50 protein-coding genes and 2 pseudogenes (1 of these 52 only partly in view) are annotated in these 56,388 nt (G+C 66.6%); 20 read left to right on the top strand and 32 right to left on the bottom strand.

Annotation, left to right across the window (positions count from 1 at the left end; translation table 11 throughout):
- The 5 genes from DJ82_RS08470 to DJ82_RS08450 form a co-directional block, all read right to left on the bottom strand.
- On the bottom strand, positions 1-114 hold the 5' portion of the coding sequence (locus DJ82_RS08470; protein WP_094581563.1) for a Zn-ribbon domain-containing OB-fold protein. The gene continues 213 nt to the left of window position 1, outside the view; the window shows 114 of its 327 coding nt (coding positions 1-114); its start codon is at positions 112-114; the stop codon falls past the left edge of the window.
- Positions 111-1,316: a thiolase family protein gene (locus DJ82_RS08465; protein WP_275093923.1), complete on the bottom strand. Its 1,206-nt coding sequence runs from the start codon at positions 1,314-1,316 to the stop codon at positions 111-113. Before DJ82_RS08465 ends, DJ82_RS08470 begins: the two co-directional genes overlap by 4 nt.
- Positions 1,317-1,586: 270 nt before the next feature.
- Positions 1,587-3,086 carry a tripartite tricarboxylate transporter permease gene (locus tag DJ82_RS08460; RefSeq protein WP_094581561.1) on the bottom strand — a complete coding sequence of 500 codons (1,500 nt, stop codon included), beginning with the start codon at positions 3,084-3,086 and terminating at the stop codon, positions 1,587-1,589.
- Positions 3,087-3,668 (bottom strand): hypothetical protein, encoded by a 582-nt coding sequence (locus DJ82_RS08455; protein WP_198948046.1) that lies wholly within the window; start codon positions 3,666-3,668, stop codon positions 3,087-3,089.
- A 153-nt stretch (positions 3,669-3,821) separates the two neighbouring features.
- A complete protein-coding gene (locus DJ82_RS08450) occupies positions 3,822-4,955 on the bottom strand; it encodes a tripartite tricarboxylate transporter substrate binding protein (protein ID WP_094581560.1) in 1,134 nt (377 codons plus the stop codon).
- 292 nt (positions 4,956-5,247) lie between these two features.
- Between DJ82_RS08450 and DJ82_RS08445 the strand changes: the two genes are divergently transcribed.
- Complete coding sequence (locus tag DJ82_RS08445; protein ID WP_094581559.1) at positions 5,248-5,679, top strand: universal stress protein; 432 nt, start codon at positions 5,248-5,250, stop codon at positions 5,677-5,679.
- Positions 5,680-5,693: 14 nt separating this feature from the next.
- On the opposite strand, the gene DJ82_RS08440 is transcribed toward DJ82_RS08445, so the two are convergent.
- A complete protein-coding gene (locus DJ82_RS08440) occupies positions 5,694-6,749 on the bottom strand; it encodes an isocitrate/isopropylmalate dehydrogenase family protein (protein ID WP_094581558.1) in 1,056 nt (351 codons plus the stop codon).
- Between the two features lie 156 nt (positions 6,750-6,905).
- Between DJ82_RS08440 and DJ82_RS08435 the strand changes: the two genes are divergently transcribed.
- Both DJ82_RS08435 and DJ82_RS08430 read left to right on the top strand, forming a co-directional pair.
- The gene (locus tag DJ82_RS08435; protein ID WP_094581557.1) at positions 6,906-7,688 is read left to right on the top strand and encodes an enoyl-CoA hydratase/isomerase family protein; all 783 of its coding nucleotides are present in this window, start codon (positions 6,906-6,908) and stop codon (positions 7,686-7,688) included.
- Positions 7,685-8,956 (top strand): CaiB/BaiF CoA-transferase family protein, encoded by a 1,272-nt coding sequence (locus tag DJ82_RS08430; RefSeq protein WP_094581556.1) that lies wholly within the window; start codon positions 7,685-7,687, stop codon positions 8,954-8,956. The genes DJ82_RS08435 and DJ82_RS08430 overlap by 4 nt, the downstream gene beginning before the upstream one ends.
- Positions 8,957-9,445: 489 nt before the next feature.
- Here DJ82_RS08430 and DJ82_RS08425 read toward each other — a convergent pair whose 3' ends face one another.
- The 3 genes from DJ82_RS08425 to DJ82_RS08415 all read right to left on the bottom strand — a co-directional run bounded on the left by DJ82_RS08425 (position 9,446) and on the right by DJ82_RS08415 (position 16,702).
- Positions 9,446-12,409 (bottom strand): FAD-binding and (Fe-S)-binding domain-containing protein, encoded by a 2,964-nt coding sequence (locus DJ82_RS08425; RefSeq protein ID WP_094522099.1) that lies wholly within the window; start codon positions 12,407-12,409, stop codon positions 9,446-9,448.
- Between the two features lie 147 nt (positions 12,410-12,556).
- Positions 12,557-14,815: an NADP-dependent malic enzyme gene (locus tag DJ82_RS08420; RefSeq protein WP_094558715.1), complete on the bottom strand. Its 2,259-nt coding sequence runs from the start codon at positions 14,813-14,815 to the stop codon at positions 12,557-12,559.
- A 279-nt stretch (positions 14,816-15,094) separates the two neighbouring features.
- Positions 15,095-16,702 carry a thiamine pyrophosphate-requiring protein gene (locus DJ82_RS08415; RefSeq protein ID WP_094581555.1) on the bottom strand — a complete coding sequence of 536 codons (1,608 nt, stop codon included), beginning with the start codon at positions 16,700-16,702 and terminating at the stop codon, positions 15,095-15,097.
- A 168-nt stretch (positions 16,703-16,870) separates the two neighbouring features.
- On the opposite strand from DJ82_RS08415, the gene ddh reads away from it, so the two are divergent.
- Positions 16,871-17,809 carry a D-2-hydroxyacid dehydrogenase gene (ddh, locus tag DJ82_RS08410; protein WP_094581554.1) on the top strand — a complete coding sequence of 313 codons (939 nt, stop codon included), beginning with the start codon at positions 16,871-16,873 and terminating at the stop codon, positions 17,807-17,809.
- Between the two features lie 386 nt (positions 17,810-18,195).
- Here ddh and DJ82_RS08405 read toward each other — a convergent pair whose 3' ends face one another.
- The 3 genes from DJ82_RS08405 to DJ82_RS08395 form a co-directional block, all read right to left on the bottom strand.
- Positions 18,196-18,966, bottom strand: a complete 771-nt coding sequence (locus DJ82_RS08405) for an IclR family transcriptional regulator (RefSeq protein ID WP_094522095.1) — start codon at positions 18,964-18,966, stop codon at positions 18,196-18,198.
- Positions 18,967-19,340: 374 nt separating this feature from the next.
- On the bottom strand, positions 19,341-20,108 hold the full coding sequence (locus tag DJ82_RS08400; RefSeq protein ID WP_094558718.1) for an IclR family transcriptional regulator: 768 nt from the start codon (positions 20,106-20,108) through the stop codon (positions 19,341-19,343).
- 362 nt (positions 20,109-20,470) lie between these two features.
- Complete coding sequence (locus tag DJ82_RS08395; protein ID WP_094558719.1) at positions 20,471-21,325, bottom strand: 3-keto-5-aminohexanoate cleavage protein; 855 nt, start codon at positions 21,323-21,325, stop codon at positions 20,471-20,473.
- A gap of 190 nt (positions 21,326-21,515) precedes the next feature.
- On the opposite strand from DJ82_RS08395, the gene DJ82_RS08390 reads away from it, so the two are divergent.
- The 4 genes from DJ82_RS08390 to DJ82_RS08375 all read left to right on the top strand — a co-directional run bounded on the left by DJ82_RS08390 (position 21,516) and on the right by DJ82_RS08375 (position 26,381).
- A complete protein-coding gene (locus DJ82_RS08390; RefSeq protein WP_241881475.1) occupies positions 21,516-22,292 on the top strand; it encodes an SDR family NAD(P)-dependent oxidoreductase in 777 nt (258 codons plus the stop codon).
- 160 nt (positions 22,293-22,452) lie between these two features.
- On the top strand, positions 22,453-23,793 hold the full coding sequence (locus tag DJ82_RS08385; protein WP_094581553.1) for a sugar ABC transporter substrate-binding protein: 1,341 nt from the start codon (positions 22,453-22,455) through the stop codon (positions 23,791-23,793).
- An 18-nt stretch (positions 23,794-23,811) separates the two neighbouring features.
- Entirely contained in the window at positions 23,812-25,386 is a 1,575-nt protein-coding gene (locus DJ82_RS08380; RefSeq protein ID WP_094581552.1) for a sugar ABC transporter ATP-binding protein, read from the top strand.
- Between the two features lie 92 nt (positions 25,387-25,478).
- Positions 25,479-26,381 carry an ABC transporter permease gene (locus DJ82_RS08375; protein WP_094558724.1) on the top strand — a complete coding sequence of 301 codons (903 nt, stop codon included), beginning with the start codon at positions 25,479-25,481 and terminating at the stop codon, positions 26,379-26,381.
- A gap of 263 nt (positions 26,382-26,644) precedes the next feature.
- On the opposite strand, the gene DJ82_RS08370 is transcribed toward DJ82_RS08375, so the two are convergent.
- Positions 26,645-28,321 (bottom strand): aldehyde ferredoxin oxidoreductase family protein, encoded by a 1,677-nt coding sequence (locus DJ82_RS08370; RefSeq protein ID WP_094581551.1) that lies wholly within the window; start codon positions 28,319-28,321, stop codon positions 26,645-26,647.
- 53 nt (positions 28,322-28,374) lie between these two features.
- Positions 28,375-29,130: an SDR family NAD(P)-dependent oxidoreductase gene (locus DJ82_RS08365; RefSeq protein ID WP_094581550.1), complete on the bottom strand. Its 756-nt coding sequence runs from the start codon at positions 29,128-29,130 to the stop codon at positions 28,375-28,377.
- Positions 29,131-29,284: 154 nt separating this feature from the next.
- Between DJ82_RS08365 and DJ82_RS08360 the strand changes: the two genes are divergently transcribed.
- Both DJ82_RS08360 and DJ82_RS08355 read left to right on the top strand, forming a co-directional pair.
- Entirely contained in the window at positions 29,285-30,379 is a 1,095-nt protein-coding gene (locus DJ82_RS08360) for an amidohydrolase family protein (RefSeq protein ID WP_094558189.1), read from the top strand.
- Between the two features lie 2 nt (positions 30,380-30,381).
- Positions 30,382-30,825: a metal-sulfur cluster assembly factor gene (locus DJ82_RS08355; RefSeq protein ID WP_094558190.1), complete on the top strand. Its 444-nt coding sequence runs from the start codon at positions 30,382-30,384 to the stop codon at positions 30,823-30,825.
- A 139-nt stretch (positions 30,826-30,964) separates the two neighbouring features.
- Here the strand turns inward: DJ82_RS08355 and DJ82_RS08350 are convergent, their stop codons facing one another.
- Together DJ82_RS08350 and DJ82_RS08345 are read right to left on the bottom strand one after the other, a co-directional pair.
- On the bottom strand, positions 30,965-32,959 hold the full coding sequence (locus DJ82_RS08350; protein WP_094558191.1) for an AMP-binding protein: 1,995 nt from the start codon (positions 32,957-32,959) through the stop codon (positions 30,965-30,967).
- A 129-nt stretch (positions 32,960-33,088) separates the two neighbouring features.
- Positions 33,089-33,589 (bottom strand): gamma carbonic anhydrase family protein, encoded by a 501-nt coding sequence (locus tag DJ82_RS08345; protein ID WP_094558192.1) that lies wholly within the window; start codon positions 33,587-33,589, stop codon positions 33,089-33,091.
- Positions 33,590-34,099: 510 nt separating this feature from the next.
- On the opposite strand from DJ82_RS08345, the gene DJ82_RS08335 reads away from it, so the two are divergent.
- Positions 34,100-34,504, top strand: a complete 405-nt coding sequence (locus DJ82_RS08335; protein WP_094558193.1) for a universal stress protein — start codon at positions 34,100-34,102, stop codon at positions 34,502-34,504.
- A gap of 814 nt (positions 34,505-35,318) precedes the next feature.
- On the opposite strand, the gene DJ82_RS08330 is transcribed toward DJ82_RS08335, so the two are convergent.
- From DJ82_RS08330 to DJ82_RS08300, 7 genes are all read right to left on the bottom strand, one after another.
- The gene (locus DJ82_RS08330) at positions 35,319-35,723 is read right to left on the bottom strand and encodes a helix-turn-helix domain-containing protein (protein WP_094581549.1); all 405 of its coding nucleotides are present in this window, start codon (positions 35,721-35,723) and stop codon (positions 35,319-35,321) included.
- A gap of 179 nt (positions 35,724-35,902) precedes the next feature.
- Positions 35,903-36,961 (bottom strand): sulfite exporter TauE/SafE family protein, encoded by a 1,059-nt coding sequence (locus DJ82_RS08320; protein ID WP_094581548.1) that lies wholly within the window; start codon positions 36,959-36,961, stop codon positions 35,903-35,905.
- Positions 36,951-37,115 carry a hypothetical protein gene (locus DJ82_RS14980; RefSeq protein ID WP_170938209.1) on the bottom strand — a complete coding sequence of 55 codons (165 nt, stop codon included), beginning with the start codon at positions 37,113-37,115 and terminating at the stop codon, positions 36,951-36,953. The genes DJ82_RS08320 and DJ82_RS14980 overlap by 11 nt, the downstream gene beginning before the upstream one ends.
- Before the next feature lie 294 nt (positions 37,116-37,409).
- Positions 37,410-37,583 carry a hypothetical protein gene (locus tag DJ82_RS15310; RefSeq protein ID WP_241881473.1) on the bottom strand — a complete coding sequence of 58 codons (174 nt, stop codon included), beginning with the start codon at positions 37,581-37,583 and terminating at the stop codon, positions 37,410-37,412.
- Between the two features lie 1,064 nt (positions 37,584-38,647).
- Positions 38,648-39,088 carry a DUF6691 family protein gene (locus DJ82_RS08310; RefSeq protein ID WP_143420529.1) on the bottom strand — a complete coding sequence of 147 codons (441 nt, stop codon included), beginning with the start codon at positions 39,086-39,088 and terminating at the stop codon, positions 38,648-38,650.
- 121 nt (positions 39,089-39,209) lie between these two features.
- On the bottom strand, positions 39,210-39,764 hold the full coding sequence (locus DJ82_RS08305) for a YeeE/YedE family protein (RefSeq protein ID WP_094581547.1): 555 nt from the start codon (positions 39,762-39,764) through the stop codon (positions 39,210-39,212).
- Between the two features lie 11 nt (positions 39,765-39,775).
- Entirely contained in the window at positions 39,776-40,969 is a 1,194-nt protein-coding gene (locus DJ82_RS08300; RefSeq protein WP_094557729.1) for an MBL fold metallo-hydrolase, read from the bottom strand.
- A gap of 248 nt (positions 40,970-41,217) precedes the next feature.
- Here DJ82_RS08300 and DJ82_RS08295 point away from each other — a divergent pair, with 248 nt between their 5' ends.
- From DJ82_RS08295 to DJ82_RS08285, 3 genes are all read left to right on the top strand, one after another.
- Positions 41,218-41,463, top strand: coding sequence for a sulfurtransferase TusA family protein (locus DJ82_RS08295; protein WP_094526060.1), 246 nt, complete (start codon positions 41,218-41,220; stop codon positions 41,461-41,463).
- A 2-nt stretch (positions 41,464-41,465) separates the two neighbouring features.
- Positions 41,466-42,053 carry a DsrE/DsrF/DrsH-like family protein gene (locus DJ82_RS08290; protein ID WP_094581546.1) on the top strand — a complete coding sequence of 196 codons (588 nt, stop codon included), beginning with the start codon at positions 41,466-41,468 and terminating at the stop codon, positions 42,051-42,053.
- Between the two features lie 243 nt (positions 42,054-42,296).
- Entirely contained in the window at positions 42,297-42,803 is a 507-nt protein-coding gene (locus DJ82_RS08285; protein WP_094581545.1) for a low molecular weight phosphatase family protein, read from the top strand.
- A 55-nt stretch (positions 42,804-42,858) separates the two neighbouring features.
- Here the strand turns inward: DJ82_RS08285 and DJ82_RS08280 are convergent, their stop codons facing one another.
- The 7 genes and pseudogenes from DJ82_RS08280 to DJ82_RS08250 all read right to left on the bottom strand — a co-directional run.
- Positions 42,859-43,485: a DUF1641 domain-containing protein gene (locus tag DJ82_RS08280; RefSeq protein WP_094581544.1), complete on the bottom strand. Its 627-nt coding sequence runs from the start codon at positions 43,483-43,485 to the stop codon at positions 42,859-42,861.
- 2 nt (positions 43,486-43,487) lie between these two features.
- Positions 43,488-44,630, bottom strand: coding sequence for an NAD(P)/FAD-dependent oxidoreductase (locus DJ82_RS08275; RefSeq protein ID WP_094581543.1), 1,143 nt, complete (start codon positions 44,628-44,630; stop codon positions 43,488-43,490).
- Positions 44,627-44,863 carry a sulfurtransferase TusA family protein gene (locus tag DJ82_RS08270; protein ID WP_094581542.1) on the bottom strand — a complete coding sequence of 79 codons (237 nt, stop codon included), beginning with the start codon at positions 44,861-44,863 and terminating at the stop codon, positions 44,627-44,629. Before DJ82_RS08270 ends, DJ82_RS08275 begins: the two co-directional genes overlap by 4 nt.
- Before the next feature lie 150 nt (positions 44,864-45,013).
- Positions 45,014-46,265 (bottom strand): annotated as a pseudogene (locus DJ82_RS08265) (M20 family metallopeptidase).
- A gap of 51 nt (positions 46,266-46,316) precedes the next feature.
- The gene (gene trxA / locus DJ82_RS08260) at positions 46,317-46,730 is read right to left on the bottom strand and encodes a thioredoxin (protein ID WP_094524238.1); all 414 of its coding nucleotides are present in this window, start codon (positions 46,728-46,730) and stop codon (positions 46,317-46,319) included.
- A gap of 129 nt (positions 46,731-46,859) precedes the next feature.
- Positions 46,860-47,924 carry a HAMP domain-containing sensor histidine kinase gene (locus DJ82_RS08255; RefSeq protein WP_241881472.1) on the bottom strand — a complete coding sequence of 355 codons (1,065 nt, stop codon included), beginning with the start codon at positions 47,922-47,924 and terminating at the stop codon, positions 46,860-46,862.
- A gap of 164 nt (positions 47,925-48,088) precedes the next feature.
- A pseudogene (locus DJ82_RS08250) lies at positions 48,089-48,874 on the bottom strand (HpcH/HpaI aldolase/citrate lyase family protein); the annotation flags it as partial.
- 155 nt (positions 48,875-49,029) lie between these two features.
- On the opposite strand from DJ82_RS08250, the gene DJ82_RS08245 reads away from it, so the two are divergent.
- Together DJ82_RS08245 and DJ82_RS14550 are read left to right on the top strand one after the other, a co-directional pair.
- Entirely contained in the window at positions 49,030-49,323 is a 294-nt protein-coding gene (locus DJ82_RS08245) for a hypothetical protein (protein ID WP_198948045.1), read from the top strand.
- 103 nt (positions 49,324-49,426) lie between these two features.
- The gene (locus tag DJ82_RS14550) at positions 49,427-49,582 is read left to right on the top strand and encodes an AbrB/MazE/SpoVT family DNA-binding domain-containing protein (protein WP_141211999.1); all 156 of its coding nucleotides are present in this window, start codon (positions 49,427-49,429) and stop codon (positions 49,580-49,582) included.
- Between the two features lie 93 nt (positions 49,583-49,675).
- Here DJ82_RS14550 and DJ82_RS08240 read toward each other — a convergent pair whose 3' ends face one another.
- Positions 49,676-50,353, bottom strand: a complete 678-nt coding sequence (locus DJ82_RS08240) for an NTP transferase domain-containing protein (protein ID WP_094524191.1) — start codon at positions 50,351-50,353, stop codon at positions 49,676-49,678.
- Complete coding sequence (locus DJ82_RS08235; RefSeq protein ID WP_094581541.1) at positions 50,350-51,660, bottom strand: molybdopterin molybdotransferase MoeA; 1,311 nt, start codon at positions 51,658-51,660, stop codon at positions 50,350-50,352. Before DJ82_RS08235 ends, DJ82_RS08240 begins: the two co-directional genes overlap by 4 nt.
- 189 nt (positions 51,661-51,849) lie before the next feature.
- Between DJ82_RS08235 and DJ82_RS08230 the strand changes: the two genes are divergently transcribed.
- The 4 genes from DJ82_RS08230 to DJ82_RS08215 form a co-directional block, all read left to right on the top strand.
- The gene (locus DJ82_RS08230; protein WP_094526063.1) at positions 51,850-52,446 is read left to right on the top strand and encodes a CoxG family protein; all 597 of its coding nucleotides are present in this window, start codon (positions 51,850-51,852) and stop codon (positions 52,444-52,446) included.
- A complete protein-coding gene (locus tag DJ82_RS08225) occupies positions 52,443-53,336 on the top strand; it encodes a xanthine dehydrogenase family protein subunit M (RefSeq protein WP_094524193.1) in 894 nt (297 codons plus the stop codon). Before DJ82_RS08230 ends, DJ82_RS08225 begins: the two co-directional genes overlap by 4 nt.
- Entirely contained in the window at positions 53,333-54,094 is a 762-nt protein-coding gene (locus DJ82_RS15490; RefSeq protein WP_094524194.1) for a (2Fe-2S)-binding protein, read from the top strand. The genes DJ82_RS08225 and DJ82_RS15490 overlap by 4 nt, the downstream gene beginning before the upstream one ends.
- On the top strand, positions 54,091-56,388 hold a 2,298-nt coding region (locus DJ82_RS08215), incomplete at its 3' end, for an aerobic carbon-monoxide dehydrogenase large subunit (RefSeq protein ID WP_094581588.1). The genes DJ82_RS15490 and DJ82_RS08215, both read left to right, overlap by 4 nt.

The following is a 56,388-nucleotide window of genomic DNA, read 5'->3' as shown; positions in this document are numbered from 1 at the left end:
CTCGCCGGACCCCGCCGCGACGCCGTCGAATTCCGCCCCGCCGCACTCCGGACAGCGGTGCTTCTCGTAGAAGGTCCGGTGCCCGCAGTCGCGGCACTCCAGCAGTTCGGTCACGCGTCGCCCTCCAGCAGCGTACAGACAGCGTTGTTTCCGAACCCGGCGACGTTGACGGCGAGCCCGCGGGACGCGCCGTCGACCGCCCGCTCGTCGGGCAGGTCGCCGCGGAGCTGCCACACCAGCTCGATCACCTGCGAGATCCCCGTCGCACCGAGCGGGTGCCCGCGGGCCTTCAGCCCGCCGCCGGGGTTGACCGGGAGCTCCCCGTCGAGGTCCGTCAGCCCGTCGCGAGTGCGCTCCCACGCCCGCCCCTCGGGCGCGAGCCCCAGCTCCTCCATCTCCAGCCACTCGAGGATCGTGAACGCGTCGTGGATGCAGGCGAGGTCGACCGCGTCCGCCCCGAAGCCGGCCGCGTCGTACGCCCGCTCGCCGGCGACCCGGACGCTATCGATCTCCAGCGGGTCCGTCCGGTCGGCGACCGCGTGCGTCCCGGTGGCGCTCTCGCAGGCGGTGACCGTCACCGGGTCGTCGGTCGCCGCCGGCCCGGCCTCGACCACGACCGCCGCGGCCCCGTCGCTGGTCGGACAGCAGTCGTAGAGGCGCAGCGGCGACGCGACGGACGGCGACGCGAGCACGTCCGCCACGTCGATCCGCTTGTTGAACTGGGCGTACTCGTTCGCGTAGGCGTTCGCGTGATTCTTCACGGCGACCCGCGCCAAGTCGCGCCGGTCCGCGTCGGTCTCGCGCAGGTAGGCGGCCGCCGCCAGGCCGCCGAACGACGGCAGGGTGACCCCCTGCTCGTACTCCCGGTCGTGCGTGATCCGACTGATGATCTCGGTGGCCGTCGCCGTGTCCGCGGCGGACATCTTCTCGCCGCCGACGGCCAGCGCCCGTTCGCTCCGCCCGCTCGCGACCGCCGCGACGGCGCTCTGAAACGCGCTGGCGCCGCTCGCGCTTGTGTTCTCGACCCGTCGGGCCGTGACGCCGGTCATGCCGAGCCCGCCGACGAGCGCGTTCGCCAGCCCGGACCGGCGGTTGAACGCCTCTGCGGCCATGTTCCCCACGTGGACCGAGTCCACGTCGGCGGGGTCGCGGTCGGCGTCGTCGAGCGCGCGCTCCGCGGCGACGAGGAGCAGGTCGAGGAGCGACGGGTCGTCGGCCGTCGCGAACGCCGTCATGCCGGCGCCCGTTATCGCCGGCGGATCGCCGCGAACGAGTGATGCGTCTGCTGCCCGGGCGTCTCGCTTCTGGGCGGTCATCGTACGGTCGAACCCAGACGCTAGACCGGTTTATAGGTACGGTTCCCGCCGCTCGTTGCACGCGAACGCGGCCGACGCGAACGATCCGGCGGCCGACGGAGCGCGCGCTCGACGCGAACGACCCGGCGGCCGACGGAGCGCTGGCTCATCGGTGGTCCGATCGAGCACCTATAAAAACAGAGCCGCGAGCGGTACGTCGGTCGTCGGGCGTTCGGCGACGCCCGGCCGAGTGTCGAAGCGATCCGCCGTGCCGGGGTGTCCGGCGACGCGCTATCTGAGGTTATTCACCGCCCTTTTTACGTACGGTCCGAGGAACGGCCCGAACAGCGCCAGGAGGATCAGGATGGAGATCCCGAGCGAGAGCGGCCGGCTCGGCGACACGAAGATGCCGTACCCGCCGCCCGATAGCTGTAGCGAGCGGAAGAAGTTCTCCTCGGCTATCGGCCCCAGCACGATCCCGAGGACGAACGCTATCACCGAGTACTTGTACTTCACCATGTAGTAGCCGAGGATGCCGAGCGCCAGCACGCCGAAGGCGTCGAACCAGCTCCGCCTGAGGCTGAACGCGCCGATGAACGAGAGGACGATCACCATCGGGATGATGACGTCCGTGTCGAGCTTCGTGATCGCGCTCGCGTACGGGATGACCGTGTACCCGACGGCGAGGATGATGAAGTTGCCGAGGAACACCGAGACGAACAGCGCGTACGTGATGTGAAGCTGCGCGCCGAACAGCCCCGGACCGGGCTGGAGCCCGTGCATCAGGATGCCGCCGAGGAACACCGCCGTCGAACCGCTCCCGGGAATACCGAACGAGAGCGTCGGAACTAGCGACCCGCTGACGGTCGGGTTGTTCGCTCCCTCGGGGGCGATGATCCCCCGCGGGTCGCCCTCGCCGAATATCCCGTCGGCGGCCGAGGAGCGCGCCTCCTCGGCGTACGCGACGAACGTCGACGTCGTCGCGCCGGAGCCGGGGACGGCGCCGATCAGCATGCCGATCACACCGCCTTTGAACAGCGACTTCGGGTACCTGAACACCGTCTTGATCCCCTCGGTGATGCTGCCCGTGATGCCGACCGCGTCCTCAGCGATCTGGTTTTGGACCGCGAGCTTCATCATCTCCGCGAAGGCGAACATCCCGATCAGGGCGGCGACGAAGTTGAGCCCGTCGTACAGCGCGAGCTGGCCGAACGCGCAGCGCGGCGTCGGCGCCATGATGGCGATGCCCATCGTCGAGATCATGAAGCCGAACGCGCCCGCGACGATCCCCTTCACGATCGACCCGTCCGCGACGATCGTGATGAGCGAGATCCCGAGGATCGCGAGGAGGAAGTACTCCACCGATCCGAACAGGAGGACGACCTCGATGAGGATCGGGGAGATGAGGACTAACAGGATCGCGGCGATGAACCCGTTAGACGCGGAGGCCGTCGTCGCGATCGCGAGCGCGTTCTTCGCGAGCCCCTTCTTCGCCATCGGATAGCCGTCGAGCGTCGTCGCGGCCGCCGACTCGGTCCCGGGGGCGTTCAACAGGATCGCGGAGATGCTCCCGCCGAACATCGCACCGCTGTAAATCGAGATCAGGAGGATGAGCGCGGGCGTCGGATCGAGCGGGACGGTGAGCGGGAGGACGATCGCCATGCCGACCGGCGAGCCGATCCCCGGCAGCGCTCCCAGGACGATCCCCGCGAGCAGCCCGGCGGCCATCCAACCGATGACCGGCCAGCTGACCGCGATCTGTATCCCCTCGACCAGACTTGCGACCGCCATTCAGAGCCCCTCCGTGAACACGATCGCTCCCTGATCGAACGGCATGAGCAGGAAGACGATGAACCCGTACACGATGACCGTCGCGAGCACGGCGAGGAACGCCGACTTGAGCGGTCTCACTCTGAACCACGTGGTGTACGCGAAGACGAACAGCGGCGTCACGTAGAGGAACCCGACCGCCCACCCGAGCGCGAAGTAGATGCTCGAGAAGACGATCATGATAACGGTGTTGTTGATGTCGATGCCCCACTTCTGATGGAGCGGGAGGTCTTTCGCCCGGACGCCCTCGGTATCGTCGTCATCGTCGGTATCGAGATACCTCTCGTCGACGGCGGTGTCCGCGACGTCCGTGGAGCCCTCGTCCTCCTCGGCGTCCTCGATGGCGCCGACACCTTCGGTTTGGCCCTCCTCGAAGCTCTCCGTCATACTCACTTCCTGGGCGACGAACTTCTGGAGCGGTCCCGGGAGGTAGTTCTGTATGAGGAGGAGGAACGATCCGATCCCGACGACCTGTGCCATCAACTGCGGAAAGATCGTCGCGTTCTCCGGGTAATCCTTGATTATCGGGTCGACGTAGAACACTACGGACAGCCCGAGCAGCGTTACGAGTAAGACGTGTTCCGCCGTGATTCCTTCAAGTCGTTTTGAGTAATTGACCATGACAGTATTATCTGATCCGCTGGACTCCAACTATAAATAAATTGAGTTCGACGCGCCGGTCGCGCCGCGATCGATTCAGGGCTGGTTTTCGTTGACGAGTTCGAGGATTTCGAGCTCCTCGTACTGCGTGAAGGCGTCCGCGAAGTTCTGCTCGGCGACCTCCGGGCCCTCGTACACGACCGGGTTCCCCGTTTCGTTGCTCCACTCCTGCACGGGCTCGCTGTTGACGGTCTCTTCCAGCGCTTCGGCGTAGAAGTCGGCGATCTCCTGGTCCATCTCCGGCGGGCCGTACATGCCGCGCCAGACGCCGCCGACGAAGTCGATCTCCGGGTAGCCGAGGTCGGTGACCGAATCGATGTCCGGGTAGACCTGGGTGCCGGACCCGAAGAACGTCACGACGGGGTAGACGCGGCCCGTGTCGACGACGGACTGGGTCCCGGCGTCGGTCCCGATACCGCACGGGACCTCGCCGCTGGCGACCGCCTGCGTCACGGGACCCGTCCCGGTGTACTGCACGCGGTTCTGCCAGTTCCAGCCGACCTCGTCTTCGTACGCGTACTTGTACAGCAGAACGATGATGTCCTGGGAGCTCCCGGACGACTGGACGCCGATGTTCTCCCACTCGCCGCTCTCGTACTTCGCGAGGACGTCGTCGAACGTCTCGACCTCGTCCTGGTACTCCTCGTTGACGACGAGACACCACGTCGACTGCCCGACCACGCCGAGGCCGGTGAGGTCGCGGATGTCGAAGTCCGGCTCGTTGATCAGCTGCGGCGCGACTTCGAGCGGTCCGGCGTTGCCCGCGATGGTCTGTCCGTCGGGCTCCGAGCGGTACAGCTCTCCGAGTCCGTTCAGACCCCCGGCGCCCGGGATGTTGTCGATCTGCAGCGACTCGCCGACCGCCTCTCGGAGTCCCGGCTGAATCCCGCGTGCGTACGTGTCGGTTCCGCCGCCCTCGTCGTACGGGACGATGTACCGGACCGTCCCTTCGGGGGACCATCCGTCGCCGCCGTCGCTTCCGTCACTGCCGTCGCTTCCGTCGCTTCCGTCGCTTCCGTCGCTGCCGTCGCCGCCGTCGCCGCCGTCGCCGCCGTTGCCGGAACAGCCGGCGAGCGAAATGGCGGAGGTTGCGCCGATCGCCTGCAGGAAGCGTCGCCGCTTCGTGTTCGAGGTCGATTCGACCGAGTCGGTTGGTGTTTCTTCTGTCATCTTGTCACGTTGGTCGGCTCAGCTGGTTTTCTCGCCCGGATCCGCTTTCGGGGGTTCGGCTTTCGCCGTATCCATGCATGCCATTCGGTGGCAATATCATAAATGTTTCTATTAAAATTCCCGTTGTCAGCTGTCGAACTTGGTATACAAAGGCGGTGTGCGCCCCGGTCGACCGGCGAGAGCCAGTTCGGTCGTCGATCGTCGTTCGCGCCGGTTCGCGCGCCGCGGCCCCGTGACGCGAGTCGACCCACCGGGAGGAACCTTTTATATTCCGGGGCGGAATACGGTCAGTATGGTAATCGTTGCAGCCGTCGATCGGTCGGAGAGAGCGCCGGGTATCGTCGAAGAAGCGAACGAGCTCGGCGAGGCGTTCGACGAGCCCGTCCACGTCGTCCACGTCCTGTCCCGCTCGGAGTTCGTCGGGCTCGAACGGACCAGCGTGACCGACACCGGGAAGTCGATCCCGAGGGACGACGTCCTCGAGATCGCCGAGGAGTTCGCGCAGGAGGCGATCGACGAGGCGGGCGTCGACGACGCGGAGCCGGTGGGGCTCCTCGGCGAGCCGGCCGACGAGATCAGCAACTACGCCGACTCCAACGACGCCAGGTACCTCGTCATCGCCGGTCGGAAGCGGTCGCCGGTCGGGAAGGCGCTGTTCGGGAGCGTCGTTCAGTCCCTGATGCTCAACTCCGAGACCCCGGTCGTCTCGATCCGAACCGACTGATCAGAGCCGACTGATCAGAGTCGCTCTTCGATCGCCGCCACGACCTCGCCCGTCGACGCCGACCCGCCGAGGTCCGGCGTCGACGGGGCGTCCTCGTCGGCGAGCACTTCCCGAACCGCGCTCCAGAGGGCGTCGGAGACCGCCGCCTCGCCGAGGTCCTCGAAGAGCATCGCGGCCGAGAGCACGGTCGCCATCGGATTCGCGACGCCCTGCCCGACGATGTCGGGGGCGCTCCCGTGGACGGGCTCGAACATCGACGGGTAGTCGTCGTCGACGTTGATGTTCCCGGACGGCGCGAGCCCCATGCTGCCGCTGACGATGGCGCCGATGTCGGTGAGGATGTCGCCGAACAGGTTGGAGGCGACCAACACGTCGAACTCCTCCGGCCTGCGGACGAGGTCCATGCTCCCGGCGTCGATGAGCAGCGACTCGACCTCGACGTCGGGGTACTCGGTCGCGACGTCCTCGACGACGTCGTCCCAGAACGTCATGCTGAACGCCTGCGCGTTGGACTTCGTGATGCTCGTCAGGTGTCCCTCGCGCTCTGTCGCCGCCTCGAACGCCGCCCGAACGATGGTCTCCGTCCCCTCGCGCGTGTGGACCGCGCTCTGGATCGCCACCTCGTGGTCGAACCCCTCGTGGACGCGGCCGCCGGCGTCCGAGTACTCCCCCTCCGTGTTCTCGCGGTACACGACGAAGTCGATGTCGCCGCCCTCGTACCCGCGGAGCGGGCTCTCGACGCCGTCGAAGAGGATCGACGGGCGCTTGCACACCTGCTGGTTGAACCCCTTCCGGATCGGTAACAGGAGCCCGTGCAGCGTGATGTGGTCCGGGACCTCCGGATGGCCGACCGCGCCGAGGAGGATCGAGTCCGCGTCGACGATCCGATCGAGCGCGTCGTCCGGCATCATCTCGCCCGTCTCCATGTACCGCTCCGTCCCCCAGTCGTACTCGGTGAACGCGACGTCGACGCCGTGGCGGGACGCCGCCTCGTGAAGGAGCGGGAGCGTTTCGTCGACGACCTCCGGACCGATACCGTCACCTGGTATCGTCGCTATCTCGTATGACATGGTTCCGGAATTCGCTCACACAATCTAAACTCTTTGGGCCGTGGCACCCCTTGCCCGCCCGATTCGAGGCCGGATCGCTCCTCGCGAACGGTGCGGCTCATCGCCCGCGATTACCCCACTCACAACGCTTTTCACTCCCCGATGGGAGGTTGAGTCATGGTAAGCGAGACTGCCTACGAGAGTATCTCGCTCGACGTCACAGACGGCGTGGCGACGATCGAGTTCCACCGGCCCGAGGTGTACAACGCGCTCAACGACACGGTCATGCTGGACCTGCTCCGAGCGTTCGACGAGATCCAGCTCGACCGGTCCGTCGACGTGGTCGTGATCACGGGCGAGGGCGACGACGCGTTCTCCGCCGGCGCGGACATCTCGCAGTACGCGGGCTCCGCCGAGGAGCACGACCCGAGACAGAAGGACCGCCAGGAGCTGTTTTACGAGATGTACCGCAAACCGTTCGAGTGCCACGCGCCCGTCATCGCGAAGGTCAACGGGTACTGCGTGGGCGGCGGCCTCATCTTCGCGATGTACTGCGACATGCGGATCGCCGTCGACGACGCGAAGTTCGGCGTCCCCGTGACCGACATCGGCCAGATCCCGACGGGCAACTCGACGTGGCGCGCCATCGAGCTGGTCGGCGAGGCGAAAGCGAAGGAGCTCGTCTACACCGCCGGGATGATCGAGGCCGACGAGGCCGAGCGGATCGGGCTCGTCAACCACGCCGTCCCGCGCGAGGAGCTCGACGAGACGGTCGGTGACATCGTCGACGCGATCCAGGCCACGGGTCGGTCCGCGGTGAAGAACTCCAAGCGCGCGTTCAACAACGCGGTCGACGCGCAGAGCGCCGAGGAGAACCGCGCGTTCGAGTCCGAGGTCTGGTGGGACCAGTTCGCGACCGACGAACGGGAACGGCTCGTCGACGAGTTCAACGACGCATGACCGGGGGACCGCTCGCCGACCTCACCGTCGTGGAGATGACCGGCCACCGCGCGGGCCCGTTCTGCGGCGCGCTCCTCGCCGACATGGGCGCCGACGTCGTGAAGATCGAGCGCCCCGGCGTCGGCGACCCCGCCCGCAGTCAGGGCGTCGGCCCCGACGGCAAGTCCGGCTACTTCATGGCGAACAACCGGAACAAGCGCTCCGTCACGCTCGATCTCAAGTCCGACGCCGGCACCGAGGCGGCGCTGTCGCTGCTGGAGGCGGCCGACGTGTTCATCGAGAACTTCGGCTACGGCGTCACGGACAAGCTCGGCGTCGGCCACGAGGCCGCCAAGGAAGTGAACCCGGAGATCGTCTACGCCAGCATCAAGGGGTACGGCGAGACCGGCCCGCGGAAGGAGCAGGCCGGCCTCGACCTCATCCTGCAGGCGGAGGGCGGGATCATGAGCGTCACCGGTCCCGAAGGCGGCGAGCCAGTGAAGATCGGGCAGGCCATCGGCGACCTCACGACCGGGATGTTCACCGCGGTCGGGATCCTCGCTCGGCTCTACGAGCGCGGGAACGCGGGCGGCGCGGAGGGCGAGGGCGCCGGCGGCGCGGAGGGCGAGGGCGCCGGCGGCGCGGAGGGCGGGGAGGCCGATTCCGCCGCCGACTCGTTCAACGGCAAGTTCGACGTCGGCCTCTTCGACTCCATCGTGACGCTGCTGAACGAGTACCTCACGTCGTACTCGATGGACGGGTCGGTGCCGGGGCCGCAGGGCACCTCCCACCAGACGCTCGTCCCCTACCAGCGGTTCGAGACCGCCGACGGCGCCCTCGTCACCGGCGTCCCGAGCGACGACCGGTGGGACGACTTCGTTGAGCTGGTCGGCCGCGACGAGCTGGCGGAGTACCCGACGAACGACGACCGGTTCGAGCACGCCGACGCCGTCGTCGGGATCATCGAGGCGGAGTTTGCGACGGAGTCGACGGAGTACTGGCTCGACCGCCTCATCGACTACGGCTTCCCCTGCGGCCCGATAAACGACGTTGAGGACGTCGTCCACTACGACCAGACGCGGGCGCGCGACCTCGTCGTCGAACACGACGACCCCGACTGGGGCGAGTGCCTGCTCCCGGGCCACCCGATCAACTTCCCCGAGCACGACGACATTATCCGGTCGCCCGCGCCGCGTCTGGGCGAGCACACGGAGTCCGTGTTCGCCGACGTCGCCGGGGACCGGACGACGCTCGACGAGTGGCGCGAGGGCGGCGCGTTCGGCGACTGATACGGAAAAACGGTTTCTCGTCGCGTTTGTTTATAAACGGTTGACTTCGGATCGACGGTGAACCACTCCAAAGACGTAGCCGATCGCGCATAGGTCGCTGACGACCCGGTGAACACCTCCAAAGCCCCAGCCGTGAGGGGCGCGCACGCTCGCTGCGCTCCTCGGTCGCTCACTCTGTTCGCTCCCTGCGGTGCTTGCATCGTCATCAGAACGCGAAGCGTTCTGATTGGCCCACGAGAGCGGAGCTCTCGTGAACGCCTCCGCGCCCCTCACGGCTGCCCCTTTGAGTCCCACCCAACCGCTCCGCACAGCACCTCACGCCTCCCCAGCCTCGTCGCTCACTCCGTTCGCGACTCCCTCGCGCGTGCGGTTCACGGCCTGTCGGCCGCTCACCGGCACGCGCCACTGCACCGTCGCAATCATTGATAAACACCGTCGCCGCGCTCGTCCCTATTTAACTACCGAACGACGTCCGCGAGCCGAGACGCCCTACGCCAGCGCGTCGGCGATCTTCTCGATCGGGTGCGGCGGCTTCTCGTCGTACTCGTCGCCGATCTGCGTCCGGCAGGAGGCCCCGGGGGCGACGACGGAGTCGCCGTCGCTGTCGTCGATCCGGTCGAACAGCATGGAGCCGATGGCCTGGCTCATCGAGTAATGCTCCGACTCGTAGCCGAACGTCCCGGCCATCCCGCAGCAGGAGGTGTCGAGCGGGTCGACCCGGAACCCCGTCCGCCGGAGGACGCCGACCGCGTGGTGGTCCTTCTTCACCGACTTCTGGTGGCAGTGGCCGTGGTAGGTGAGCCGCTCCGCGCCGCCGTCGGCGTCGAGCGCCTCGTCGAGCCGGCGGGTGTCGAGGTACTCCAACACGCCGTAGGCGTGCTCGGCGACCTGTGCCGCGGCGTCGGACGACAACAGGTCGAGGTAGTCGGACTGCAGCATGACGGCGTCGGACGGCTCGACCACGACGACGTCGCGCCCGTCGTCGACGTGCGCCGCCAGCGTCGCGACGTTGGCTTCGGCCGTCTCGCGGGCCTTCCCGAGGAGCCCCTTCGAGTGCGCGGGGCGGCCGCTGTCGGTGATCTCCTCGGCGACGGAGACGTGGACGCCCGCCGCTTCGAGCACCCTGACCGCGGCCTTCCCGGCCTTCGGGTTGTTGTAGTTCGTGACCGTGTCGGGCACCAGCACGACGCGCCGGTCCGCGGTCGACTCGCTCACCGTCGACCCGCCGCGGTCAGCCCACCAGTCCACGAACGTCTCGCGGTGGAACGTCGGGAGCGAGCGCTCTCGGGCGATCCCGAGCGTCTTCTCCATGACGACGCGCGCGCCGGGGACCTTGGTGCCGAGGTTCGACAGGGGCGCCGTCGCGCTCCCGAGCTTCGAGAGCGCGTCGACGTTCGCGAACAGCTTCGACCGGAGGTCCGCCCCGTGTTCCTCGTGGTGGGCGTGTTCCACCTCCACCTTCATCTTCGCCATGTCGACCTCGCTGGGACAGTCGATCGAACACCCCTTACAGCCGACGCAGAGGTCGAGCACCTCGCGCATGAACTCCGTGTCGAACTGCTCGTCCTCGGAGAGGTCCCCGCTCATCGCCTGCCGGAGCAGGTTCGCGCGACCGCGAGTGCTGGTGATCTCCTCCTGTGACGCCCGGTAGGTCGGACACATCACGCCGCCCGCGCCCTCCTGACTGGTGCGACACCCGCCACAGCCGTGACAGAGTTCGGCCATTCCTTGGAACCCGTTCTCGTTCTCCCACTCCAGGGCCGGCTCGAAGCCGGCGTCGAACTCGTACTCCTCCCCGAACCGGAGGTTCTCGCTCATGTCGTGGTCGCCGCAGACGCTCCCGGGGTTGAGCAGCCAGTCGGGGTCGAACGCCGTTTTCAGGTCCTGAAAGACGTGCCAGAGGCGATCGCCGTACAGCTTCCGGTTCCACTGGGTCCGGGCGCGCCCGTCGCCGTGCTCGCCGGAGACCGACCCGCCGTACTTCACCGCGAGGTCCGTGGCGGCGTCGGAGATGGACACCATCGTCTCGGTCCCCTCGGCGTTCTTCGTGTTGATGAGCGGCCGGACGTGCATGCAACCCGGGCCGGCGTGCGCGTAGAAGCTCCCGAACGTGTCGTGGTCCTCGAAGATCTCCTTGAACTCCTTGGTGTACTCCGGCAGGTGCTCCGGCGGAATCGCGAGGTCCTCGATGAACGCGATGTGCTTCTCGTCGCCCGTCCGCGACAGCAGGATCGGCGTCGACGCCTTGCGCATCTTCCAGAACTTCTTCTGGGTCTCCTCGTCGTACGCCGCCATCCCGTCGAACGCCAAGTCGCCGACGCGGTCTTCGATGAGGTCGTCGACCTGCCTCTTGGCCGACTCCTCGTCGTCGGCGTAGAACTCGATCAGCAGGAACGAGTCGGTCTCGTCGGGCAACAGGCCGATGACGTCCTTGAACTCCTCGAGTTCGCGCGCCAGGTCGACGAGGACGCCGTCGAGCACTTCGACCGCCGCCGCGTCGTGTTCGAGGATCGGGCCGACGTCCTCCATCGCGTCGAGCAGGTCGTGGTACGTGAGCAGCGCGACCCCCTTCGTCTCCGGAATCGGCTCCAAGCTCACTTCGGCCTCGGTGACGATCGCGAGGGTCCCCTCGCTCCCGACCAGCAGGCGCGCGAGGTTGACGGTCCCCGATTCGGCCTCCTCGATCAGCACGTCGAGGTTGTACCCCGACACGTTCCGCTTGAGATCGGGGTACCGCTCGTCGACCTCGTCGGCCTCCTCGTCGATGATTCGGACGATCTCCGCGTAGATGCGTTCGAGGGTCGTTCCGTCGGGGTCGGCCGCCCCGCGGAGCTCCGCGACCGAGACCTCGCCGAACGTCTCGACGCTCCCGTCGGCCAGCACCGCCTCGACCTCCTCCACGTAGGCGTCCGTCTTCCCGTACTTCAGGGAGTGCGCCCCGGTCGTGTTGTTCCCGATGGCGCCGCCGAGCGCGCTCCGGTCCGCCGTCGACGGGTCGGGGGCGAACTTCAGGCCGTGCGGCTCGAGGGTGCGGTTCAGCTCGCCGAGGGTGATCCCCGTCCGGGCCCGGGCCCGTTCGCCCTCGGGGTCGACGTCGACCACGTCGGTCATGTACCGCGTGAAGTCCAAGACGATCGCCTCGTTCACCGACTGGCCGGCGAGGCTCGTCCCGCCGCCGCGGGGGAGCGCGGGGATCTCCTCCGCGGCGCAGTACTCCATCACGGCGGCGACGTCCGCGGTCGAGGTCGGGTAGACGACCCCGATCGGCGTCACCTCGTACGCGCTGGCGTCGGTCGCGTACATCTGCTTGGAGTACTCGTCGAAGCGCACGTCGCCGTCGACGAGCGCGTCGAGGTCGGCGACGAGCGACGAGTCGTGCTCGGTCTCGCTCTGGTAATCGTAATTCGCCCGCGGGTCGGTGGACGGATCCGGTGTTGTGTTCTTCGATCCCATCGGTTAATTGACTGTCCTCAGAGTGGCGTAGGCATGAATGTTACGCGTCAACACGGTACGACTGCCGGGAGGACGCGAGTCGTCGCTCCGAGTCGCGCGGAACGCGTCGGGGGTTCGAACCGCCCGGACGCGGTCCCGTCGCGGCGGTTACTCGCGCTGCTGGGCGTCGACGACGGCGACGCTCGCGAGGTTGACGATGTCTTTGACCTCGTCGCCCCGCTGGAGCACGTGGACCGGCTCGTCCATGCCGACGAGCATCGGGCCGATGGCGTCCGCGTCGCCCAGCCGCTGGAGCAGCTTGTAGCCGATGTTCCCCGACTCCAGGTTCGGGAAGACGAGGACGTTTGCGGCCTCGTCGAGCTCGGAGAACTCGTAGGTGTCGGTGAGCATCTCCTCGACGAGCGCCGTGTCGGCCTGCATCTCACCGTCGACCGGGAAGTCGACCGCCGGGTCGTCGCGGAGCATGGCGGCCGCCTCCCGCGGCGCCTCGGTCGTGTCCGCGTCGACGCTCCCGAAGTTGGAGTACGACAGCAGCGCCGCCCGCGGGTCGACGTTGAACTGCCGCGCCAGGTCCGCGGTGTGGCGCGTCGTCTCGGCGAGCACGTCGGCGTCGGTCTCCCGGTTGACCGTGACGTCGGCGAAGAACACGACCCGGTTCCCGATCGTCAGCATGTAGACGCCGGAGACGTACTCGGCGTCGTCGGCGGTCCCGATGACCTGCAGCGGCGGCCGGAGCGCCGAGGGGTAGTGGTGGGTCAGCCCCGTCAGCATGGCGTCGGCGTCGCCCTGGTCGACCATCACGCTGCCGAGGTAGTCGGTGTTGTTGCGGATCAGGTCGCCCGCCTCGCTGCGGGTGATGCCCTTCCGCTTGCGGAGCTCGTGGAGGCGGTCCGCGTACTCGTCGTACTCCCCGGTGGTCGGGTCGACGACGGTCGCCTCGAAGTCGAGGCCGAGGTCGCCGACGGTCCCGGCGATGGCGTCGGCGTCGCCGAGCAGGACGGGCTCGGCGATCCCCTGCTCGGAGAGCTGGTACGCCGCGCGGATCATCTTCTCGTCTTCACCCTCGGCGAGCGCGATGCGCTTGGGGTCCTGTTTCGCCTTGTTGACGACGATCCGCATCATCTCGCGCGACTTCCCGACGCGCGCCTCCAAGTCGTCGCGGTACGCTTCGAGGTCGACCTCGTCGCGCGCGGCGCCGGACTCCATGGCCGCCTCCGCGACCGCCGGCGCGACCTCGAACAGCACGCGCGGGTCGACCGGCTTCGGGAGGATGTACTCCGGCCCGAACTGGAGCGGCTCGTCGCCGTACGCCTTCAGCACCGCGTCGGGGACGTCCTGCCGCGCCAGCTCCGCCAGCGCCTCCGCGCAGGCGACCTTCATCTCCTCGTTGATCTCCGAGGCCCGGACGTCGAGCGCGCCGCGGAAGATGAACGGGAAGCCGAGCACGTTGTTCACCTGGTTCGGGTAGTCGGACCGGCCCGTCGCCATGACCACCGTGTCGTCGCGGGCGTTCTTCCCCTCCTCGTAGCCGATCTCCGGGGTCGGGTTCGCCATCGCGAAGATGATCGGATCATCGGCCATCGACCGCACCATCTCCGGCGAGACGATCCCGCCGGCCGAGAGGCCGACCAGCACGTCCGCGCCCTCCATCGCGTCGGCGAGGTCGCCGTCCGGGACGTCCCGGGCGAACTCACGCTTGTACTCGTTGACGTCGCCCGCTTCGGCCCGCGCCTCCGTGATGATGCCCGTCGAGTCACAGAGCGTGATGTTGTCCCGCTCGACCCCGAGCGAGACGTAGAAGTGCGCGGTCGCGAGCGCCGACGCGCCGGCCCCCGAGAACACGACCTTCACGTCGCCGAGGTCCTTGTCGACGATGTCGGCGGCGTTGATCAGGCCGGAGCCGTTGATGATGGCGGTGCCGTGTTGGTCGTCGTGGAACACCGGGATGTCCATCTCGTCCTGGAGCCGGTCCTCGATCTCGAAGCACTCCGGCGCTTTGATGTCTTCGAGGTTGATCCCGCCGAACGTCGGCTCCATCGCCGCGACGGCCTCGCAGAAGGGGTCGACGTCCGCGATGTCGAGCTCGACGTCGAAGACGTCGACGTCCGCGAACCGCTTGAACAGCACTCCCTTCCCCTCCATGACCGGCTTCGACGCCGTGGCGCCGATATCGCCGAGACCGAGCACGGCCGAGCCGTTCGAGACGACCCCGACGAGGTTCCCCTTCGCCGTGTAGTCGTACGCCTTCTCGGGGTCGTCTGCGATCTCGCGGCACGGCCCCGCCACGCCGGGCGAGTAGGCCAGCGAGAGGTCTCGCTGGGTGTTCGTCGGCTTCGTCGTCGCGATCTCGATCTTCCCGGGCGGGTCGGCCCGGTGATACTCCAATGAGTCGTCTTCTAGCGTCATACCGATCGATTACGCGAATCGCATAAATACTTATGGGCGTCACCGTCCCGTCTCGCGATGCGCGGCCCCTCGCGCCGGCGCGGCGGACCGTCGAGCGCGGATCGAAATACGAGCATACGGGATCGGTCGACGAGGAGGCCACGCGGCGCCTCGCCGCGCTCCGCGAAACGCCCCGCCGCCCGGTCGGCCCGTCCGAGCATCTCGAACGCGGTCCACCGACCGGGCCGACCTCGGACTACCGGGCCGCGGGCGCCGTCGACCGCCGAGCTCTCCCGGGCCTCACTCCAGGTCGGGCCGAGAGAGCTCCGTCTCCTTGGCGGTGATTATCTCTAAGAGGGCCGGCGTGCCCTCCTCCGTCTTCTCGATGGCGCGTTCGAGCGCGGGCGCGACCTCCTCGGGGTCCTCGACGCGCTCCCCGTAGCCGCCGAGGGCCTCGCCGACGTCGGCGAAGTCGCCGCCGAACGGCGTGTCGTACGACGCCATCTCGTAGTTGTTCAGGTGGACGGTGAGGATCGGGGCGTCCTCGCGGACCGCCGTCTCGAAGTCGAGTCCGGTCATTCCGATGGCGCCGTCGCCCATGATGTTGAGACAGAGCTTCTCGGGGAAGCGGACCTTCGCGCCGATCGCGAGCCCGAGCCCGTAGCCCAACTGCGTCGTCTTCCCCCAGCCGATGTACGAGAGTGGCTCGTCCGTCTCGTAGAACGGCGCGAGGAAGTCCCGCGGGTTCCCGGCGTCGGCCGTGATGACCGTCTCGTCGGGGTCGACGACGTTCGTGATCTCGTGGATCACGCGGTAGGGGTTGATCGGGGTCTCGTCGGACGTGAGCTTCGGCTCCCACTCGTCGAGCCAGTCGGCCTTGACCGCCGCGATCTCCTCGGCCACGTCGTCGAAGCGGCCGCGGTCGTCGTCGACGCGCTCCGCCACGGCGTCGGTCACCGCGTCGAGGACGAGCTGCGCGTCGCCGACGAGCGCCATCTCCGAGCCGACGTCTTTGTCGATGTCGGTGGGATCGAGCGTCGAGTGGATCACCGTCTTGCCCTCGGGGACCGTGATCCCGTAGGCGGTCTCGGTGAAGCTGCAGCCGACGCCGAAGAGGACGTCGCACTCGTCGAGGAAGTGCGCGAGCTGTCCGGGCTCGCTCTTGCTCCCGGCGCCGAGCGAGAGCGGGTGGCTCTCGGGGAAGGCGCTCTTCCCGTTCAGGCTCGTGGCGACCGGCGCTTCGAGCGTTTCGGCGAGCTCCTTCAGCTCGTCCCATCCCTTGGCGTAGTGAACGCCCTGTCCGGCGAAGATGACCGGGTTCTCCGCGTCGACGAGGGCGTCCGCGACCGCCGGGACCGCGTCGGGGTCCACGCCCGCGCGGTTGGCGCTCGACGGCTCGTACTCGAAGTCGCCGATCTCCTCCCAGAAGACGTCCTTCGGCACCTCGACGACCGCGGGGCGGGGGCGGCCGTTGCGCGCCGCGGTGAACGCCCGGCGGAACGTCTCCCCGACCGCGTCCGGGTCCGAGAGCTGCTCGCACGTCTTGCTCACGCTCTGGTAGCTCACCAGGGAGTTGAACTTCGGATCGACGTCCGTCTTGGCGCGATCGTAGCCGGCCGGGATCGCCACCAGCGGCGACGACTCGCCGTACGCCTGCGCGACGGCGCCGATGGAGTTCTCCGTCCCCGGACCGTGCTGGCAGGCGCCGGCGACGACCTCGTCGCCGGACGTGAGCCGGCCGATAGCGTCCGCCATGTGGACCGCCGTCCGCTCCTGACGAGTGATGATCGTCCGGAGACCGGCGTCTTCGGCGGCGCCCGTGTCGAACAGCGGGTTACTCGGGAATCCGAACAGATACTCTACACCCTCCTCTTTCAGTGCTTTCGCGATGGCTTCTGTAACGTTCATCTTTTATTTGATCGTATACTTCTGGCTCCGGTCCGGGGTTAAATAAAGGTACCTGTCGAGGCCGGTTTCGTCGCTTCGAGCGTCGCTGCGGTCCGAGCCGTCGCGGCCGCGTCCCTAATCTTGCCGGCTCCCGAAGGACTGATACGCCGCTGTGACGACGGTCCGCGTATGTCAGACCGAGCGCAACTCGATACCCTGTCCGTTCACGACTCCGTCGAGAACGTCATTCCGCCCGAGGCCTTCGTTAAGGCGTTCGACGACCTCGACCTCGACGTCGGACTGGTCGGCGACGGCGAGAGCTACGACGAGACCGACGCCGTCGCCACCTACGTCCCCCGACCGGAGTTCCTCGACGCGGGGTGGGTCCACTGTATCCGCGCCGGCTACGACGAGTTCGACACCGCGGCCTACGAGGCGGCGGGCGTCCCGCTCACCAACAGCACCGGCATTCACGACACCACCGTCAGCGAGGTCGCGCTCGGCTACATGCTGTCGCTCGCGCGCCTCCACCACGTGTACCGCGACCACCAGAATGAGCGGCAGTGGTACACGCCGGCGTACGAGCGGCCGTTCACCGTGGAGAACGAGCGGCTCTGCGTCGTCGGTCTCGGAACGATCGGCCGGGGGATCGCCGAGCGCGCCGACGCGCTCGGGATGGACGTGATCGGGATCAGACGGTCCGACGAGCCGGTCCCGGGCGTGTCGGAGATATTCGACCCGTCGGACCTCCACGACGCCATCGACGACGCGCGCTTCGTCGCGCTCGCGCTGCCGCACACCCCCGAGACCGACGGGCTCATCGGGGAGGCGGAGTTCGAGGCGATGCGCGACGACGCGTACCTGATCAACGTCGCCCGAGGCCCGTTAGTCGACGAGACCGCGCTCGTCGACGCGCTCGAGAGTGACGCGATCGACGGCGCGGGGCTGGACGTGTTCGAGACCGAGCCGCTCCCAGACGACTCCCCGCTCTGGGGCTTCGAGGACGTGATCATCTCGCCGCACAAGGGGTCAGCGACCAACCGGTACCACCTCGACATCGCCGAGCTCGTGACGGAGAACGTCGAGCGCTATCAGGCGGCCGAATCGCTGCGGAACCGCGTCGCGTAACCCTTCTCGGCCCGCTGCCGATCCGCAGCCGAGATGTTTCGTCATTCCGAACGACTGATTATCGAGTTTTCGGAATATCGTACATTACGACGTTGTCTTGCTACTGGTGTTTTTTCGAGCCATTTCGGACGTTCCGTCGGCTTTGACCGAAATATCGCCTGTTTCGGTCAGTCACCGAGAGCCAATACGACCGAATCCGATCCAGATCCGGGTCGAATCACCCACCGTCGAGAAGAAAATCGGTTTCCTATATTCGAACTGCGAGTCGTGTCATTCGTTCGGCCGGCGAGCGGCTCCGCTGCCGAATTCGGCTCATTCACCCGTTTCATTACATTACTACGATTGTAATGATGTCGACTGGTGGTGTAATTGTAATTCGCGTGTGTTCACGACCGTCCGTGGGTGAGGTTGACCTCGATCACGTTCGCCGTCCGGTTGAGGCTCTCGGTGTACGCGCGCCGCTGCTCCTCGGGCTTCAGGCGGCTGATCGGCGTCATGATGCTGATCGCGGCGTTTCGACGCTCCCCCGTCTCGATCGGCGTGCCCACGCATCCGAGCCCGCCCAGTCGCTCCTCTTCGTTGTACGCGAACCCCTCCTCGCGGATCCGGTCGAGCTCCTCGAACAGCGCGTCCCGGGTCGTGATCGTCTCGTCGGTCCGAGCCGGCAGCCCGTGCCGGTCGACGATCTCGTCGACTCGCTCGTCGGAGAGGCTCGCGAGCAGGGCCTTGCCGAGCGCCGTCGTGTGGAGGTAGACGCGGCGTCCCAGGTGGACGTCGAAGTCGATCGCCTGCCGGCCGCGAGCGGTGTAGACGTAGATGCCGAGCCCCCGCTCCTCGAACAGCAGGTTCGCCAGTTCGCCCGTCTCCTCGGCCAGCTTGCGCACCTCCGGCTTCGCGACGTCGTAGACGCCGTCGTACTGCCGGGCGATCCCGCCGAACTCCAGGCAGCGGAGACCGAGCCGGTAGCCGTCCTCGCGCTTGACGACGAGCCCGTGCTCCTCCAGCGTGATCAGGTGCTTGTACACCGTGCTCTTGGCCAGGTCCAGGCTCTCGACCAACTCCGCGATAGAGACTCCCTCATCCCGGTCTGCGATGGCCGTCAGTACACGCATGGAGGTCCCCGTCGCCCGTACCGACTCCGTTTTTGGCCTCTCCATGCGCTACCTCACCGAAGGCGGGTAATAAGAATTATGGGGCGGCCGTCGAGGTGGCTGTGTCGGGGAGAGTGTGTTCCGAACCGAGACTTCCTCGGTTTCCCAAACTCATTACGGCATGATCGTGCTGCCCTCCTCTATTCTAATACAGTGTTTCATAGAGGGATCGAGTCGCTCGGATTCGGACGCAGACTACTCGAGACGACGGGCGGCTCGTAATTGATCGACAATCACCGGGCCGAAGCCTCGAATCGTGGTGGTGCTGAAAAAATTACATTAGTGCGGGTGTAAAGACGACGAAGGCGAGTTCAATTCGGATCGCTTGATCCATGACAAACGTATGATTGTAATGGGAATATGCTCGGATCCTATCGGCATCAGGACATCGAGTTCTCGAGTTCGAACTCGTTTGCGACGCCGAGGAGAGTTCTCGGGATTTCCTCTTCGAACCGATCTTCGGTCATCCGATTTGCGGGACTGGCGACGCTAAAGGCACCGACCACACGGCCATCGGAGCCGTCGACGGGGACCCCGACGGCCTTCACTCCCTTCAACTGCTCCTCGTCGTTGAAAGCGACACCTCGGTCCTCGACAGCTTCCAGTTCCTCGAGTAGCACGGACCGGTCGGTGATGGTGTTCTCCGTGCTTGCAGGGAGTCCCCACTCTTCGATGATGTCGATGACTCGCTCTCGAGGGAGCCGGGAGAGGATCGCCTTTCCGGCAGCGGTCTGGTGGAGGTGGAACCGCTTGCCGACGGTGGAGTACTTCCAGACGGCGTGCTTCCCGGAGTAGGTGTACATGTAAACACCCCGACCGTTCTCCTCGACGACGAAGACGGCGCGACACTCCGTCTCCCGAGCGAGCTGGTCTGTGTACGAGTCGGCGATCCTGTAGGCGTTTCGTCTGTTGCGAACGTAGTCGGCCAGTCCGAGGAAATGGAGGCTGAGGTGGTAGCGGTCTCCTGATTTGACGACGTAATCCGCGCCGACGAGAGTCGAGAGGTGAGCGTGAACGGTGCTCGCCGAGAGGTCGAGCGCCTCCGCGAGCTCCGTCACGCGAGCGCCGTCCAACTCGCGCAACTTCTCCAGGATCTCGAGCGAGGTCATCGTGGCCTGAATCTGCCGACTGCCGCTGTTACCGTTCATGCGTACGCATATCCCCGGTAGTATATAAAGTTCGCGTGTACCGAACCGCGAGATACTTCCTCGATATCATTCAAGGATTAAATACCTGGTAGCACGTGACACGCCAACATAGTATATAAAATTCACGTCTCCACAACCGTTCTCCGAGAATAAGCGAGCGGCGGCTTTCCGTCGGCAGGCGGGACCCGCAACTCCGAGCCGTCGAAAGTTGCGATCCCGACCCGTTTGAGAGCGCGATCTGGCCGAACCGGACGCGAAAGCTCCGGTGTTCGGTGGAGGATAGCGACTGAGAGAGGATTCGCGCATCCCGAATATGCGTGGACAATTCGAACGCTCGGTCGGGTCTCTCGAAGCGTCGAGACTCAGATTCCGAGCATCTCGCGAGCGTCCGCGGGGGACGCAACGGACCGTTCGAGTTCGTCGGCGATGCGTGCGGTCCGCCTGACGAGCTGCGCGTTGCTCTCGGCGAGTTCTCCCTTCCGGTAGTAGACGTTGTCTTCCATTCCGACGCGGACGTGACCGCCCATCGTGATGGCCGCCGTCGTCATCGGGAGCTGGTGTCTGCCGACTGCGAGACACTGCCACTCGACGGGGTCGGGCAGGTTATCGACGAAGGCCTTCAGGTTATGCGGCCCGGGCGGCATCCCGTTCTGCATCCCGAAGATGACCGTCGCCCAGTACGGTTCCGCGAGGAGCCCCTTCTCGATCAGGTGTTCAGCCTCCGGGATGTGGCCCGGATTGAACAGTTCGAGTTCGGGTTTGACCCCGGCCGCACGCATTCGCTCGGCGTACTCCTCGTTCTGTTCGCGCGTGTTCTCGGCCGTCCGCGTCTGGCCGAAGTTGATCGGACCGAGGTCGACGGTCGCCATCTCCGGTCGTGGATCCGTCTCTAGCACCGGAGCGATGCGCTCTTCTCGCGGGTAGATGCCGCCACCGCCCGTGGTGAAGTTGACGATGATGTCGTCGCAGCGCTCGTCGATTTCGTCTCTGAGCTCCTGATACCTCGCCACCGATTTCGTCTTGTTCCCGTCTTCGTCACGCGCGTGGAGATGGACGATCGACGCCCCCGCCTCCTCACAGGCGGCGACGTCCCGTGCCACTTCGGCGGGCTGTGTCGGAAGATTCGGATTCGCTTCTTTTCCTTGATGTCCCCCGGTCGTCGCGACGGAGATGATGAGCTTTCGGTCAAAGTGATCTCTGTAGCCACTGTATGGCATACCTCAACCGACCCATCTCAACGTGTTAATTCTTCCGGGGACGCGCCTGAGACGACCGGTTCGTGACGCAACGCGGACCCGCGACAGTTCCCGGACTCACGGCTGTCGCTCGGTAGTGCGTCTGCACGTGCGAGGCTCAGTTTGGGTGAAATACCCTAATGTTTATTAACACTGTTCGGAATGTGAGCGTATGCAGCAAGATAGCACAGCGCTGGTTACCGGTGGCGGTCGCGGTATCGGTCAAGCAATCTGCGTCGAACTGGCACAACGCGGGGCCGATATCGTCATCGCCGACCTGAACGCCGACGAGATGCAGGAGACGGTCGAACTCGTCGAGGCCGAGAACGGGCGTGCCCGCGCGCTCGAGACGGACGTCACCGATCTCGACTCCGTCGAATCGACGGTCGAGACCGCACTCGAGGAGTTCGGCAACGTGGAGTGGCTCGTTAACAACGCCGGCATCGCCGGACCGACTGCGCCGTGCGAGTCCATCGTCGCGGACGAGTGGGACGCCACGCTCGACGTGAACCTCCGCGGAGCGTTTTACACCTGCCGGACGCTGCTTCCCTCGATGAAACGACAGTCGTACGGCCGCATCGTCAACATCTCCTCGGTGACAGGGAAACGGCCGCTCACCCAGCGGACACCGTACGCGGCAGCGAAGATGGGTCTCATCGGCTTCACGCGAACGCTCGCGGCCGAGGTGGGCGACCACGACATCAACGTCAACGCGATCTGTCCGGGATCGGTCGACGGGCCCCGCATCCGGCGCGTCTTCGAAGAGAAAGCGGAGGCTACCGGTCGGTCCTACGAGGCGGTCCGATCCGACGCCGAAAATCAGAGTCCCCGGCACGAACTGGTAAACAGAGAGGATGTCGCGAACACTGTCGCGTTTCTCTGTTCGACCGACGCCGATCGGATGACCGGACAGGATCTCAACGTCTCGGCAGGCAAAGTGATGTACTAACGATTCGCCGTAGCGACGCCCTGTGACGGACTGACGAATCTCGGTGCATAAGCCAGCAGGAACGGACCGCGCCCGGCGAGAGGGATGACTAAGGAAGTGTATCGTATGATCGACCATAAACTATATAACCGGTGACTCTCCACACCCTATTGACGCAAACATGGCACAAGATAGCACCAACCAGACGAGACGCCGGTTTATGAAGAAAACCACCGTCGGCGGGTCCGCGATCGCATTGGGTGGTCTCGCGGGATGTACCGGAAACTCGGGCGGTGACGGCTCATCGGGTGGGGACGGCTCGTCCTCGGACGGCTCGAACGGCTCGGACGGATCCGATGGCTCGATGACATCGATGGCGTCCATCGCAAACCGACAGAACTCCTACTGGCTCAGCTGGGAGAAAGGCTACCTGGAGGCGTGCGAGGCCTTCGGCTACGACACGAACGTCCAGACGAACAACGGCGAGGTCCAGACGCAGCAGCAACAGTTCGATTCGGCGGTCTCTAACGACGCCGACTTCATCGTCGGCCAGACGTACACCAACGCTGCCGCGATCACGCTGGCGGAGACGCTGGTGGAGGCGGGAACCCCCGGTGTCCTCGCCGTCACCATCGCCGACTGGTACGTCCCGCAGGACGCCGGCGGGGAGTACGTGACGTTCTTCACGCCGCACTTCGTCAACCACGCGTACAGCGCCGCGAAGATGCTGTTCGAGTCGATGGACGGCAGCGGGAAGTTCGTTCACATCGAGGGGAACCGAGGGACGGCCCCGAACATCGGCCGGAACAAGGGCGTCGATCTGGCGATGCAGGAGTACCCCGACATCGAAATGGCGGGGCCACGCCAGCCGGGCAACTGGATTCGCTCTGACTCTCGGTCGGTCATGAACGACAAGGTCTCCCAGTTCGGCGACGAAATCGGCGGCTTCTTCGGCCAGAACGACGCCGACGCGCTCGGTGGAATCACCGTCCTCGAGGAGAACGACATCGACGTCCCCGTCGTCGGCATCGACGCCAGCGAGCCCGGACTCGCGGCCATCGACGAGGATCGGATGACCGGCACCGTCTCGGGCATGGGCCCGTGGCAGGCCGGCTGGTCGGTCGCGAAGTGTCACGACTTCCTCAACGGACACACGCTCAGCGACGCGGAGAAGATGATGTCGTTCAACGCGCCGGTCTGCGTGAAGAACCCCGACGACTGGACCGACACGATCGACCGGCTCCGGGTCGTCGACGCCGCCGACTACAACGAAGCGATCTTCTCGGGCGAGACGCCATACGACTGGAAAAAGATGTCCGTCGTCGAGTCCGGCGAGGACGCTTGGGACCCACAGATCGACATGCAGCCAATGAGCCTCGACGGCATGAAAGAGGTTCTCGACTGGAAAGAAGACGACAAACCGAGCGGCTATTCGCTCCCGGGCGCGTACACCGATAGCGCGGTTCAAGAGGAGACGGCGCAGCAGTACGTGGACCGATTCCAGTCGAATCCGCTCAAATAATCCTTGTCAAAATCCCCCATGGCATCACAGACACATACCAACGCGACGGACGCGGGCCAACCCGACCCGACTGACGGGGGCGACCACAGCTTTCGCGTCGAGGGTATCTCGAAGTCGTTCCGCCACGTGCAGGCCCTCAAAGACGTGTCGCTGGCCGTCGACCACGGCGAGGTCATCGGGCTGGTCGGAGAAAATGGCGCGGGCAAGAGCACACTTCTGAACATCCTGACCGGCGTGTTGCAGGCCGACGAGGGACAGCTGTTCGTCGACGGGGAAGCGGTCACGTTCACGAACCCGCGTGAAGCGGCGAACTACGGCGTCTCGCTCGTCCATCAAGAGCAGGACATCATCAAGACCATGCGGGGGTACGAGAATCTCTATCTCGGGCGAGAGCTCGAACGCCTCGGAGTGCTCGAGAAAGAGAAGATGCGTAAGGAGGCGCAGGCCTTCGTCGATGACTTGGGCATCAATATCGACGTGGACGAGCGCGTCCGCAACTACTCGTTCAACGAGCGCCAGATGCTCGAGATCGCGAAGGCGTTTCACGTCTCACAGAAGTCCGAGAATCCCGTCATCCTCCTCGACGAACCGACGGCCGCGCTCGAGGAGAGCGGCCGCCAGATCCTCTTCGACCTCGTGAACGACCTGCGGGACCGGGCGACGTTCGTCTTCGTCTCCCACGAGCTCGACGAGGTGCTGCAGATATCCGACCGGATCTACGTTCTCAAAGACGGCGAGCGCGTGGCGGACATGGCGACGGCCGACGCCACCACAGAGACGCTGCAGAAGGCGATGGTCGGCCGGGAGACCGCCGACGAGTACTACCGGGTCCCCGACCAGCAGCGCGACACCGAACTCGGCGAGACGGCCCTGACCGTCGACGGCGCGGTCCACGGTGACGCGGTCGGGCCAATCTCGCTTTCCGTCCGTGAGGGCGAGATATTCGGGATCGTCGGCGTCGAGGGCTCGGGAAAACAGCAGTTGGGTCGCCTGCTCGCGGGCGACCTCGCCATAACCGAAGGCTCGGTGTCGGTCGGCGACACCACCCTGCAGAGCCCGACGGTGTCGGATATGGTCGACGCGGGCGTCGGCTACATTCCGAAAGACCGGAAGTCCGAGGGCCTGTTGCTCTACCAGTCGGTGTTGGTCAACACCTCTCTCGCGATGGTCCGGGACATGAACGGCAACGTGCCGTTGCTCGACCTCGACGCCGAACGGCAGGCGACCGTCGACGCCATCGAGGAGCTGTCGATCAAGACGCCGGGCCCCGACGCGCTGGTTCACGGCCTGAGCGGTGGGAACCAGCAGAAGGTCGTCATCGCCCGTTGGCTGGCCCAAGAGACGCCGATACTCGTGATGGACAACGTGACCCGAGGCATCGACGTCGGTGCCAAAGAGGAGGTGTACCGTCTCTGCCGTGAGCTGACCGACCAAGGCGTCTCGATCGTCTTCATCGGCGACGAGCTGCCCGAGGTCATCGGTATGTCCAACCGCATCGCCGTGATGGCGAACGGAGAGTTCGTCGGCGAGCCCATAGACGCCTCGCCGGGGAACAAACCGACCGAACAAGACCTGATACAGGAGATGATCTGACAATGAGTACAAGTGGCGTCAGCGAGTGGATCACCGACCAGCGAGAACAGCGCACGCTCCACGACTGGATACAAGACTTGGGCCCGTTCGTCATGCTGTTCGGGCTGATACTCACGTTCTCGTTCACGACGGACCGCTTCCTAACCGAGGCCAACCTGCTCGACAACGTCGCGAAAAACGCCGTCACGCTGTTGTTGGTGGCGCTTGCGGGGACCTTCCCGATTCTCCAGCAAAGCATCGACCTCTCTGTCGAGTCGATCGTGCTACTGACGGGCGTTGTGACCGTCGTCCTGATCTCGCAGTTCGGCTTGGGCCTCTTAGCCATCCCGATCGCCATCGGTGCCGGGATGCTTGCTGGCCTGTTCAACGGTATCATCTTCACGAAGCTCAAGGTCCCTTCGTTTCTCGTCACGCTCGGGACGCTCTCGGTGATGGCCGGGGTCGGGAAGATCATCACAGGCGGGTCGACCATTACGTTCCGGAACCCCGCCATCCGAACCATCTCGAACGGCGAGGTCTTGGGTATCCCCAACCTCGTGCTCTGGGGGCTGCTCATCTACGTCGGCACCATCGTCCTCGCGTTCCGGACGAAGTTCGGCCGGTACTGCTTCGCGCTGGGCGAGAACGAGCGCGTCGTCGAACTGGCCGGTGCGAAGGTCGACCGCTACAAGATCTACCCGTTCGTACTGTCGGGACTGCTCTGTGGGACCGCCGGCGTCTTGCTGACGCTGCGTATCTCGTCGGCCTCTCCGAACATCGGGAGCGGGCTCTTGCTCCCCAGCATCGCCGCCATCGTCATGGGCGGGACGGCCCTGACCGGCGGTGTCGGTGGGCCGCACCGAACTATTCTGGGGGTGCTCGTCATCGCGGTGCTGAACAACGGCATGAACCTGCTCGGCATCGACTCGTTCGTCCAGGAGATAATCCTCGGACTCGTGGTGGTCGGGGCGGTGGCCCTGTCGATCGACCGCGAGAAGATCGACGTGGTGAAGTAGAACGTCGCGTCCCGGTTCCCCTTTTTTCCGCCTTCGCCTTCCCGCGTGACCCGTCCGTTCGCGCCTCTCAGTCGCGTCCGGAACGAAACGAGACGCCCGCCGCGTCCGACAACCCGCGACGGGCAACGCGCGCTGGAGTACGCCCGTTCGATCCACGGCGGCGACGAATCCGTCTCCGTCTGCGCCATCGGCTACGGAGCGTCCGTCACCGATCCAGAATCCAAGTCGCCGGGCGCTCCCCGGAAAAAAGAGCGAGAAAACGGTCAGTCGGCGCTCACGGCGGTATCGACGTGCCCGCTCGGGACGGTGCCCTCGTCGGTCCAGCCGCGGCGCTCGTAATACTCGTCGAGCGCCGCTTCGAAGTTCGGCAGCGAGTAGGGGAGCGCGTCGTCTTCACGGTCGACGCCGCGATGATTGTTGAAGTGTCGTTCGAGGTCGACGACCTTCGATCCGACCGCTAAGAGCGTCTCGTAGTCGGTCGAGAACAGTCCCTCGAGCCGTTCGGGCGTCATGAAACTCCGCGAGAAGCGACAGATGATCCCGCAGTCCTCCAGCGCGCGGGCGTTCTCCTGCTCGATGACCATCTCGGGTTTCCCCTCAAGGCCCGTGGGATCGTACGCCTCCTCGCCGTCGACCAGGGGATACTCCCACGCGTACATCGTGGTAAACATGTGGTCTGCGCCCCTCGTGGCCGTCGCGTACGACAGCCCCTGGCCGTTCAGCGTGCGGCCGTCGTGGGCGGCGAAGTCGAGCCCTTTCACGGTCCAGTTCTCGACGCCTAACTCCTGGTGGAACCGGTCGATCCCCCCTGCGAGGAGGTCGCCGACGCCCTCTCGATGAGCGATCTTCTCGACCATCTCGAAGATCAGCTCCGTGTTCCCGAACTCCCCTTCGCTCGCCAAGTAGGCGGAGACGACGTTCCCGCAGGTGATGCTGTCCAGTCCGTACCTATCGCACAGCTCGTTCGACTGCATCACGTCGACGATATCGTCGACGCCGGCGTTCGACCCGAACGACATCACCGTCTCGAACTCCGGTCCCTCCGTCTCGACGCCTCGTTCCTCGTCTTTCGTCGGGAGCTTACAGGCGAACGCGCACGACGAGCAGGTCGCTTTCTTGAACTTCTTTTCCTCGACTCGGTCCCCGTTGATCCCTTCGACTCCCTCGAACTGCAGCTCGGAGAAATACCTCGTCGGCAGGGCCGACACCTCGTTGGCCAGTTCGGTCACCGACGTCGTCCCCTGCCGTTTCATGATGTGGTCGGCGGTGGCCGCGGCGCGGTGGACGTCCGTCTGGATGGGGGGGATCTCGATCTCCGGGCTCGAATCGCCGTCGAACGTGATCGCCTTGACCCCCTTGGCCCCGAGGACGGCGCCCAGCCCCCCGCGGCCGAACGCTCTCGACTCCGAGGTCATGATGGAGGCGAAGCGGACTCGATTTTCCCCGCCGGGGCCGATACAGGCGACGTGTTCGCTCTCCATGCCGTGTTCCGTCTCGATATACTCGACCGTTTCCGGTACCGTCGCGCCAGCGAGGTCCGGGACGGGTTCGAACTCGACGCCGGTGTCGGTGACGTGAACGACGACGAGTTCGTCGCTCGCGCCCACGAGTTCGACGGCGCTGTAGCCCGTCGCAGCGAAGTTGCGCGACATGAACCCGCCGGCGTTCGACGAGAGTAGCCCGCCTGTGAGCGGCGAGATACCCGTGCAGTTCATCCGACCGGTGAACGACATGGTCGACGACTGCATGGGTCCAGTAGCGAAGTAGAGCCGGTTTGCCGCGCCCAGCGGGTCGGCGTCGAACGGGAGTCGATCGTGCGCGAGCCGCGTCGCGACGCCGCGCCCGCCGATGAACGTTTCGTTTATTTCGTCGATGTCGGTCGTTTCCGTCGAGCGATCGCCGACGTCGACCGTTAAGAGGGGTCCCTCTGCGTGAAGCATGCACACAGATGTCGCGGGTACGAAATAATAAGTGTTGCTCACCCCCTCCCGATTCAGGCGGTGAAGCCGCCGTCCATGACGAGATTGTGGCCCGTGACGAACGACGACTCGTCGCTCGCAAGGAACAGCGCCGCGTCCGCGACCTCCTCGGGTTGGCCCGCCCGCCCCAGCGGCGTCTGATCGAGAATGCCGCCGGCCGTGTCACCGTCCTCCATCGTCATCGCCGTCTCGATGAACCCCGGATTGAGGGCGTTGACGCGGATGTCATGTTCGCCGTGCTCGACGGCTAACTCCCGGGTCAAGTTCGTCACCCCGCCTTTCGAGGTACAGTACAGCGAGGAGTTCTCCAAGCCGCGGATGCCGCCGATCGAGGACATGTTGATGATGCTCCCCCCCTCGTCCTGCTCGCGCATCACCTCGACGGCCGCTTGGCTCCCGAAGAACACGCCCTTGAGATTGATGTCCATGAGCCACTCGTAGTCCTCCTCCGTGACGTCCGCTAAGGGCTTTTGACGCTCGACGCCGGCGTTGTTGACCATCACGTCCAGCGATCCGAACGCTTCGACGGTGGCGTCGACCGCCTCGTGGAGGTCGGCGACCGAGCTGACGTCGCAGTGGACGAATTGGGCGTTTCCGCCACCGGCCTCGATGAGATCGTGTGTCGGCTCACCGCCCATTCGCGGGTCGTCGCGGACGTCCGCGACGGTGATGTTCGCCCCTTCCTCGGCGAACCGTCGAGCGATCGCCCGTCCGTTGCCGGAGGAGCCGCCGGTGACCAGTGCCGTCTTCCCTTGCAGACGCTCGGACATAACGGATGAAGCTGCTACTGCCGCTCAGATAAGTGTTTCTCGGGCTCCGGCCCAGTTGTCCGTATCCCGGCTCAATCGCGCACCGTCAACACACACACCCTTCCCGCCGCTAACCCAAATGTTTATTAATGATTCATCTGTCCTACCACACGAGATGTTAGACAGTGGCTCACTTGTAGTGGACTCCGTGTCACACTGCTTCAACCACACGCCGGAGAATCACAAACACCCGCACGCACAGGTCTGGGACGACGAGACGTACGAGATGGGGGCGAAGATCCTCCCGGACGGGTACGTGCCGTCCGAAGAGGTCTTCTACCGCGATCACCAGCCCGAAGAGCTCGCTCGGCTCCTCTTTTTGGAGAGTCAGATCGACTACTCGGTGTACCACTCGCTGCCGCTCGACGACTACTTCCACGACGGCTACGTGTCCCGTGAGAAGGGGTTCGAGTTCATGGAGCAGAATCAAGAGCGCGTGTCGATGTACGTCGACGTCAACCCCCTCGAAGACGACGCGGGCGACCAGATAGAGGAGTTCGCCGCGAAAGACGGGGTCGAGGGCATCAAGTTCTATCCCGCGCGCTACCAGAACGGCAACGACCTCTCGCTCCAGCTGACCGAAGACGCCGTCTGGCCCCTCCTCCAGCGGGTCGCCGACTCGGAGGTCGACACGCTAGCGATTCACAAGTTCATCCCGTTCGCGACGGCGCCCGTCCGCTATTTCAAACCGGACGACATCGAAGACGCCGCCAACTCGTTCCCCGACATCAACTTCGAGATCATCCACGCGGGCTTCTCGTTCGTCGAGGAGACCGTCCTCGCGATGGCGAGCCACGACAACGTTTACGCCAATCTCGAGAACACGGCGTGTCTCGTCAACACCCGCCCGCGGAAGTTCGCGAAGGCGCTCGGTGAGATGCTCTACTGGGCCGGACCGGACCGCATCGTCTACGCCGGCGGCGCGACGGCGCTGCATCCGCAGCCCCCCATCGACGGCATCTGGAACTTCGAGATGCCCGAGGACCTCATCGAAGACTACGACTACCCCGAAGTCACCAAGGACATGAAAGAGAAAATCCTCGGAAAGAACGCGCTGCGCCTCCTCGATAAGGACCCAGAGCAGATTAAAAAAGACATCAAGGGCGACAAGTGGGACCAGCTCCGGGATGAGCGCGAAGAGAGCGGCGACTACCCCGCCGAGCCCTGGTCGACTTACGAGGCCGACTCGGCGCTCGCGTCCGACGACTGATCATGTCTGCACACACCGACCCATACGCGCGAACGGAAGCGGCCACGCACGTCACTCCGGACACGGAGTTCGACGACGAGCGCAAAACACGGATTAAAGCCGAACTCGACGAGGTACTCGACCCCTGTAGCTGTATGAGCGATCATCCGATCAGCATCCTCGATCTAGGTCTCGTCGAGTCTATCTCCGTCGACGACCGCGACGTGGAGGTAACCCTCCTCTTGACCTCACAGCGGTGCACGTACTTCCTCGATATCAACGACGAGGTGCGCGAGCGCGTCGAGGCACTCGACGAGGTCGACAGCTGTGAGGTCCACCAGGACACCAGCGGCCAAATCTGGACCAACGACCGGATGTCGACCGAGCAGCGAAAGGCCAGACGGAAGCGCTTCCACGATCAGATGGAAGCCGCCGGCGTTACGCCCTACGCCGAGCGGTCCGACTGACTGCAGGAGCCGAATCGGCCGAGTCGACCCTTCGACCCGTCGACTCCACGTTCTTTACGTGCTCACGCAGATCGCCCTGAGCGACGACGTCCGCGAAAATGATACCCCGCGGTCGCCGCAGTCTGTCCACCGCCTCCCGTTACGACGCCGCTTCGATCTCGTCGAGCGCCTCGGGGTTCTCGATGCTCGACATGTCGCCCAGCTCTTCGCCCTGGTAGAGCGACGAGATGGCCCGTCGGATCACCTTGCCCGACTGCGTCTTCGGGAAGTCGGAGACGAAGAGGATCTCACGCGGGCGGAACGGTTTGCCGTGTTCCTCGCCGACGAGCGCCGACAGTTCGCCGCGCAGGTCGTCGCTTCCGTCGTAGCCGTCTTCGAGGACGACGTACGTCACGACCGCGGTTCCGGTCGTCTCGTCTGGGACGCCGACGGCTGCGGCCTGGTTCACGGCCTCGTGTTCGGTGAGAACGCCCTCTATCTCGGCGGGACCGACCTTCCGGCCCGCGACGTTGAGTGCGTCGTCGGCCCGTCCGTGGAGGAACCAGAAGCCGTCTTCGTCCTTCTGGGCGAAGTCGCCGTGATCCCAGAGGTCGTCCCACGTCGACCAGTACTCGTTCAGGTAGCGCTCGTCGCCGGACCACAGCGACTTCGTCATCGACGGGCAGGAGTCGCGGGCGACGAGAAAGCCGCGTTCGTGACTGTCGGCGACGGAACTGCCGGCCTCGTCGACGATGTCTATGTCCATTCCCAGCCCCGGACCACCGAGCGACGTGGGCTTCAGCGGCTGGGTCGGCATCGGCATGAGGAAACAGCCGCAGATCTCGGTGCCCCCGGAAATGTTGATTATCGGGGCCTCGCTCCCCCCGACGTGCTCGTAGAACCACTGCCACGATTCGGGGTCCCACGGTTCGCCGGTCGAGCCGAGGAGGCGTATCGACGAGAGGTCGTGTCCCTCCACCCACTCGTCGCCGTGTTTGCGCAGCGCCCTGATGGCCGTCGGCGAGATGCCGAACGTCGACAGCGAGTGTCGGTCGATCATCTCCCAGAACCGGTCGGGTTCGGGGTGGTCGGGCGCGCCCTCGTACATGAACACCGTCCCGCCGAACGTGTGGTTGCCGATGAGCGTCCACGGCCCCATCATCCACCCGATGTCGGAGACCCAGAAGAAGCGGTCCGAGGGCTTGTGGTCGAAGCCGAAGTAGATTTCCTTGGCACACTGCAGCTGCACGCCGGCGTGGGTGTGGACGATGCCCTTCGGTTTGCCGGTCGTCCCCGACGAGTACAGCAGCATCGACTCCTGTGAGGCGGGGAGCGACTTGGTGTCGTACTCGTCGTCGCGGTCTTCGATCGCGTCGTCCCACCACTCGTCGCGCGCCCCCATCGGGACCTCGGCGTCGTCGCCGATGCGGTCGTAGACGACGGTGTGTTCGACGTGTCCCGCGTCCTCGATGGCGTCGTCGGCCGCCCCTTTGAGCGTGAGCGGCTCGCCGCGTCGGTAGAACCCGTCGCCGGTGAACAGCACCGAACACTCCGAGTCGTCGATGCGCGTGGCCGTGGCCTCGACGCCGAACCCGGAGAAGATCGGAACCGCGATGGCGCCGACCTTGAAACAGCCGTACAGGATCGAGATGACTTCCGGGACCATCGGCATATACATCCCGACGGTGTCGCCGGTCTCGACGCCGACCGATTCGAGGTAGTTCGCCACCTTGTTCGACTGACGAGCGAGTTCGTGGTACGTCACTTCCCTGACGTCGCCCGGTTCGCCCTCGAAGAGACACGCGACGTTGTTTCTCGCCTCGGAGTCGACGGCGGCGTGGCGATCCACTACGTTGTGTGCGAGGTTGATCTCACCGCCGGGGTACCACTCCGAGAACTGCGGACCCTCGGTGTCGTCACGGACCGTGTCGTACGGCTCATAGAAATCGATACCGAGATACTCTGGCATGGTGTCCCAGAACCACTCGACGCCCGACGCTTCGACGCCGTCGACCTCTTTCGTTGTCCGACGGACGAGTTCGTCGTAGTCGTCGATATCGTACGTCTGCATGAACTCGTAGACGTTTGTCGACTTGACGAACTCCCGGCTCGGCTCGTGGATGATCGATGACTCTTGCTGGATATCCTCTGTCATGGTTGCGTACCTGAAGGATGCTGCAGCAGTAGATATAAAATATCGGGGTCACCGCGGCGGGATCGTCGAGACGTGCCGGTCGACGGTCTCAGTCGACCGCCCGATCGTTCCGACCACTGATGGTCTCGGTCACTCGAACCCCCCGGCCGCTTTGTACCGACGGCCGAGGTCGACGTAGTGCCGGTGGACGCGGTCGATCTCGTCGCGTTGGGCGTCCGTGAGGGGTTTCGTCTCGGCCGGGGCGCCGTAGGCGAGGTGTCCCTCCGGTATCGTCTGCTCTTGGAGGACCACCGCGCCGGCGGCGACGATGCAGTCGGACTCGACCGTCGCGTCCCGGAGGACGCGGCTCCCCATCCCCACGAGGGAGTGGTCCTCGACGGTCGCGTAGTCGACGACGGCGTTGTGACCCACAGTGACCTCGTCGCCGATGATCGCACCGTGGAGCATCGTGAACTCCTGGACGTTCGCCTCCTCGCCGACGACCGTGGACCCGCCGTCTCCCCGAAGACAGGTGAACGGCCAGAGGCTCGCGCGGTCGCCGACCACGACGTCGCCGATCAGGTACGACTGTTCCGAGACGAAGGCCGACTCGGCGACGCTCGGTGTCAGCTCCTCGAGAGTGCGTTGCATAGCGCTACCATGAGAATGAGACGGTATAGTGCTGTCGGGACCGCTGAAACTTCAGGCAATTCGACGTCGGCCGCGGTAACCCCGGCGTCGTCGTATGCGACCGTCGCCGCTCGGGTCGTTGCCGGGGTCCGCGTGAGCGACTCTCGGAGCTGTAAGGCGAGCGAGTCGGTCTCCCGTCCGGTTCCGTGATGGCGACTGACTCGTTCAGGTCGTGATGCGCCGCGTACGCCTCGCTGACGTGGACACGCGCACTGGCCCCGTCGGTGATCGGACGGGCGTCGCACAGTCCGAGCGGGTCAGCGACGGTCGGCGCTTCGAGGACGTCGGTCGTGGATATCTCCTTCTGGAACTGGGCCATGTCGTTTCCGGGGGCGTTCCGGTGGTTCTTCACCGCGGTCGCGGCGAGGTCCGCTCGCGTCCCGCCGAACTCCTCGAAGTGCGCGCGCGCCGTGAGCGCGTACGTACCGGGGAGCGTCACGCTTATCACCGCACGCTAGTATCTCTCATGCGATGTATGAGATCCTACTCCCGGTAGACGACAACACCGATCGGGCAGCCGCTCAGGCCCGGTACGTCTCGGGACTTCCCGGCGAGACGGACGAGCTACGCGTGACGGTCGCTCACGCCTATCACGACGATCCGAGCACTACAGGCGATGACAGTTTCGACGAGGAGAGCCCGGGCGTGATCGAAGCAACGGACATCCTCTCTGCCGCCGGCATCGCGACAGAACAGAGGGAATTGTACGTTCCGGTTGCGGAGTCGATCGTGGATATGTCGGACGAGTTAGACGCGGACGAGGTCGTGCTGTGCGGACGAAAACGCTCACCGGCCGGTAAAGCGCTCTTCGGGAGCGTCACTCAGTCGGTTGCGCTCGAGTCGTCAATTCCGGTGACCATCGTCCCGGTCGAGTGAACACTGTCGGATTGATGGGTTTAGTTACCGACGGTCGTTCTCCCTTCTAGGAATGGCCTCCTATCGCCCGCTCCGACCGCGCTATGCGTTTCGATATAAGATAGTATATCTGACTGTTTCCTAAATATATAAGAAATATTATTAGACGGCCGTATCAGCGCTGCGTTTCTGGGCTCGATCACACTCGGATACGCTTCGCACGAGAACCGCAACTACCGGTCTTTCAACGCCTTTTGACCGCTCTCGATCTCGTTCGGACCAGCGGCCTAGATCGTTCCTCCCGTCTCTGGTCTCGATTTTAGAACAGTTGGAAATATGTGTGGTATCAAAACTAATTTATACTGTATCATAATATTTATGACAAATAAATATATTTATTATAGTATCCATACACGGGCCTCGACCGAATCGAACGTGACGCAGAAGTATATTATTCCTATCATAAATTTTATTCTGACAATTATGCGAAAATGGGTTCGTCTTTTTACCGGCGACTGTTGTCCCAAGTGGCCATCGCTTCGAACGCGAGCCACCGGCTTCGGGGCGGGCCGATCTCGGGGCGCCATCGGCCGCCTTCGGCGGCGTGTCTGCGAGTCGAGGCTCGCACCGCTGCGCGCTCCGCGCTCGATCACGTCGCCGCGTCTCCGACTCGGTATTGTATTTGAAAGACTATACCGTCAGATCGGAGCCGTCAGACAGACGCCTCCGCGGTGTTCCCGGCGATACTCGCGTGTAGCCCGGAAGTCGGCGTCGGAGATCGGCCGGCTTCGAAGAGTCGAGTGGTCTCGTTTCGGACGATCGGGTCGCGTCGACGTCAGCTCTCGGCGGCCGGAGACGAGGTCTCCGCCTGCTCGTACTTGTCCTCGAACTCCTGGATGAGCTGACCCATCTTCGCGTACCAGTCGTTGAGCATCCGCTGCATGTCGTCGGCGACCTTCTCCGGGTCGGTCGGCCTGTAGACGTGGTAGTACCCGCCCTGATCGTAGTTCACCTGTTCCTTCTGAATGAAGCCCGCCTGAAGGAGCCGTTGCACGGCCCGATACGCGGTCGAGCGCTCGCGGTCGACTTCGTCGGCAATTTCGTCGATCGTCAGCGGCGTTTCGGTCTGGACGAGCTCTTGGAAAACCCGCTTGTCGAGCTGTTTGAGTCCGTGGAAACACTCTAAGAGCCCTTCGCACACCATGTCCCGCTGGAGTTGTTCGGACATCGAATCTGGCATTTTGTTACCTATCCGTATGCCGTGAGCTCTTAAAAGACTTGTGTATAGATTACACAATTGTGCGCTAGCTTCGTCGGGTCGCGGAGCGACGACGGGTCCGCAACGACGGGTCCGCAACGGCGGGTCCGCGACGGCTCGTCGCGTGAGTCGACGGCCGGCCTCGACCAGAGCGGCCGCGGTCAGTCCGTCGTCGCCGTCTGTCGGCCGCGCGTCGTCCGCAGCGAGACGACCGACGTGTAGATGACCGCGGCGGCGACGACGACGGCCGCGCCGATCACGAGGACCAGTCCGACCGTCTCCATGAGCGAGTTCCCGATGTAGGACCCGATCTCGCCGATACCGACCGCGATGGCGCCGGCGAGCAGCATCCCGCCGAAGTACACCTTGATGCCGTCGGAGTCGACGACGGCGGTCGCGGCGGAGCCGACGCGGGCGCCGAGCGCGCTCCCGAACAGCAGCGGGACGACGATGCCGAGGTCGACGCCGCCGCCCTGTCCGTAGAGGTAGCTTCCGAGCCCGCCGGAGAAGACGATCTCGAACAGGTCCGTTCCCACGGCGACGGGAACCGGGACGCCGATCGCGTAGATCATCGCCGGCATCCGGATGAAGCCGCCGCCGACGCCGAGGAATCCCGACAGGAGGCCGGTCGCGAAGGCGACGGCCGTGATGACCCACGCGGAGACGCGGACGTCGCCGCGGAGCGTCACCATCGGCGGAATCCGGACCGTCCGCTGAATCGTCTTCGCGATCTCGGGGATCTCGTACTCGCTGAGGTCGCGGTCGGCCGCCTCGTGGTCGATGCCGCCGCCGTCGTCGTTTTTCAGGGCGTCACGGGTGACCAGCGCCCCGACGCCGCCGAGCAGGGCGACGTAGGCGACGCTGATGACGCCGCCGGCGAGTCCCAGCGATTCGAGGTAGTAGACGCTGGCGCGGCCGGCCTCGATACCGACGGTCGTCCCGGTGATCATGATCGCGCCGAGCTTGTAATCGACCTGCCCGAGGTCGTGGTGTTTCAACGTCGCGATGACGGCCGTCCCGAAGACGAACGCCATCCCGCTACCGACCGCGACGGGCGCCGGGTAGTCCAGCATCAGCAGGGCGGGGGTAACGAGGAACGACCCGCCCATCCCGAAGAACCCGAACAGGACGCCGACGACGAGGCCGAAGCCGACGAACAGCGCCGCCATCTCCGGGCTCGTCCCGAGGAGGCCGAGTCCGTCGGAGAGGCTACTGAGCATCCTCTTCGCCTCCGATTAGGAGTCGCATGAAGCGGGGCCCGAAGAGGCGCTCGATCCCGCCGTAACCCACGTACAGCACGATCGCTTCCAAGAGGATCGCGCCGATGAGCATGGCCGTCTCCGGGTCCCACGTGGGAATCTCTAACCCTGACATCGATCCGTCCCCCGGTCTTCGCAGTTGGAAATTCAGCTGTTGGCACATTTCTGTTCAACTTCACTGCTGACCCGTTTCACGCCTATAAACGGTTTTGGGATTATCGCACACATATATATCTAATAACCCGGCCGACCAATTCATAACTTATGCGTAAACGTTACTGCGCTCGCCTGTCCAGGCCACGACCGGTCGGCGCACGGCGCGGACATCGGTCGCATCGCAGCGGCCAGGTGACGGCTGCCTCGAGCGAACGCGCAGGTCGACTGTCAGAAACTACATGACGGCCGAATTTCAGAGGAGGAGAAGAGCGGAACCGACGTACGCGAGCCGAACGAGACCGATCCGAACGACCCCCGCCCACGCTTCACACGTCAACACCGATTTTCCGGAGGTCGACCGCTCCCGGCCGCCGACGCGGCGCAGCTCGCCGATGATGGCGCTGACGACGATCTCGATTGACGACACGACGAACCGCCGAGAACAGGACGGGCCAGCCTGCGTCGATCAAGGAACGACGAACGAGCGCCGGAGATCGAGTACGTCGCGGCCCGGGAACGAGTAGTCCATGCGCAGAGGACTGATATCATCCGCGGTGCGCCGCCACGACCCGACGAGCGATCCCAGCCCCGCCGACGAGCAACGGTTGAACGTCGAAATCGTCCAGACCTCGTCGAGCAGAGGATAACAAGCGGCCCGACGGCCAGCCCGACCTGACTACCTCCCGGAGAACGCGCAGAGCGAGCGAGCGCGAGCAACACGCGCCGGAGCCCGCCGCTCGCTCGCGCACCGATGTTCCACAGACGCGGCGCGACGACCAGCGCGGCGACGCCGGTAACGCACCCCCGACGCAGAGAGACGTCGACCTCAGCGCCCGCTGTCGAGACCGCGGGGAACGGTCCCCGGAGGCGCTCCCTCGCCCAGGAACGTGACCGGACGTTCACGAGGACGGCCGACGAGACCGGCGAGCGCCGAACGCAAGTACCGCTCGGGGACCCCGGGGACGCGGCAGGAGGCTCGCGGTCCCAGAACGCGATGCCCCCCGCACGAACGGCTCAACGGTCCAACCAGAGGGCGATTCTGCCGGATACTTTCGCCAGACGGGGTCCCGGGCCGAGCCGAGAACCGACGCCGATGACCGCGCGGTCACGGTGAACGCGGTCGCGATGGGGTACCCGCGTGGATGCCGACCGCCATCAACCCACGCGCCAGCGCTAACCAACCAGGATGACTGCCGGCGAGGGAGCTGATGTTCGCCGACAGGCCTCTCCCGACGGCTTCCGAGACGTTAGCTTCCCCTGCGTGACGGCCCGTGAACCTGAAGGGCTCCGGACCAGAGAGGGCGGCGCGCATTCCCGATGGGCGTTACGCTTCCGACGGCGGGAGCGAACGGCAGTCGCGCGCTCGACCCGGCGCCGATGCAACCCACGACATGAAAAGGCTGGCCACTGCCTGCACCGATGAAAGAGCGCGAAAAAGAACGGGGTCCACCTGGGGGTGGGGGTCAGTCCGCAGCCCGCCAGCGCGGCGCATCACGCGCACCGGGTCCTGCTCGCCAGTACCCTGGAGGTACGCGCCGACACGAACATGCCGGCGACGCCCAGAGGATGGTGAACGTTGCCGACGCCGAGAGCTCGCGTTACGCCGCGCCGGGACAGATGCTCCGACAGGCCCCAGCCGACGCCGAAGACGGCGCCGCCGATCACGACGTTGCGGTCGAAGGGCTTCAGCCGCCGTTCGTACCGGTCGCCGGTCAGCGGCGCGGCGTCGCGGATCCGCGGCATCACCGCGAAGGCGACGCCGGAGACGACGGCCGCGCCGAACATCACGAACAGCAGCCCGAAGTCCTCGAACCTGAGGAAGTTCAGCACGACCTCCGGCCGCGCCATGTGGCTGAAGCCGAGCCCGAACCCGAAGATCAGGCCGCCGACGAGGATCAGCGGCATGAACAGGGGATGTCTCTCGTCGCTCACGCGTCGCTCCCTCCGGTCGCTCCCGTTCGCGCGGTTCGAGACGCGAGCGTCTCGCGGCTCACGTCCGTTCGCCGTTCGCCCTCCGAGGCGCTCACTCCGTTCGCGCCTCGCGTCTCGCACATCACGGACTCACCCCCAGCGCCGCGACGAGCTGTGCGGTCAGGATCGCGACCGCGAGGAACGTCGCCACGCCGACGCGCGACGTCTTCGACGCCGACCCGACGCCGCAGACGCCGTGCCCCGAGGTGCACCCCTTCCCGATTCGGGTTCCGATGCCGACGAGTATCCCGCCGAAGAACAGTCGCCACGGCTGGACGTCGGTCAGCCACAGGGTCACGCCCGCGAGCTCGTACGTCCGCCCGGTGGTTCCGGGCTGGTAGAGCGACGTCGTGATGGCGCCCGACTGGACCGTCGCCGCGAACGCCGCGCCGCCGAGGACGATCCCGAGTGTGAACACGACGCGCCAGTCGCGAGAGCTCACGTACCGCCGGAACCGCGACTGCCCCGACACGTACGACAGCGTCGACTCGAGGAAGGTGCTCGCGCCGGCCGCGATCCCCGTCCCGACGTATATCACGACCGCGCCGAGGCCGACGAGCAGTCCGCCGACGGCGTACCGGCCGATCCCGTTCGGGAAGAGGTCGGCGGCCGCCTGTGCGACGAGTGGGTCAGGCATCGATGGCGGTCTCAGTCATCCGCGAGCGATTCCTGGCTCGCGGCGCAGTTGTTCGGGCCGAGTTCGAGGGTGAACGCCTCGTCGTCGTCGACGGCCTTCTGCCCGAGGTTCGTCGCGATGATGTCCTCGTAGTTGGCCGGCCGCGGCGGCATGTCCGAGAGGATGAGTTCGACGAACGCGTCCTCCTCCATCGTGAGCGCGTCCATCTCCTCGACGAGATCGCCGATCGGCGCGGTGTACGTGCCGTCGTCGGCCGGCACCGCGGCGTCGCTGAAGTGGGCGCCCCCGATCAGCGTGTCGTCGGGGAGCGGCAGGACGCGCTCCTGAAGCGATTCGTAGAGCGTCCGTGCCGCGTCCGGCGCGCCGTCGTCGCCCTCTTCGAGGTCCGGGCGAGCGACGCTCTCGATGAACAGCCCGTCGCCGGTCGCGAGCAGGCTCTCGTCGACGAGGTACGAGGTCATCCCGGTCGTGTGGCCGGGCGTGGCGACGGTCTCGATCACCGCGTCGCCGACCGCGAAGGTGTCGCCGTCCTCGGCCTGGGTCAGCTCGTCGGCGTAGGTGACGCCGCGGTCGACCGCGGCCGCGGGGATGACCCCCTCGACGCCCGCCTCGTCGAGGTCGCGCACGCCCGAGATGTGGTCGGCGTGGACGTGGGTGTCGAACGCGTACCGCAGCTCGACGCCGAGGTCGTCGGCGTCGTCGAGGTAGCGGTCGGTGAACGCGCGGAGCGGGTCGATGACCGCCGCCTCGCCGTCGTCGTAGAGCAGGTACCCGAGACAGCCGGACGAGGGGCGCTGGTATTGCAGGAGCGTGCCGGCGCCGTCGTAGCCGGTGACTTCGACGGTCTCGTAGATACCGGCCCAGCCGTTCATGCCGTCTTCGAGGTGGTTCACGTCGTAGCCGCGCTCCGCGAGCTCCCCCGCGACGTACTCGCTGGCGCCGCCCTTCGCGCACAGGACGGTCACCTCGCGGTCCTCGGGGATCCGGTCGAGGACGTCCTCGTCGATCTCGTCGTCGAGGAACTCGTAGTACGGGACGTTGATGGAGGTGACGTTCTCGCCGTCGATGCGCCACTCCTCGTAGTCGGAGCCCATCCGCGTGTCGAGCAGCGTCAGGTCTTCGCCCGCGTCGATGCGTCCTTTCAGCGCTTCCGGTTCGATCGTCTCGACTTCGACATCCGGGGTCGGGAAATCGTCTGCGTCCATGTTGTACACCTCACTGTACCGGACGGGAATACAAAAGAGTTCGCATAGTAATTCAACAACCACACAATATAGAGTCGGGAGACAAACCGAAATAATGCGCTTCACACGTTTAGGAAGCGGCTCATGTGTCACCGCGGAATTATCGGCGTAACTGGTTGTTCGCGTCAAACACAAAAAACAACATTCTTTTAACGGTGGCGGGGGTATTGTGCAATAGCTCCAATACAGACCAACGGAGCAGATAACCAATGAGTGCCGAATACGATATCGCGGAGACGTTAGACGTGAAAGGCGCATCGTGTCCCATGCCGGTCGTGAAGACGAAGGGCGCGATCGACGAACTGGCCGAAGAGCAGGTCCTCGAAGTGCTGGCGACCGACCCGGGAAGCATGAGCGACATCGACGGCTGGGCCTCGGGTACCGCCGGCGTCGAACTCGTCGGTCAGGAGGAAGGCGACGACGTGTACAAACACTACGTCCGCAAGACGGAGTGACGATGAGTACCGACACATCGTCCCCGGACGGCGCGAACGCGGCGGCGGACGACGCCCCCTCCCGAGCCGAACTCGCCGCGCGCGTCGACGAACTGGAGGCGTCGCTCGCCGAGGCCACGGCCGAGGACGACGCGAAGAAGATGAGCATCATCGCCACGAAGGGGAGCCTCGACATGGCGTACCCGCCGCTGATCCTCGCCAGCACCGCCGCCGCCTTCGGCTACGACGTGACCGTCTTCCACACGTTCTGGGGGCTCGACATCCTGCATGAGGAGCGGTCGAAGAGCCTCAAGATGAGTTCCGTCGGCAACCCCAACATGCCGGTCCCGAACGTCGTCGGCGCGCTCCCCGGGATGGACCGCGTGACGACGCGGATGATGGAAAAGCGGATCGAGGACAACGACACCGCCTCGGTCCAGGAGCTCTTGGAGACGAGCCTCGACATGGGCGTCGAGTTCCAGGCCTGTCAGATGACCATCGAGTTGATGGGCTACGACGAGGACGACTTCTACGACGGCGTCACCACCGGCGTCGGCGCCGCGACGGCCCTGCAGGACATGGTCGAGGCCGACATCCAACTGCTCGTCTGATCCGCCGACGGTCACACCGCATCCACTTTCCCCCGACCGCCCCCCGTACCACTACCTTTACTCCCGCCACGCCGCTCGGATCCCCGCGGCCGCCGGCCGTTCGACCGAGTCCCCGATCGTGACGACCGTGTCTGTGACGTTTCCCTACCGGGCGCGCGGCGCGCGGCGCAAGTCTCTTCACTGGTACGTATGATATGTTCGTCACATAGCAACCGTTTCCATGCTACACTGCCACAACGTTTTATGACATCGTCCGACCGGCTGCGGCTCGACTTCGTCTGCGTCCACAACGCGGGGCGGAGTCAGATGGCCGCCGCATTCGCGGAGCGCGAGCGCGACGAGCGGGACCTCACCGACGTCGTCGAGATCCACTCGGGCGGCACGGAACCGGCGGACGCCGTGCACGATCCGGTCGTCGAGGCGATGGCCGAGGTCGGTATCGACATCTCGGACCGGCGCCCGAAATGGGTCGCCGACCTCGAACAGCTCGCGGACAGCGACTACGTGGTCACGATGGGCTGTTCGATCATGCACTTCGAGCCAGCGCAGTACGGCGTCGAATCCCGCGACTGGGACCTCGTCAACCCCGACGGAGAGGACATCGACACCGTTCGCGCGGTCCGCGAGGAGATCGAGGAAAAGGTGAGCGCGCTGTTCGACGAGATCGAGGGTTCCGCCGCGGACGGACGAGTCGAGGCGGACGAATCGGGCGGCTTCGTCGCGTCGCTCCGCGAGTCGCTGTCGCGCTGACCGCCCCCGGCCCGCACCGGCGGATCGCCCGGTCGCCGGCCCCGGCGGCGCCGCGTCAGCGCTCCCCGTCGCTCTCGCGCTCGCGGCCGATCGCGCCCGAGAGCGCCAGCAGGTAACCGAACCCGTGTTGCACGTCGGGGTCCCGGAGCCCGCGGACCAGCCCCACGGGTCCGACCTGTTCCGGCGGCTCGCGCTCCGCTTCGCCGAGGCTCGTCAGCAGCGTCTCGACGCTGTCGCGCGAGTCGTCGTCCGCGGCCGTCTGCGCGACCTCGCCGAGCGCGGCCCCGGTGCCGGCCAGCGAGGTCACCATCTCGTCGTCGAGGGCGGCCGTCGCGAGCGACCCGACCTGCGCCAGCTCCGCCAGCTCGTCCAACGCGCCGCTCCGCTGGAGCTCGGTCAGCGTCTCAAGCGCCTCGCGCAGTTCGTCGCCGTTCTCGCCGACCGCCGCGGCCAGCCCGACCGTCTCGTCGGTCGCGATCCCGTCCGCGGACTCCGCGAGGGTCGCGCCCGTCGCCGACAGCTCGCGGACCATCTCGTCGTCGAGCGCGTTCTCCCCGAGCGAGAGCACGTCGAGCAGCTCGTTGACCGCGTCGAGCCGCTCGACGAACTCGGCGACGGCCTCCGGGTTCTCCTCGATCGCCGCCTCGAGGTCGCTCCGCTCGGAGAACTGCTCTTCGGACATGGTCAGAGCAACCCCCGTGCGGTGAGCCAGTACGACTCGTTGTACGCCAGCTTCGACCAGTGGAGCTTCTGCGAGGGCGGCGCCGGCGACGGCGGGTTCTCGTAGTCGAACTCGACGAACGAGGCCGCGTCCATGCCCGTCTCGATGAAGCACAGCGTCTTGCCGTCGTAGGTGGCGGTCGCCGGCCGCCCGCGGTCGTCGCTGGCGAGCCGCTCCCCGACGACCCCGGCCTGGTAGTGCGCCACGCTGCCGGCGTTCGGAACGCCGGTGGCCGCGGTGTCGCCGAGCGCGTAGACGTCGTCCGCGGCCTCGGCCTCGAGCGTGTGTTTATTCACGTCGACCCAGCCGTCGTCGCCGAGCCCAGCCTCCTCGATCAGGTCGACGCCGGCGTGCGGCGGGATCGACACGAGGAGGTCGTAGCCGAGCTCGGTCCCCTCCATCGAGGTGATCGTCCCCGCGTCGGGGTCGACCGACTCGGCGTTGAAGAACGTCTCCACGTCGATGCCGCGCTCGTCCATGATCGGCCTCGCCCACTCCGCGATGTGGGGGTTGCCGTGGACGCGCTGGATCGGGTACGTGTAGGTGACCTCGACGTCCTCGCGGAGCCCGCGCTTCCGGAACCAGTCGTCGATCATGAAGACGAACTCGAGGGGCGCCGCGGGGCACATGTGGGGCGTGCCGACGACGCTCAACACGATCTCGCCCTCGGTGAACGACAGCAGCTCGTCCCGGAGCTCGGTCGCGCCCGACTCGCTGTAGTAGTCGTGTCCGCCCTCCGCGAGGCCGGGGATCCGTTCGGGCTCCAGCGTCGACCCCGTCGCTAACACGAGGTAGTCGTACTCCATCGACGGGCCGTCGTCGAACCGGAGCCGCTTGGCGTCGGTGTCGACGTCGCTCACGCGGTCGATCCGGAGGTCGACCGCGTCGTCGACCAGCTCGTCGAGGCGCCGGCGGCCGTCCGCCGGCTCGCGCTGACCGAAGGGGACGTACAGCCACACCGGCTTATACACCTGCTCGGGGCCGTCGTTGACGAGGATGACCTCCACGTCGCCGGCGTCGAGCTCCGGTTCGAGGCGGTCGGCGAGGTCGTTCGCGAGGACCGAACCGCCGGTCCCGCCGCCGACGATGACGATGCGTTCCGTCATGCTTTCTCCACGTAGAACGCGGCGTGGTCGTCGCGCTCTTCGACGGCGAGCAGGTCGTTCCCGGACTCCTCGGCCCACTCCGGGACGTCGGTGTGCGACTGCTCGTTGTCGCTCAAGAGCCGTATCACCGCGCCGGAATCGACGCCCCGGATCGCGCCGATGAGGTCCATCAGAGGACCGGGGCAGGCGGCGCCTCTGGAATCGACGGTCTCGTCTGGTTCTATCTCCGTCATAGATGTGAGTTGGAGCCGGTTGACATTAGTATTGCGCTTCAATTCCAAGTCCGTGAAAAACCGGTCGACAAGGCGCGCCGCGGACGACTCGTACGACGCGGACGCCCGCGTCAGATCACCTCGTGTCACCCGACTTCACCCCGATTCGCCTCACCGCTCCGACGCCGCCGCCCACGCCGACGGGAGCCGCGCGTAGACGACGGCGTTGCCGACGAGCGCGTCGACGGGCACGTACTCGTCTGCGGCGTGGACGGTGTCGGTTCCGAGCGCGAACTCGACGGTCGGAATCCCGGCGTTTCGGAGCGTCTTCGCGTCCCCGCCGCCCGTCGCGCTCCGCCGGAAGACGGGCTCGCCCGTGACGTCGGCCGCCGTCGACGCCACCGCCTCGACCAGCGGGCTGCCGGAGGGCTCCGCGGTGCCGACGCTCCACGAGACGTCGGTGATCGTTATGCCCTCGCAGCCGGCGACGCAGGCCCGGATCCGGGAGAGCACGTCGGGCGTCGAGACGCCCGCGGTCAGGCGCACGTCGACCTCGGCCCGAGCCGACTCCGGGACGCTGTTTATCGCGTCGCCGCCCTCGAGGACGCCGAGGTTGATCGAGGGGTAGCGGAACAGCTCTCGGGCGGCCTCCTCGCCCATCGCCGGGGCGTAGTAGTCGACAGACTCCTCGACGATCGGGCTCGACGTCGGCGCCGACGTCCAGCCGCTCGGAGCCGAAGCGGTCGCGCAGTTTCTCTACGGCGCCGTAGAGGCGGTCGATCGCGTTGACACCGAGGGTCGGCCGGGAGCCGTGAGCCCCCTCGCCGCTCGCCGCGAGCGTCAGCCAGATGCTGCCGCGGTCGGCGACCGTGACCGAGTGCCGGCCCGCCTCGCAGGTGGGCTCGCCGATCACGCAGGCGTCCGCGTCGAGCCGCCCGGCCTCCAACAACGCCGGCAGTCCCGCGTCGCCGCCGACCTCCTCGTCGCTCACGAGCGCGAACAGCAGGTCGACCGGCGGCTCGGCGTCGGTCACCGCGAACGACCGGACCGCGAACAGCATCGACGCCACGGCGCCCTTCATATCGGTCGCGCCGCGGCCGTAGACGCGGTCGTCCGCGAGCTCGCCGAGCGGGTCGCGGGTCCACGCGCCGGCGTCGAACGGCACCGTGTCGAGGTGGCCGTTGTACAGCAGGGTCCGGTCGGACTCCCCGGCGACGCGAACGAGGAGGTTCGGCTTCGCCGGGTCGACCGCGAAGCGCTCGACATCGACCGGAAGGGGGTCGAGGAATCGCTCGATCGCGTCGACCACCGCTCGCGTGTCGCCCGGCGGGTTCGAACTGTCGACCGCGAGGAGGTCGAGCGCGAGGTCGGTCAGCTCGGCGCGGTCGTCTCGGACGTGCGCGACCGGCGGCGCGTCGCTCATCGGCGACCGAGCCCCCGACTCGGTTCGGATCCGTTCATCGGTCCGGACTGCTCACGCGTGCTCCTCGATCGCGGAGCGGAGGCGCGACTCGTCCTGCATTCCGACGAGGCGCTCGACCTGCTCCCCGTCGGCGAACAGCAGGAGCGTCGGGACGCCGCGGACGCCGTACTCGGCGGCGAGCCCCTGGTTCGCGTCGACGTCCACCTTCGCCACGGTCGCGTCGGTCTCGGCGGCGATCGACTCGACGACCGGTTCGAGCATCTGGCACGGGCCGCACCAGTCGGCGTAGAAGTCGACCAACACGACCGACCGCTCGGAGACGGTCTCGCTCAGTTCCGCCTTCCCGGCGACCGGAACGGGCTCGGAGGGACTCGTCGACTCCGTCTCGTCGGTCGCTTCCGTCCCGTCTCGGTTCCGAAGCTCCTCGAGCTTCCGTCGTCGGATCTCATCGATCTCTTCGGCCATCGGCGCCACGTACGGTCCGTGCCGACTTAGATGTTTGCGTGATTAACACAATATTGGTCCGCTCGACCGAACCGCGCGCCGCGACGCTGCCGCGACGCCGCCCTTGCCGCCGGTCGGGGGCGGAGTCGGTCAGGCCTCCTCCGCGGTCGGCAGCGTGATCCGGAGGACGGTCCCGGTCGGCTCGTTCTCCAGCAGTTCGAACGTCCCGTCCGACGTCTCGACGGTCCAGTAGATTATCCAGAGCCCGAGCCCCTGCGTGTGGACGAGCGCCGTCTCCGCCGAGCCCTCGATCGCGTCCACCTCGTACCCCGGGATCCCCGCTCCGGTGTCGGCGACCTCCACGACCGCCGCTCCCGTCCGGTCGGTGCGGAGCGTGACGGTGACCGCGACGTCGGTCGGCGTGTGCTCGGCCGCGTTGCGGAGCGCCTCCTCGATCGCCGTCGGAAGCGCCGGGTGCGACGACACGCGCGGGTCGCCGTCGAACTCGGTCCCGATCGACACGTCCGGAGACGCCGCCGCGACCGCGTCGATCCGCTCCTCCAAGAGCTCCCGGAGGCGGAACGTCTCGCGCTGGTCGGTGTTCCAGATCGAGACGATCTCCCGCGTGCGGTCGGTCGTCTCGAGGAGACCGTTCAGGTGCGTCCGCGCGGTTCGCACGTCCTCGGCCGTCTCCGGGCCGTGGTCGCGCCGTTCGATCCTGTCCAAGTTGCCGAGCGCGACGCAGAGCTCGTTGCGGAGGTTGTGCCGCAGCACGCGCTGGTTGATCGTCAGCAGCTTCGTCAGGTCGCGGGCCTCGCTGAGCCGCTCGTCGGCCTCGACCGCGTACAGCCCGCCCCGGATGCCGACCGCGGAGCCGAGCGCGGTCGCGAACGCGAGGAGGAAGGAGAGCTCCCCCTCCTGTCCCTCCACCGCCCATATCAGCCAGACGGCGAACGCGAGGAGCGCGAACGACCCGGCCACGGTGACCGCCAACCGCAGCGCCCGCCACTTCCCCGAGCGGGATATCGGCCGGTTCGGAAGCTTGTACGCCGTCGCGACCACCAAGAGGGCGATACCGCAGATCACGAACGCCTCCAGTCCCGTCCCGAGCCCCTCGCCCTCGGTCGCGAGGTGAGCGAGGCCGAGCCCGAAACAGAGCGCCCCCAGCGCGCAGACTCCGTGCTGCGGACGGATCCGAAGACGTGGGAGCGACACGGGTGGGTATACGAACAGTGGTATAAAGAATTTGGCCTGTCGGGCGGCGTACCCGCGAGCGACAGCGGATGAGTAAAAATCAGTCTAACGACACGTATCGGGCCAGACGCCACCGGGCCCCGGTATCGGATCCCCGTCGTAGGCCGCCCGGGTCGCGCCCACCGGTCGGTCTCGTAGCCGTCGAGCCAGCCCGTCACGGCTCCGTTGAGCGCTCCGGTCGTACTCCCGAGATTCAGCAGCTGGTAGCCGTTCGCCGCCTTCTCGTCGACGTCGTCCGCGTCGAACCCGAGCCCGCCGAGGGGCACGTCCGCGGCGATGGCCTTCGACCGGACCGTCTCGACAGCCTCCCGGACCTCCGGATGGCCGATCTCGCCGGGGTGGCCGAGCGAGACCGACAGGTCGAACGGCCCGACGAAGACGAAGCCGAGCTCCGGGACCGCGAGGATGTCGTCGAGGTTCGCGACGGCCGCCTCGGTCTCGATCGTCGCGCCGACGAGCGTCTCCGCGTCCTCGGTCGCGATGTAGCCGTCGGCGAGCCCCCAGCGGCGGGCCCGCGGCGAGCCCAGCCCGCGGTCCCCCGGCTCGCCGCCGTACTCGAACCGCGCCGACTTGACCGCCGCCCGCACCTCCTCCGGACCCTCGACGCGCGGGAGGAACACGTTCCGCACGCCCGGGTCGAGCGCCTTCCGGACGAGGGCCGGGTCGGTGCTCGGGAGCCGCACGAGCAGCTCCGTGTCGGTCGCCTCGGCCGCGCGGAGCAGGTCCTCGATCCGGCCCGCGTCCCACGGGTCGGGGCCGCCGTGTTCGAGGTCCAGTCAGACGACGTCGAGGCCGAGGTCGCCGTCGAGCTCCACGAGCCGCGGGCTGTACGCGTTCTCGAGCGCGGCGAGCGCGACGTCGCCCTCGTCGAAGGCGGTCGCCAGATCGTTTGTCGACGGTGAGTCCGTCATCGCCCGTCGGTTCGCCTCGATTCGGCATACGTCTACCGACCGGGACGACTCCCGAACCGCGCCCGCCGCGGCCGCGCCGTCCGATTGATTCTATCGCTCAGGTGAGTAATTTTATAATGGCCCCTGATGTGTAGTACTGTATCGTGTGCCGGGAGATGAAGCGCGAGCCGGCGTGGGTATCGGCGATCCGGTTGGCGATGTTAGAGGGGCGCGTCACCGTCGACGCCGTGATCGAGGAGGCGAACCTGATCGAGGGGCGCGAGCGCACCGTCAGCGACGTGTTGGAGACGATGTGCGAGCGCGACCTGCTCGCCGCCGTCGACGTCGGCGCGGACGCCGAGACCGACCTCTACGTCCCGGGGCCGGTACTGATCGAATCGGACCGGTTCGACTTGGACTTCGACCGGGCCTCCGAGGGGGGCGCCCACCGCTGGAACTCCGCCGTCTGACTTCCGATCGCGTTCCGGAGGCCGCCGGCCGACCTCCGCGCGTCGCCGCTACGCGCTACCGTAGCGTAAACTATGTCCCTGCTACGCCGTAAGGTGGAGATCGATGGGTAACCTCACGGACACCAAAGTGTCGGAAAAGAACCTGACGACGGTCCCGAAGCCCGTTCGAAACTTCCTCGACGTCGGCGCCGGCGACCGCGTCGAGTGGCACGTCGAGGACGGGAACATCGTGGTCAGGAAATCGACGCCCGAGGAGTAGACGCCGGCCGGTCGAACCGCGCTCGGAACCCGGGCGAGTCGCGGCCGTCGCCCGTCCCTCGGTCGGTCGATCAGCCGCCTCCCGCTCGGTCGATCAGCCGTCCCCCGAACCGCCCTCCGGGAGGTCGGTCGGCCGGTCCACGTCTCGGCGGACCCCCGGGTCGTCGACGGCGACGAGCGCGCTCGCGTCGTCCGCGAGCAGGATCTCGCGGCCCCCCACGTCCCCGTCGACGTCGGCGAGCCGGTCGAAGAACCGCCGGTCGAACAGCACGGGGTTCCCCCGGTCCCACTCGTGGGCGGCCGCGAGGGCGTCGCCGGCGCCCGCGGCGTGCGCCGCGACGAGCGTCTCGACGGTCTCCGGGTCGACGAACGGCATGTCGCCGAGCGCGATGACCGCGGCGTCGACGTCCGCCCCTCCTCCGGTGCCGTCTTCTCCCTCCCGAACCGCGTCGATCCCGGCTCGGACCGAGGTCGACTGGCCCGCCTCGTACGCGTCGTTGTCGACGGTTTCCACGGGGAGATCGGCGACGGCCGCCCGGACTCGACCGGCCTCGTGACCGACGACGACGACCACCGGGTCCAGCCCGGCGTCGACCAGCGTCCGAGCGGCGCGTCGGACCACCGGCTCGCCGTCGACGGTCGCGAGGAGCTTGTTGGCGTCGCCGAAGCGGCTGCTCGTCCCCGCGGCGAGCAGCACGCCGGCGACTCGGGCCCGAGCGGTGCCCTCCCCCTCGAACGGCGGCGTCGCGAGCGGGAGCCCCTCGTCGGTCATCGCTCGACGACGGGGTACGGGACGACGTCGACCGCCTCGCCGGCCGACAGCGCCGACTCGGTGAGCACGAACCCGTCGGCGCGCGTCGCCCGCGTGCTCGAGGAGAGCACGCTCGGGTCGAACGTCTCGTCGTAGACGGCGAGCGGCGAGTCGACGTGGCCGAGCGGCGTCGCCTCGCCCCCGTCGAGCGTCACCGGGACGGCGTAGGTGAACCCCGGGACGGAGATGCCGACGTCGCTCGTCACCGCGGCGTCGACGGTCGGGAGCGCGGTGTTCCCGGTGAAGAAGGGGCGCGCGACCAGCGAGGTCACGGCGTGCGCGCCGACCGGCTTGCCGGGGATCGCGAAGACGACGGCGTCGCGGTCGTCGAGCGTCGCGACCGCGATCGGCTTGCCCGGTCGCAGCGCGACCCGGTGGAAGCGCACGGTGCCGAGTTCGCGGAGCGCCCGGACGACGTAATCCTTGTCGCCGACGCTCGTGCCCCCGGTCGTCATCACGACGTCGTGGCCGGCGGCGAGCCCGGCGATCCGGTCCCTGACGCGCTCGTACTCGTCGGGGACGGTGCCCTCGTACGTCGCCTCCGCGCCCCACCCGCGGACGAGCCCCGCGAGCATCGGCGAGTCGAGGTCCGTGTGGCGCCCCTCGTGGATCTCCGTGCCTGTCGCCAGCAGGCCGACCGAGAGCCGCTCGACGACCGGGACCTCGTCGATCCCGAGGTCGCCGAGCAGGACCGCGTCCTTCGCGCCGAGCCGCTCGCCGGCCGCGAACAGCCGCTCGCCGGCCGCGACGTTGCTGCCGCGCTCGTAGACGTACGTGCCGGGCTCGGTCGGCGAGCCGTCGAGCCGGCCGTCCTCCACGGTCGCCTGCTCCTGCTTGAGGACGGCGTCGGCCCCGGCGGGAAGCGGCGCGCCCGTGAAGATACGGACGGCCTCGCCGTCGCCGAGCGCGGACGGGTCGGACTCCGGGAACACCTCCCGGTCGACCAGCTCGTACGGGTACCCCTCGGTCGCGTCGAAGGCGTAGCCGTCCATCGTGGCGTGGCTCCGGGCCGGCACGTCGTCGGGGGCGTCGACGGGCTCCGCGAGGGTGCGACCGGAGACCCGATCGAGCGAGACCGACTCGACGTCCCACCGGTCGAGCCACTCCTCGCGGAGGTCGCGGACGCGCTCCGCGGCGGCTCTCAGCGGGGTGATCTCGCCGTGACCGTGGCCGTCGTCCCCGTCGCCCCCGTCGTCGACACGCCCGTCTCCGTCGCCCTCGTCGTCGACACGCCCGTCGCCGTCAGGTTCGTCGTCGGTACCGTTCATCCGCTTCCTCCGCGTCGTTCGCGGTCGATATCGGCGCATCCGGGCGATCCTTCATGGTCAATAAGGTTTATTATGATGGTACAGAGTATCATTGCCGTGGTAATAGTATGCTCATAGTAAGGGGATATAAAAGATGACGGTGACGGACGGTCGAACGACGGCGGAAGCGGCGACCGGGGGGTGTCGCTGATGGAGTTCGACGGCGAGTTCGAGCTCGACGGCGTCCCGCCGGAGAAGGCGTGGGTCGTCCTCTCGGACCCGGTCGCGGTGCGCGACTCGCTGAAGGGGTGTAAGTACATCACCCCGATGGACGACTCGTTCGAGTGGGACTCCTACGAGGCGGAGGAGGACGTCCCGACGCTGCCGGAGGCGGAGGCCGACGACGTCGCCGCCCGGGCGTTCCGGGCCGGGCAGGACTACGCGGCGCTGATGCAGGTCGGCGTCGGCAGCGTGAAGCCGAAGTTCGAGACGACGGTGACGATCGAGGACCGCGACGAGGAGACCTTCGAGATGACGGCCACCGGCTCCGGCTCCGCGAGCGGGAGCAGCTTCAGCATGAACTCCGGGATGCACATCCATCCGCAAGAGGACGGCGACGGCTCCCAAATCGAGTGGTGGACCGAGGCCGACATCTCCGGTCGGATCGCGCAGCTCGGCGGCCGCGTCATCAACCCGGTCGCCAACAAGATCGTGAACAACTTCTTCACCTCGATCGAGTCGCAGATGACCGACGTCGAGGAGACGGACTCGGGGGTCACGGACAAGATCCGGGGGATGTTCGGATGAAGTCCGCACCGTTCGAGCACCACGAACCCGAGACGGTCGACGAGGCGGTCAGCCTGTTGGAGAGCCTCGACGACCCGACGATCCTCGCCGGGGGACAGAGCCTCGTACCGATGCTGCGGTTCCGGCTCGCGAACCCCGACGTGGTCGTCGACATCAACGGCATCGACTCGCTCGACTACCTCCGCGAGGAGGACGGCTCCCTCCGGCTCGGCGCGCTCGCGCGCCACGCCGACGTCGAGGACTCGGACCTGATCGACGAGAAGTACGGCAGCTTCGCCGACGCCGCGCCGCTGGTCGCCGACCCGCAGATCCGGAACCGCGGCACGGTCGTCGGCTCCGTCGCGCAGGCCGACCCGAAGGGCGACTGGGGGAGCATCCTCCTCGCCCACGAGGGCGAGGTGATCGCCACCGGTCCGGACGGAGACCGGGCGATCCCGGCGGACGAGTTCTTCCTGCTCCCGTACGACACGACGCTCGGCGAGCAGGAGCTGATCACCGAGATCCGCGTCCCCGAGCCCGGGCCGAACGAGGGGAGCGCGTACCACAAGCTGAAGCGAAAGACCGGCGACTACGCGATGGCGGGCGTCGGCGTCCGGCTCGTCTTCGACGACGACGGCGTCATCGAGTCGGCCGGGATCGGAATGACCGCCGTCGACATCACGAACGCGCGGGCGACGGACGCCGAGGAGCACCTCGAAGGCGAGCGGCCCAGCCCCGACCTGTTCGCGACGGCGGGAGAACTGGCCGCCGAGCAGTCGAATCCGGAGTCTGACGAACACGGCGGCGCCGACTACAAGGAGCGGATGGTCGACGTCCTCACCCAGCGCGCGCTGGGCGACGCCGCCGAGCGCGCTGGCACGGTGACGGTCGAACGGAGGGTCACACAGTGACTGACGAACGCGAGATCACGCTGACGGTCAACGGCACCGAGCACACGGTCGAGGTCGAGCCGCGGCGCCTGCTCGTCCACGCGATCCGAGAGGACCTGGACATGACGGGCACGCACATCGGCTGTGACACGGGCAACTGCGGCGCCTGCACCGTGCTGAAGGACGGCGAGCCGATCAAGTCCTGTCTGATGTTCGCCGCGCAGGCCGACGGGGCGGAGATCCTCACCGTCGAGGGGATGGAGGACCTCCCCGAGGCCGACGACATCCACCCGCTCCAGGAGGGGTTCCGGGAGGAGCACGGCCTGCAGTGCGGCTACTGCACCCCGGGGATGCTGATGGCGGGCAAGGCGCTGCTCGACGAGCATCCGGACCCGGACGAGGAGACGATCCGCGACGCGATCAGCGGCAACCTCTGTCGCTGTACCGGCTACCAGAACATCGTCCGCTCGATAGAGTACGCGGCCGCGGAGCTGGAGAACCGGGCCGCCGCCGACGGCGGCGCGGTCGCGGTCGACGGCGCGACGGACGGGGGGCCCGCGGCGTCGCCCGAGGGCGGCCACGCGGCCCCCGAGTTCGGCGGTGACGCGGACACGTTCTGCGGCCGCGAGGACTGCTGCGGCGGCCCCGACGAGGCGGACCCGTTCGACCGCGACGCGCTCCTCGATGACGCGGACGACGCGGACGGCACTGGCGACGCGGACGTCACGGGCGACGCCGACGCGGGCGCCGATGCGACCGACCGAGGTGACACCAAATGAGTAGCGAACCAGACACGCCGGACGCGGAAACGGAGTATCAGCACGACGAGGACGGCGGACCCGACCCGGAGAAACACTGCGGCCACGGCCGCGGCGGCATGGGCGAGGAGGTGACGCGCAAGGAGGACAAGCGCTTCATCACCGGCCGCGGCAACTACGTCGACGACATCAAGAAGCCGGGCATGCTCCACTGCGAGATCGTCCGGAGCCCACACGCCCACGCCCGGATCGAGGAGATCGACGGCTCCCGCGCCGAGGCGATGGACGACGTCGTCGCCGTGTTGACGGCCGAGGACTTACTGGAGCACGACCTCGCGACGATGCCGACGCTGATGGACGACACGCAGGACGTGCTCGTCAACGACAAGGTGAAGTTCCAGTCGCAGGAGGTCGCGGCCGTCATCGCGAAGGACCGCTACGCGGCGAAGGACGGGGCCGAGAAGGTCGAGGTCGACTACGACGTGCTCGACCCCGTCGTCGACGCCGAGGAGGCGCTCGAAGCGGACGCGCCGCTGGTCCGCGACGAGCTCGACGACCAGGAGGACAACCACATCTTCGACTGGGACACGGGCGACGAGGAGGCCACCGACGAGGTGTTCGACCAGGCCGACGTCACCGTCGAGGAGGACATGCTGTACCAGCGGCTCCACCCCGCGCCGATCGAGACGTGCGGCGCGGTCGCCGACTGGGACCCCGGGATGGACAAGATGACCGTCCACATGACGTCGCAGGCGCCCCACGCCCACCGCACCCTGTTCTCGCAGGTGTCGGGGATCCCGGAGCATAAGGTCCGGATCGTGAGCCCCGACGTCGGCGGCGGGTTCGGCAACAAGGTACCGATCTACCCGGGGTACGTCGTCGCCGCGGCGGCGTCGTACGTCCTCGAACAGCCGGTGAAGTGGATCGAAGAGCGCTCCGAGAACATCCAGACGACCGGGTTCGCCCGCGACTACGACATGACCGGCGAGCTCGCCGCCACCGAGGACGGCGTCATCGAGGGCGTCAAGGTCGACGTGCTCGCCAACCACGGCGCGTACAACGCGGCGGCCCAGCCGTCGAAGTTCCCGGCCGGCTTCTTCAACATCTTCACCGGCTCGTACGATATCGAGGCCGCGTACGGGTCGCTGACGGCCGCGTTCACCAACACCGCGCCCGGCGGCGTCGCCTACCGGTGCTCGTTCCGCGTCACGGAGGCGGTGTACCTCATCGAGCGCATGGTGAAGGTGCTCGCCGACGAGCTCGACCTGGACCCGGCGGAGATACGCCGGCGGAACTTCATCCCCTCGGACGCGTTCCCGTACGAGTCGGCGACGGGCTGGAACTACGACTCCGGGAACTACGAGAAGGCGCTCGACAAGGCCCTGGAGATGGCCGACTACGAGCACTACCGCGAGGAGCAGCAGCGACGGATCGACGAGGACGCGGACAAGCTCATCGGCATCGGCATCTCCTCGTTCACGGAGGTCGTCGGCGCCGGGCCCGGCAAGCAGTGCGACATCGCCGGCATCGAGATGTTCGACTCCGCGGACCTGCGCGTGAACCCGACCGGCAACGCCGTGTTGCGGGTCGGCGTCCAGACGCAGGGGCAGGGCCACGAGACCACCTTCGCGCAGATCGTCGCCGAGGAGCTCGGGATGGACGTGGACTCGATTACGGTCGAGCACGGCGACACCGACACCGAGCCGTACGGGCTCGGGACGTACGGCTCGCGGTCGACGCCCGTCGCGGGCGCGGCCGCCGCCGTCGCCGCGCGCAAGGTGCGCGACAAGGCGAAGTCGATCGCCGCCAACGAGCTGGAGGCCGCCGAGGAGGACATCGAGTGGGACCGCGAGTCCGGCGAGTTCCACGTCGCCGGCGCGCCCGACCGCTCGATCACCATCACGGAGATCGCGGCCGGCGCCTACATGAACCACCCCGGCGACGAGGAGCCCGGGCTGGAGGCCGTGAACTACTACGACCCGCCGGAGATGACGTACCCGTTCGGCTCGTACATCGTCGTCGTCGAGGTCGACCGCGAGACCGGCGAGGTCGACTTCGAGAAGTTCGTCGCGGTCGACGACTGCGGGAACCGCATCAACCCGATGATCATCGAGGGGCAGATCCACGGCGGACTCGCGCAGGGGATCGGCACCGCGATGTTAGAGAAGGTCACCTACGACGACAACGGCAACGTCACCGGCGGCGACTTCATGAACTACCTGCTGCCGACGGCCAACGAGATCCCGAACTTCGAGACGGGACACACCGTCACGCCGTCGCCGCACCACCCGATCGGCGCGAAGGGCGTCGGCAGC

It is taken from the genome of Halorubrum sp. Ib24 (assembly GCF_002252745.1).
Lineage (GTDB): Archaea > Halobacteriota > Halobacteria > Halobacteriales > Haloferacaceae > Halorubrum.
Note: the sequence above shows the minus strand (reverse complement) of the source record. Positions and strands in the feature narration are given on the sequence as shown.

What these genes read in the sequence shown, in the direction of transcription:
- DJ82_RS08320 (WP_094581548.1), bottom strand. Translation starts at nt 36,961, where the DNA reads ATGCTCAGTAGCCTCTCCGACGGACTCGGCCTCCTCGGGACGAGCCCG.
- DJ82_RS08400 (WP_094558718.1), bottom strand. Translation starts at nt 20,108, where the DNA reads ATGAACGGTAACAGCGGCAGTCGGCAGATTCAGGCCACGATGACCTCG.
- DJ82_RS08360 (WP_094558189.1), top strand. Translation starts at nt 29,285, where the DNA reads ATGTTAGACAGTGGCTCACTTGTAGTGGACTCCGTGTCACACTGCTTC.
- DJ82_RS08270 (WP_094581542.1), bottom strand. Translation starts at nt 44,863, where the DNA reads ATGACGGAGATAGAACCAGACGAGACCGTCGATTCCAGAGGCGCCGCC.
- DJ82_RS08345 (WP_094558192.1), bottom strand. Translation starts at nt 33,589, where the DNA reads ATGCAACGCACTCTCGAGGAGCTGACACCGAGCGTCGCCGAGTCGGCC.
- DJ82_RS08450 (WP_094581560.1), bottom strand. Translation starts at nt 4,955, where the DNA reads ATGACAGAAGAAACACCAACCGACTCGGTCGAATCGACCTCGAACACG.
- DJ82_RS08365 (WP_094581550.1), bottom strand. Translation starts at nt 29,130, where the DNA reads ATGTCCGAGCGTCTGCAAGGGAAGACGGCACTGGTCACCGGCGGCTCC.
- DJ82_RS08295 (WP_094526060.1), top strand. Translation starts at nt 41,218, where the DNA reads ATGAGTGCCGAATACGATATCGCGGAGACGTTAGACGTGAAAGGCGCA.
- DJ82_RS08280 (WP_094581544.1), bottom strand. Translation starts at nt 43,485, where the DNA reads ATGTCCGAAGAGCAGTTCTCCGAGCGGAGCGACCTCGAGGCGGCGATC.
- DJ82_RS08245 (WP_198948045.1), top strand. Translation starts at nt 49,030, where the DNA reads ATGAAGCGCGAGCCGGCGTGGGTATCGGCGATCCGGTTGGCGATGTTA.
- DJ82_RS08330 (WP_094581549.1), bottom strand. Translation starts at nt 35,723, where the DNA reads ATGCCAGATTCGATGTCCGAACAACTCCAGCGGGACATGGTGTGCGAA.
- DJ82_RS08440 (WP_094581558.1), bottom strand. Translation starts at nt 6,749, where the DNA reads ATGTCATACGAGATAGCGACGATACCAGGTGACGGTATCGGTCCGGAG.
- DJ82_RS14980 (WP_170938209.1), bottom strand. Translation starts at nt 37,115, where the DNA reads ATGTCAGGGTTAGAGATTCCCACGTGGGACCCGGAGACGGCCATGCTC.
- DJ82_RS08405 (WP_094522095.1), bottom strand. Translation starts at nt 18,966, where the DNA reads ATGGAGAGGCCAAAAACGGAGTCGGTACGGGCGACGGGGACCTCCATG.
- DJ82_RS08225 (WP_094524193.1), top strand. Translation starts at nt 52,443, where the DNA reads ATGAAGTCCGCACCGTTCGAGCACCACGAACCCGAGACGGTCGACGAG.
- DJ82_RS08275 (WP_094581543.1), bottom strand. Translation starts at nt 44,630, where the DNA reads ATGACGGAACGCATCGTCATCGTCGGCGGCGGGACCGGCGGTTCGGTC.
- DJ82_RS08370 (WP_094581551.1), bottom strand. Translation starts at nt 28,321, where the DNA reads ATGCTTCACGCAGAGGGACCCCTCTTAACGGTCGACGTCGGCGATCGC.
- DJ82_RS08415 (WP_094581555.1), bottom strand. Translation starts at nt 16,702, where the DNA reads ATGAACGTTACAGAAGCCATCGCGAAAGCACTGAAAGAGGAGGGTGTA.
- DJ82_RS08435 (WP_094581557.1), top strand. Translation starts at nt 6,906, where the DNA reads ATGGTAAGCGAGACTGCCTACGAGAGTATCTCGCTCGACGTCACAGAC.
- DJ82_RS08305 (WP_094581547.1), bottom strand. Translation starts at nt 39,764, where the DNA reads ATGCCTGACCCACTCGTCGCACAGGCGGCCGCCGACCTCTTCCCGAAC.
- DJ82_RS08355 (WP_094558190.1), top strand. Translation starts at nt 30,382, where the DNA reads ATGTCTGCACACACCGACCCATACGCGCGAACGGAAGCGGCCACGCAC.
- DJ82_RS08420 (WP_094558715.1), bottom strand. Translation starts at nt 14,815, where the DNA reads ATGACGCTAGAAGACGACTCATTGGAGTATCACCGGGCCGACCCGCCC.
- DJ82_RS08375 (WP_094558724.1), top strand. Translation starts at nt 25,479, where the DNA reads ATGCTGTTCGGGCTGATACTCACGTTCTCGTTCACGACGGACCGCTTC.
- DJ82_RS08390 (WP_241881475.1), top strand. Translation starts at nt 21,516, where the DNA reads ATGCAGCAAGATAGCACAGCGCTGGTTACCGGTGGCGGTCGCGGTATC.
- DJ82_RS08425 (WP_094522099.1), bottom strand. Translation starts at nt 12,409, where the DNA reads ATGGGATCGAAGAACACAACACCGGATCCGTCCACCGACCCGCGGGCG.
- DJ82_RS08335 (WP_094558193.1), top strand. Translation starts at nt 34,100, where the DNA reads ATGTATGAGATCCTACTCCCGGTAGACGACAACACCGATCGGGCAGCC.
- DJ82_RS08230 (WP_094526063.1), top strand. Translation starts at nt 51,850, where the DNA reads ATGGAGTTCGACGGCGAGTTCGAGCTCGACGGCGTCCCGCCGGAGAAG.
- DJ82_RS08300 (WP_094557729.1), bottom strand. Translation starts at nt 40,969, where the DNA reads ATGGACGCAGACGATTTCCCGACCCCGGATGTCGAAGTCGAGACGATC.
- DJ82_RS08430 (WP_094581556.1), top strand. Translation starts at nt 7,685, where the DNA reads ATGACCGGGGGACCGCTCGCCGACCTCACCGTCGTGGAGATGACCGGC.
- DJ82_RS08395 (WP_094558719.1), bottom strand. Translation starts at nt 21,325, where the DNA reads ATGCCATACAGTGGCTACAGAGATCACTTTGACCGAAAGCTCATCATC.
- trxA (WP_094524238.1), bottom strand. Translation starts at nt 46,730, where the DNA reads ATGGCCGAAGAGATCGATGAGATCCGACGACGGAAGCTCGAGGAGCTT.
- DJ82_RS08285 (WP_094581545.1), top strand. Translation starts at nt 42,297, where the DNA reads ATGACATCGTCCGACCGGCTGCGGCTCGACTTCGTCTGCGTCCACAAC.
- DJ82_RS08235 (WP_094581541.1), bottom strand. Translation starts at nt 51,660, where the DNA reads ATGAACGGTACCGACGACGAACCTGACGGCGACGGGCGTGTCGACGAC.
- DJ82_RS08290 (WP_094581546.1), top strand. Translation starts at nt 41,466, where the DNA reads ATGAGTACCGACACATCGTCCCCGGACGGCGCGAACGCGGCGGCGGAC.
- DJ82_RS14550 (WP_141211999.1), top strand. Translation starts at nt 49,427, where the DNA reads ATGGGTAACCTCACGGACACCAAAGTGTCGGAAAAGAACCTGACGACG.
- DJ82_RS08465 (WP_275093923.1), bottom strand. Translation starts at nt 1,316, where the DNA reads ATGACCGCCCAGAAGCGAGACGCCCGGGCAGCAGACGCATCACTCGTT.
- DJ82_RS08445 (WP_094581559.1), top strand. Translation starts at nt 5,248, where the DNA reads ATGGTAATCGTTGCAGCCGTCGATCGGTCGGAGAGAGCGCCGGGTATC.
- ddh (WP_094581554.1), top strand. Translation starts at nt 16,871, where the DNA reads ATGTCAGACCGAGCGCAACTCGATACCCTGTCCGTTCACGACTCCGTC.
- DJ82_RS08350 (WP_094558191.1), bottom strand. Translation starts at nt 32,959, where the DNA reads ATGACAGAGGATATCCAGCAAGAGTCATCGATCATCCACGAGCCGAGC.
- DJ82_RS08460 (WP_094581561.1), bottom strand. Translation starts at nt 3,086, where the DNA reads ATGGCGGTCGCAAGTCTGGTCGAGGGGATACAGATCGCGGTCAGCTGG.
- DJ82_RS08380 (WP_094581552.1), top strand. Translation starts at nt 23,812, where the DNA reads ATGGCATCACAGACACATACCAACGCGACGGACGCGGGCCAACCCGAC.
- DJ82_RS08240 (WP_094524191.1), bottom strand. Translation starts at nt 50,353, where the DNA reads ATGACCGACGAGGGGCTCCCGCTCGCGACGCCGCCGTTCGAGGGGGAG.
- DJ82_RS08385 (WP_094581553.1), top strand. Translation starts at nt 22,453, where the DNA reads ATGGCACAAGATAGCACCAACCAGACGAGACGCCGGTTTATGAAGAAA.